The organism is Bradyrhizobium iriomotense (genome assembly GCF_018130765.1).
In the GTDB taxonomy this organism is placed as follows: Bacteria; Pseudomonadota; Alphaproteobacteria; order Rhizobiales; family Xanthobacteraceae; genus Bradyrhizobium; species Bradyrhizobium iriomotense_A.
This window is the reverse complement of sequence record NZ_JAFCJZ010000010.1, coordinates 169,094-225,340: the sequence shown is the minus strand read 5'-3', so window position 1 is coordinate 225,340 and position 56,247 is coordinate 169,094. Positions and strand designations below refer to the sequence as shown.

53 protein-coding genes and 2 pseudogenes (2 of these 55 only partly in view) are annotated in these 56,247 nt (G+C 63.9%); 28 read left to right on the top strand and 27 right to left on the bottom strand.

Annotated features, from left to right (window positions below; translation table 11 throughout):
- The 6 genes from JQ635_RS19240 to JQ635_RS19215 all read left to right on the top strand — a co-directional run.
- Nucleotides 1-1,359: the 3' portion of an ammonium transporter gene (locus JQ635_RS19240; RefSeq protein WP_211411387.1), read on the top strand. Its footprint begins 90 nt before the window's first position; 1,359 of the gene's 1,449 nt are visible here — the last part of the coding sequence; its start codon lies off the left edge, out of view; it ends in the stop codon at nt 1,357-1,359.
- A 216-nt stretch (nt 1,360-1,575) separates the two neighbouring features.
- Nucleotides 1,576-1,980, top strand: coding sequence for a GFA family protein (locus JQ635_RS19235; RefSeq protein WP_211411386.1), 405 nt, complete (start codon nt 1,576-1,578; stop codon nt 1,978-1,980).
- Nucleotides 1,981-2,193: 213 nt separating this feature from the next.
- Complete coding sequence (locus JQ635_RS19230; RefSeq protein ID WP_211411385.1) at nt 2,194-3,408, top strand: aminotransferase class I/II-fold pyridoxal phosphate-dependent enzyme; 1,215 nt, start codon at nt 2,194-2,196, stop codon at nt 3,406-3,408.
- A 9-nt stretch (nt 3,409-3,417) separates the two neighbouring features.
- Nucleotides 3,418-5,898, top strand: coding sequence for a DNA translocase FtsK (locus tag JQ635_RS19225; RefSeq protein ID WP_211411384.1), 2,481 nt, complete (start codon nt 3,418-3,420; stop codon nt 5,896-5,898).
- A gap of 152 nt (nt 5,899-6,050) precedes the next feature.
- Nucleotides 6,051-6,806: an outer membrane lipoprotein carrier protein LolA gene (locus JQ635_RS19220; RefSeq protein ID WP_211411383.1), complete on the top strand. Its 756-nt coding sequence runs from the start codon at nt 6,051-6,053 to the stop codon at nt 6,804-6,806.
- 163 nt (nt 6,807-6,969) lie between these two features.
- A complete protein-coding gene (locus tag JQ635_RS19215) occupies nt 6,970-7,785 on the top strand; it encodes an exodeoxyribonuclease III (protein WP_211411382.1) in 816 nt (271 codons plus the stop codon).
- Between the two features lie 120 nt (nt 7,786-7,905).
- Here JQ635_RS19215 and JQ635_RS19210 read toward each other — a convergent pair whose 3' ends face one another.
- Together JQ635_RS19210 and JQ635_RS19205 are read right to left on the bottom strand one after the other, a co-directional pair.
- The gene (locus JQ635_RS19210) at nt 7,906-8,349 is read right to left on the bottom strand and encodes a cyclic nucleotide-binding domain-containing protein (RefSeq protein WP_035703221.1); all 444 of its coding nucleotides are present in this window, start codon (nt 8,347-8,349) and stop codon (nt 7,906-7,908) included.
- Nucleotides 8,350-8,407: 58 nt separating this feature from the next.
- Nucleotides 8,408-9,094, bottom strand: coding sequence for a response regulator transcription factor (locus tag JQ635_RS19205; protein ID WP_008142830.1), 687 nt, complete (start codon nt 9,092-9,094; stop codon nt 8,408-8,410).
- 202 nt (nt 9,095-9,296) lie between these two features.
- Here JQ635_RS19205 and JQ635_RS19200 point away from each other — a divergent pair, with 202 nt between their 5' ends.
- Nucleotides 9,297-9,866 carry a L,D-transpeptidase family protein gene (locus JQ635_RS19200; RefSeq protein ID WP_211411381.1) on the top strand — a complete coding sequence of 190 codons (570 nt, stop codon included), beginning with the start codon at nt 9,297-9,299 and terminating at the stop codon, nt 9,864-9,866.
- A 6-nt stretch (nt 9,867-9,872) separates the two neighbouring features.
- Nucleotides 9,873-10,658, top strand: a complete 786-nt coding sequence (locus JQ635_RS19195) for a 2-keto-4-pentenoate hydratase (RefSeq protein ID WP_211411380.1) — start codon at nt 9,873-9,875, stop codon at nt 10,656-10,658.
- A gap of 173 nt (nt 10,659-10,831) precedes the next feature.
- On the opposite strand, the gene JQ635_RS19190 is transcribed toward JQ635_RS19195, so the two are convergent.
- Nucleotides 10,832-11,521, bottom strand: a complete 690-nt coding sequence (locus JQ635_RS19190) for a YggS family pyridoxal phosphate-dependent enzyme (RefSeq protein ID WP_211411379.1) — start codon at nt 11,519-11,521, stop codon at nt 10,832-10,834.
- A 109-nt stretch (nt 11,522-11,630) separates the two neighbouring features.
- Between JQ635_RS19190 and JQ635_RS19185 the strand changes: the two genes are divergently transcribed.
- The gene (locus JQ635_RS19185; RefSeq protein WP_211411378.1) at nt 11,631-13,334 is read left to right on the top strand and encodes a diguanylate cyclase domain-containing protein; all 1,704 of its coding nucleotides are present in this window, start codon (nt 11,631-11,633) and stop codon (nt 13,332-13,334) included.
- A gap of 57 nt (nt 13,335-13,391) precedes the next feature.
- Here JQ635_RS19185 and JQ635_RS19180 read toward each other — a convergent pair whose 3' ends face one another.
- The gene (locus JQ635_RS19180) at nt 13,392-14,438 is read right to left on the bottom strand and encodes a GGDEF domain-containing protein (protein ID WP_211411377.1); all 1,047 of its coding nucleotides are present in this window, start codon (nt 14,436-14,438) and stop codon (nt 13,392-13,394) included.
- 195 nt (nt 14,439-14,633) lie between these two features.
- Here JQ635_RS19180 and leuS point away from each other — a divergent pair, with 195 nt between their 5' ends.
- From leuS to holA, 3 genes are all read left to right on the top strand, one after another.
- A complete protein-coding gene (gene leuS, locus JQ635_RS19175; protein WP_211411376.1) occupies nt 14,634-17,258 on the top strand; it encodes a leucine--tRNA ligase in 2,625 nt (874 codons plus the stop codon).
- Entirely contained in the window at nt 17,245-17,796 is a 552-nt protein-coding gene (locus JQ635_RS19170) for an LPS assembly lipoprotein LptE (RefSeq protein WP_211411375.1), read from the top strand. The genes leuS and JQ635_RS19170 overlap by 14 nt, the downstream gene beginning before the upstream one ends.
- Before the next feature lie 115 nt (nt 17,797-17,911).
- Nucleotides 17,912-18,940: a DNA polymerase III subunit delta gene (gene holA, locus JQ635_RS19165; RefSeq protein ID WP_211411374.1), complete on the top strand. Its 1,029-nt coding sequence runs from the start codon at nt 17,912-17,914 to the stop codon at nt 18,938-18,940.
- Nucleotides 18,941-19,235: 295 nt separating this feature from the next.
- Here holA and JQ635_RS19160 read toward each other — a convergent pair whose 3' ends face one another.
- From JQ635_RS19160 to hemJ, 7 genes are all read right to left on the bottom strand, one after another.
- A complete protein-coding gene (locus JQ635_RS19160; protein ID WP_211405139.1) occupies nt 19,236-20,123 on the bottom strand; it encodes a ParB/RepB/Spo0J family partition protein in 888 nt (295 codons plus the stop codon).
- Nucleotides 20,124-20,271: 148 nt separating this feature from the next.
- Nucleotides 20,272-21,138, bottom strand: a complete 867-nt coding sequence (locus JQ635_RS19155; RefSeq protein WP_211411373.1) for a ParA family protein — start codon at nt 21,136-21,138, stop codon at nt 20,272-20,274.
- 27 nt (nt 21,139-21,165) lie between these two features.
- Nucleotides 21,166-21,939: a 16S rRNA (guanine(527)-N(7))-methyltransferase RsmG gene (rsmG, locus tag JQ635_RS19150; protein ID WP_211411372.1), complete on the bottom strand. Its 774-nt coding sequence runs from the start codon at nt 21,937-21,939 to the stop codon at nt 21,166-21,168.
- A gap of 9 nt (nt 21,940-21,948) precedes the next feature.
- Nucleotides 21,949-23,829 (bottom strand): tRNA uridine-5-carboxymethylaminomethyl(34) synthesis enzyme MnmG, encoded by a 1,881-nt coding sequence (gene mnmG, locus JQ635_RS19145; protein ID WP_211411371.1) that lies wholly within the window; start codon nt 23,827-23,829, stop codon nt 21,949-21,951.
- A 609-nt stretch (nt 23,830-24,438) separates the two neighbouring features.
- A complete protein-coding gene (gene mnmE / locus JQ635_RS19140) occupies nt 24,439-25,794 on the bottom strand; it encodes a tRNA uridine-5-carboxymethylaminomethyl(34) synthesis GTPase MnmE (protein ID WP_211411370.1) in 1,356 nt (451 codons plus the stop codon).
- 323 nt (nt 25,795-26,117) lie between these two features.
- Nucleotides 26,118-27,383: a transcription termination factor Rho gene (rho, locus tag JQ635_RS19135; protein ID WP_128930505.1), complete on the bottom strand. Its 1,266-nt coding sequence runs from the start codon at nt 27,381-27,383 to the stop codon at nt 26,118-26,120.
- A 246-nt stretch (nt 27,384-27,629) separates the two neighbouring features.
- Nucleotides 27,630-28,064, bottom strand: coding sequence for a protoporphyrinogen oxidase HemJ (hemJ, locus tag JQ635_RS19130; RefSeq protein ID WP_211411369.1), 435 nt, complete (start codon nt 28,062-28,064; stop codon nt 27,630-27,632).
- Between the two features lie 457 nt (nt 28,065-28,521).
- Between hemJ and JQ635_RS19125 the strand changes: the two genes are divergently transcribed.
- Genes JQ635_RS19125 through dnaQ form a run of 4 tightly spaced genes read left to right on the top strand, consistent with a single transcriptional unit; the run spans nt 28,522 to nt 31,349 of the window.
- Nucleotides 28,522-29,361 (top strand): pyruvate, water dikinase regulatory protein, encoded by an 840-nt coding sequence (locus JQ635_RS19125; RefSeq protein ID WP_100233242.1) that lies wholly within the window; start codon nt 28,522-28,524, stop codon nt 29,359-29,361.
- An 8-nt stretch (nt 29,362-29,369) separates the two neighbouring features.
- The gene (locus JQ635_RS19120) at nt 29,370-29,978 is read left to right on the top strand and encodes a Maf family nucleotide pyrophosphatase (RefSeq protein ID WP_211411368.1); all 609 of its coding nucleotides are present in this window, start codon (nt 29,370-29,372) and stop codon (nt 29,976-29,978) included.
- A 23-nt stretch (nt 29,979-30,001) separates the two neighbouring features.
- A complete protein-coding gene (coaE, locus tag JQ635_RS19115) occupies nt 30,002-30,601 on the top strand; it encodes a dephospho-CoA kinase (protein WP_211411367.1) in 600 nt (199 codons plus the stop codon).
- A 28-nt stretch (nt 30,602-30,629) separates the two neighbouring features.
- Nucleotides 30,630-31,349: a DNA polymerase III subunit epsilon gene (dnaQ, locus tag JQ635_RS19110; RefSeq protein ID WP_211411366.1), complete on the top strand. Its 720-nt coding sequence runs from the start codon at nt 30,630-30,632 to the stop codon at nt 31,347-31,349.
- A gap of 22 nt (nt 31,350-31,371) precedes the next feature.
- Here dnaQ and secB read toward each other — a convergent pair whose 3' ends face one another.
- The gene (secB, locus tag JQ635_RS19105; protein WP_063685373.1) at nt 31,372-31,860 is read right to left on the bottom strand and encodes a protein-export chaperone SecB; all 489 of its coding nucleotides are present in this window, start codon (nt 31,858-31,860) and stop codon (nt 31,372-31,374) included.
- A 407-nt stretch (nt 31,861-32,267) separates the two neighbouring features.
- Between secB and JQ635_RS19100 the strand changes: the two genes are divergently transcribed.
- From JQ635_RS19100 to JQ635_RS19090, 3 genes are read left to right on the top strand one after another with little or no spacing between them, the layout of a single operon-like run.
- Nucleotides 32,268-32,975 carry a Tim44/TimA family putative adaptor protein gene (locus tag JQ635_RS19100; RefSeq protein WP_211411365.1) on the top strand — a complete coding sequence of 236 codons (708 nt, stop codon included), beginning with the start codon at nt 32,268-32,270 and terminating at the stop codon, nt 32,973-32,975.
- Nucleotides 32,953-34,482 (top strand): murein transglycosylase A, encoded by a 1,530-nt coding sequence (mltA, locus tag JQ635_RS19095; RefSeq protein ID WP_211411364.1) that lies wholly within the window; start codon nt 32,953-32,955, stop codon nt 34,480-34,482. The genes JQ635_RS19100 and mltA overlap by 23 nt, the downstream gene beginning before the upstream one ends.
- Nucleotides 34,479-35,069 carry a Smr/MutS family protein gene (locus tag JQ635_RS19090; protein WP_211411363.1) on the top strand — a complete coding sequence of 197 codons (591 nt, stop codon included), beginning with the start codon at nt 34,479-34,481 and terminating at the stop codon, nt 35,067-35,069. The genes mltA and JQ635_RS19090 overlap by 4 nt, the downstream gene beginning before the upstream one ends.
- On the opposite strand, the gene JQ635_RS19085 is transcribed toward JQ635_RS19090, so the two are convergent.
- The 5 genes from JQ635_RS19085 to hslV all read right to left on the bottom strand — a co-directional run bounded on the left by JQ635_RS19085 (nt 35,066) and on the right by hslV (nt 39,449).
- Nucleotides 35,066-36,190, bottom strand: a complete 1,125-nt coding sequence (locus tag JQ635_RS19085; protein ID WP_211411362.1) for a hypothetical protein — start codon at nt 36,188-36,190, stop codon at nt 35,066-35,068. The genes JQ635_RS19090 and JQ635_RS19085 overlap by 4 nt on opposite strands.
- Before the next feature lie 223 nt (nt 36,191-36,413).
- Nucleotides 36,414-37,718 carry an ATP-dependent protease ATPase subunit HslU gene (gene hslU, locus JQ635_RS19080; protein ID WP_211411361.1) on the bottom strand — a complete coding sequence of 435 codons (1,305 nt, stop codon included), beginning with the start codon at nt 37,716-37,718 and terminating at the stop codon, nt 36,414-36,416.
- Between the two features lie 53 nt (nt 37,719-37,771).
- Nucleotides 37,772-38,389, bottom strand: a complete 618-nt coding sequence (locus JQ635_RS19075) for a DUF2585 domain-containing protein (RefSeq protein WP_211411360.1) — start codon at nt 38,387-38,389, stop codon at nt 37,772-37,774.
- On the bottom strand, nt 38,386-38,871 hold the full coding sequence (locus tag JQ635_RS19070; protein ID WP_211411359.1) for a GNAT family N-acetyltransferase: 486 nt from the start codon (nt 38,869-38,871) through the stop codon (nt 38,386-38,388). Before JQ635_RS19070 ends, JQ635_RS19075 begins: the two co-directional genes overlap by 4 nt.
- A gap of 17 nt (nt 38,872-38,888) precedes the next feature.
- Nucleotides 38,889-39,449 carry an ATP-dependent protease subunit HslV gene (hslV, locus tag JQ635_RS19065; RefSeq protein ID WP_211411358.1) on the bottom strand — a complete coding sequence of 187 codons (561 nt, stop codon included), beginning with the start codon at nt 39,447-39,449 and terminating at the stop codon, nt 38,889-38,891.
- Between the two features lie 242 nt (nt 39,450-39,691).
- Between hslV and hisB the strand changes: the two genes are divergently transcribed.
- From hisB to JQ635_RS19025, 8 genes are all read left to right on the top strand, one after another.
- The gene (gene hisB, locus JQ635_RS19060; protein WP_211411357.1) at nt 39,692-40,285 is read left to right on the top strand and encodes an imidazoleglycerol-phosphate dehydratase HisB; all 594 of its coding nucleotides are present in this window, start codon (nt 39,692-39,694) and stop codon (nt 40,283-40,285) included.
- A gap of 65 nt (nt 40,286-40,350) precedes the next feature.
- Nucleotides 40,351-40,881 (top strand): DUF2628 domain-containing protein, encoded by a 531-nt coding sequence (locus JQ635_RS19055; protein ID WP_211411356.1) that lies wholly within the window; start codon nt 40,351-40,353, stop codon nt 40,879-40,881.
- The gene (hisH, locus tag JQ635_RS19050; protein ID WP_211411355.1) at nt 40,878-41,528 is read left to right on the top strand and encodes an imidazole glycerol phosphate synthase subunit HisH; all 651 of its coding nucleotides are present in this window, start codon (nt 40,878-40,880) and stop codon (nt 41,526-41,528) included. Before JQ635_RS19055 ends, hisH begins: the two co-directional genes overlap by 4 nt.
- Nucleotides 41,525-42,259: a 1-(5-phosphoribosyl)-5-[(5-phosphoribosylamino)methylideneamino]imidazole-4-carboxamide isomerase gene (gene hisA / locus JQ635_RS19045; protein WP_211411425.1), complete on the top strand. Its 735-nt coding sequence runs from the start codon at nt 41,525-41,527 to the stop codon at nt 42,257-42,259. Before hisH ends, hisA begins: the two co-directional genes overlap by 4 nt.
- Nucleotides 42,260-42,269: 10 nt before the next feature.
- On the top strand, nt 42,270-43,043 hold the full coding sequence (hisF, locus tag JQ635_RS19040; RefSeq protein ID WP_211405119.1) for an imidazole glycerol phosphate synthase subunit HisF: 774 nt from the start codon (nt 42,270-42,272) through the stop codon (nt 43,041-43,043).
- Nucleotides 43,044-43,121: 78 nt separating this feature from the next.
- Nucleotides 43,122-43,448 carry a phosphoribosyl-ATP diphosphatase gene (locus JQ635_RS19035; protein WP_211411354.1) on the top strand — a complete coding sequence of 109 codons (327 nt, stop codon included), beginning with the start codon at nt 43,122-43,124 and terminating at the stop codon, nt 43,446-43,448.
- 21 nt (nt 43,449-43,469) lie between these two features.
- Nucleotides 43,470-44,426 carry a type I pantothenate kinase gene (gene coaA, locus JQ635_RS19030; protein WP_211411353.1) on the top strand — a complete coding sequence of 319 codons (957 nt, stop codon included), beginning with the start codon at nt 43,470-43,472 and terminating at the stop codon, nt 44,424-44,426.
- Nucleotides 44,427-44,530: 104 nt separating this feature from the next.
- Complete coding sequence (locus JQ635_RS19025; RefSeq protein WP_211411352.1) at nt 44,531-44,770, top strand: hypothetical protein; 240 nt, start codon at nt 44,531-44,533, stop codon at nt 44,768-44,770.
- Nucleotides 44,771-44,786: 16 nt separating this feature from the next.
- On the opposite strand, the gene JQ635_RS19020 is transcribed toward JQ635_RS19025, so the two are convergent.
- The 5 genes and pseudogenes from JQ635_RS19020 to JQ635_RS19000 all read right to left on the bottom strand — a co-directional run.
- Nucleotides 44,787-45,869: an AI-2E family transporter gene (locus JQ635_RS19020; protein ID WP_246583628.1), complete on the bottom strand. Its 1,083-nt coding sequence runs from the start codon at nt 45,867-45,869 to the stop codon at nt 44,787-44,789.
- Between the two features lie 63 nt (nt 45,870-45,932).
- On the bottom strand, nt 45,933-46,562 hold the full coding sequence (locus tag JQ635_RS19015; protein WP_211411351.1) for a histidine phosphatase family protein: 630 nt from the start codon (nt 46,560-46,562) through the stop codon (nt 45,933-45,935).
- Between the two features lie 99 nt (nt 46,563-46,661).
- Nucleotides 46,662-48,887 (bottom strand): PAS domain-containing hybrid sensor histidine kinase/response regulator, encoded by a 2,226-nt coding sequence (locus JQ635_RS19010; RefSeq protein WP_211411350.1) that lies wholly within the window; start codon nt 48,885-48,887, stop codon nt 46,662-46,664.
- Nucleotides 48,888-49,008: 121 nt separating this feature from the next.
- Nucleotides 49,009-49,476: a hypothetical protein gene (locus JQ635_RS19005; RefSeq protein ID WP_211411349.1), complete on the bottom strand. Its 468-nt coding sequence runs from the start codon at nt 49,474-49,476 to the stop codon at nt 49,009-49,011.
- Between the two features lie 110 nt (nt 49,477-49,586).
- Nucleotides 49,587-50,495 (bottom strand): annotated as a pseudogene (locus JQ635_RS19000) (YifB family Mg chelatase-like AAA ATPase); the annotation flags it as partial.
- Nucleotides 50,496-50,805: 310 nt separating this feature from the next.
- Between JQ635_RS19000 and JQ635_RS18995 the strand changes: the two are divergent.
- Complete coding sequence (locus JQ635_RS18995; protein WP_211411347.1) at nt 50,806-51,072, top strand: hypothetical protein; 267 nt, start codon at nt 50,806-50,808, stop codon at nt 51,070-51,072.
- A gap of 6 nt (nt 51,073-51,078) precedes the next feature.
- Here the strand turns inward: JQ635_RS18995 and JQ635_RS18990 are convergent, their stop codons facing one another.
- From JQ635_RS18990 to JQ635_RS18970, 5 genes and pseudogenes are all read right to left on the bottom strand, one after another.
- Complete coding sequence (locus JQ635_RS18990) at nt 51,079-51,453, bottom strand: hypothetical protein (protein ID WP_211411346.1); 375 nt, start codon at nt 51,451-51,453, stop codon at nt 51,079-51,081.
- 487 nt (nt 51,454-51,940) lie between these two features.
- Nucleotides 51,941-52,738, bottom strand: a complete 798-nt coding sequence (locus JQ635_RS18985; protein ID WP_211411345.1) for a DUF6602 domain-containing protein — start codon at nt 52,736-52,738, stop codon at nt 51,941-51,943.
- Nucleotides 52,739-53,014: 276 nt separating this feature from the next.
- The gene (locus tag JQ635_RS18980) at nt 53,015-53,920 is read right to left on the bottom strand and encodes a ParB/RepB/Spo0J family partition protein (protein WP_211411344.1); all 906 of its coding nucleotides are present in this window, start codon (nt 53,918-53,920) and stop codon (nt 53,015-53,017) included.
- The gene (locus tag JQ635_RS18975; protein ID WP_211411343.1) at nt 53,917-55,530 is read right to left on the bottom strand and encodes a recombinase family protein; all 1,614 of its coding nucleotides are present in this window, start codon (nt 55,528-55,530) and stop codon (nt 53,917-53,919) included. The genes JQ635_RS18980 and JQ635_RS18975 overlap by 4 nt, the downstream gene beginning before the upstream one ends.
- A gap of 246 nt (nt 55,531-55,776) precedes the next feature.
- Nucleotides 55,777-56,247: pseudogene (locus tag JQ635_RS18970) on the bottom strand (magnesium chelatase domain-containing protein); its annotated part runs 174 nt beyond the window's last position; the annotation flags it as partial.

The following is a 56,247-nucleotide window of genomic DNA, read 5'->3' as shown; positions in this document are numbered from 1 at the left end:
AACAAGGGAGACAACGCCTGGATGCTGACATCGACAGTGCTCGTGCTGTTGATGACGATCCCCGGCCTCGCGCTGTTCTACGGCGGCCTCGTCCGCTCCAAGAACATGCTCTCCGTCCTGATGCAGGTGTTCTACACCGTCTGCGTCGTCACCGTGATCTGGGCCGTGTACGGCTACAGCCTCGCCTTCACCGGCGGTTCCGACTTCATCGGCGGCTTCTCCAAGGCCTTCATGATGGGCGTCACCACCGACTCGAAGGCCGCGACCTTCTCGGTCGACGCCAACATCTCGGAGCTCGTCTATGTATGCTTCCAGATGACCTTCGCGGCGATCACGCCCGCCCTCATCGTCGGCGCCTTCGCCGAGCGCATGAAGTTCTCGGCGATCGCTCTCTTCATCCCGCTCTGGGTCACGCTGATCTACTTCCCGATCGCGCACATGGTCTGGTACTGGCCGGGCCCGGACGCGATCCAGGACGCTGCCAAGGCTCTGGCTGCGGCGGGTGATGCGGCGGCGAAGACCGCGGCGCAGGCCAAGCTCGACGAGATCAATGCCGACGCCGGCTGGATCTTCAAGGCGGGCGCGATCGACTTCGCAGGCGGCACCGTGGTGCACATCAACGCCGGCATCGCAGGTCTCGTCGGCGCCCTCCTGATCGGCAAGCGCGTCGGTTACGGCAAGGACCTGTTGGCCCCGCACTCGCTGACCATGTCGATGATCGGCGCCTCGCTGCTCTGGGTCGGCTGGTTCGGCTTCAACGCCGGCTCCAACCTCGAAGCCAACGGCGGCGCTGCGCTCGCCATGACCAACTCCTTCGTCGCCACCGCAGCCGCCGCGCTGTCGTGGATGTTCGCGGAGTGGATCGTGAAGGGTCATCCGTCGGTGCTCGGCGTCATCTCCGGCGCTGTCGCGGGTCTCGTGGCCGTCACGCCTGCCGCCGGCTTCGCTGGCGTCATGGGTGCGATCGTCCTCGGCCTCGTGGTCGGTGTGGTCTGCCTGTTCTTCTGCACCGTCGTGAAGAACGCGCTCGGCTACGATGACAGCCTCGACGTGTTCGGCGTGCACTGCATCGGCGGCATCGTCGGCGCCATCGGCACCGGCATCCTCGTCAACCCCGCCCTCGGCGGCGCCGGCATCATCGACTACACCGCGATCCCGCCGAAGGTTGCCGATTACGACTTCGCGGCGCAGATGATCTCCCAGCTCAAGGCCGTCGGCACCACGCTGGTGTGGTCGGGCGTCGGTTCGGCGATCCTCTACAAGGTCGTCGATGTGATCGTTGGCCTCCGCGCCAATGTCGAGAGCGAGCGTGAAGGCCTCGACATCACCGAGCACACCGAGCGCGCCTACAATATGTAACCTCTCCTCCCGGGCGCGATCTCCTCGGAGATCGCACCCACAACTACGGTTTGGGCACATACCCGGCAATGCCCCGACCGTTGAGGGGCTCCAGCGCAAGTTGGAGCCCCTTTCTTTTTGGGTCCTTTTAGGTCCGCGCGACAAAGAAAAGGATTGCCATTCCAGATTGCCGGCGCAGAAATATCGACCACAACGAAAACAAGACGGGAGGTCGTCATGCGTTTGGAAGGTGGATGCTATTGCGGCGAAGTGCGCTATGTCGCCGAGGGCGACCCGATGATGCAGGCGCAGTGTCACTGCCGCGAGTGCCAATACATCACGGGCGGCGCGCCCAACACCTTCATCGCAATGCCGGCTGCCGGCTTCTCCTACATCACCGGCCAGCCCAAGCAGTTCACGCGCAAGGACCTCGAGCGCGCCGTGACGCGCGAATTCTGCGCCGAATGCGGCACGCATCTCGTGACCAAGGTTCCGGGCCTGCCCGCCGCGATCCTGAAGGTCGGCACGCTGGACGAGCCAAAGCAGTTCCATCCGCAGATGGCGATCTACACCTGCGACATGCAGGAGTTCCACGCGATCCCCGCCGGCATGAAGACATTCGAGAAGCTGCCGGGGCGCTGAAGGTCGAGCCACGGTGCACGCCCTCTCCCGCAAGCGGGAGAGGTGAGAACCGCCATGCATCCCGTTGTTATCCGGCCCCATTATTCCCGCTCTGGACGGCGGCGGCGGCCGATGGTTAATCGCGTCTTAACCTCGCCCTATCTATGGTGAACTGAACCGCTTCCCGCCGGCGCCTTGGTGCGACCGGCCGTTCCAAGAGTACTGGCGCCCAGAATGGCTCTGACCGCTTCATCCCGTGCGCCGCAGGGCGGTGGTAGCTCCGATTCCGCACGCTCGCCCTTCGTTCGGCTGAACGAGCTGCTGGCCCCGCATCAGCCGGGCAAGCCCTTGATTTCGCTTGCGGTCGGCGAGCCCCAGCATCCCGTGCCCGACTTCGTCGGCCCAGTCCTGGCCAAGCACATCGCCGAATTCGGCCGCTACCCGATGAACCAGGGCACCGAGCCGTTCCGCAACGCTGCCGGCGCCTGGCTGTCGTCGCGCTTCAACCTGCCGCGAGCGCTCGACCCCAAGAGCGAGATTCTCGTCCTCAATGGCAGCCGCGAGGGGCTGTTCCTCGCCGCGATCGCAGCAGCGCGCTATGTCGGCCCGAAGCCCGGCAAGCCCGCCATCCTGATGCCGAACCCGTTTTATCCGGTCTATGGCGCTGGCGCCGGTGCCGCGGCCTGCGAACAGATCTATCTGCCGACCACCATCGAAAACGGCTTCCTGCCGGATCTCGACGCCATCGACGAGGCGACGCTGGCGCGCACCGTGGCATTCTATCTGGCCTCGCCAGCCAATCCGCAGGGCGCGGTCGCTTCGCGCGATTATTTCACGCGCCTGAAGCAACTCGCAGATCGCTACAATTTCATGATCCTCAGCGACGAGTGCTACTCCGAGATCTATACCCGTGAAGCGCCCGGCAGCGCGCTCGAATGCGCGGGCCCCGAGTTCACCCGAGTGGCTGCCTTCCAGTCGCTGTCGAAGCGCTCCAACCTTCCGGGCCTGCGTGTCGGCTTCACTGCCGGCGACAAGAGATTCATCGGGATGTTCCTCGAGCTGCGCAACATCGCTGCTCCCCAGGTGCCGGTGCCGCTCCAGCATGTCGCGACCGTCGCCTATGGCGACGAGGCACATGTCGAGGAGAATCGCAGGCTCTACCGGATCAAGTTCGATCTCGCCGACCAGATCATCGGCAATCGTTACGGCTATCGCCGGCCCGATGGCGGCTTTTGCGTCTGGCTCAACACCTCCGAGATCGGCGACGATGTGTCGGTGACGCTGAAGCTGTTCAAGGAAGCAGGCGTGCGCGTGGTGCCCGGCAGCTTTTTGGCGCGACAGCAGCCTGACGGATTCAATCCCGGCGCAGGCTACATCCGCCTCGCGCTGGTACAGGATGGCGAAACGACGGCGCAGGCGCTGCACCGTCTGGTCGAGACTCTGGGTTAGGCGGGGCCCGTGAGCATGTCGGCAATCGAACGTGTCATTCCACTGGTCGGCCATCTGCCGCCCTCGATCCGCGAGGGGCTGGCGCGGCGCATGCGCGAGCTCACCGGCCTCGGCCTGATCGCGCTGTCGGGCGTCGCCTCGGCGGCACTGATGACCTGGTCGGTGCAGGATCCCAGTCTCAGCCACGCGACGTCGCGACCGATCCGCAACATCCTCGGCTATGCCGGCGCCATCGGCGCCGACCTCGCGATGCAGATCCTCGGGCTCGGCGCGATCATGCTGGTGCTGACCGTCGCGGTTTGGGGCTGGCGGATGATGACCCATCGCCCGTTCGACCGCGAGGCGCTGCGGCTCGGCTCCTGGGTCCTCTGCACCGTCATCGCGGCGGGCTTCGTCAGCTGCTGGCCGCATGGCGGCGCCTGGCCGCTGCCGACCGGACTCGGCGGCGTTGTCGGCGATGCCCTGGTGCGCGCGCCCGCGGTGATCTTCGGACCACCGGGCACGATCTATCGCATGATCCTCGGCACGATCCTGTTCGCCGCGATGGCAGCGACCTTCCTGATCGCCTGCGGCCTCGGCGCCCGCGAGCACGACGAAGAGCTCGCCGAGATCGAGGACGATGACAAGCCGCTCGACGAGGACGAGGAGAGCGATCGCGGTTCGGTGTCGCTGGGCTGGCTGTTCCATGCGCTGATGAGCACGAAGGCGCGGCTGATCTGGCTGCTTGGCGCGGCCTATCGCTCACTGGTGTCGAGCGGACCGAAGACCAAGGCCGTCGCATTCAGCCGCCAGGAGCCGAATCTCGGCGGCGGCCGCGCCGCGCCGTCGATCTCGCCGCAGGCCGAGGACGAGGACTACGAGGACGAGCACGAAGAAGAAGTGGAAGACGAGGAGGAGGAAGAGGAGGAGCCGGCCGCGCGCGCCCCGAGGAAGAAGGCTGCGCCGAAGGCCGCTTCCAAGAAGTCCTCCGACAAGTTCGACCTTCCGTCCGTCTCCATGCTGGCCGCGCCGAAGGCCGGCGATCGCCAGCCGCTCAGCAAGGCCGAGCTGGAGACCAATTCGCGATCGCTCGAAGGCGTGCTGCAGGATTTCGGCGTGCGCGGCGAGATCGTGAAGGCCAATCCGGGCCCCGTCGTCACGCTGTACGAGCTGGAGCCGGCGCCCGGCATCAAGTCGTCGCGCGTGATCGGCCTTGCCGACGACATCGCGCGCTCGATGAGCGCGCTCTCGGCGCGCGTCGCCGTCGTGCCCGGCCGCAACGCCATCGGCATCGAGCTGCCGAACGCGCATCGCGAAAAGGTTTATCTGCGCGAATTGCTGGTAGCGAAGGAGGCGACCGACACGGTCGCAAAGCTGCCGCTCTGCCTCGGCAAGACCATCGGCGGCGACCCCGTCATCATCGACCTCGCGCGCACCCCGCACATGCTGATCGCCGGCACCACCGGCTCGGGCAAGTCGGTCGCGATCAACACCATGATCCTCAGCCTGGTCTACCGGCTGCGCCCGGATCAGTGCCGGCTGATCATGGTCGATCCGAAGATGCTCGAACTCTCCGTCTATGACGGCATTCCCCATCTGCTCACGCCCGTCGTGACCGACCCGAAGAAGGCGGTGGTCGCGCTGAAATGGGCCGTGCGCGAGATGGAAGAGCGCTACAAGAACATGGCCAAGCTCGGTGTGCGCAACATCGACGGCTACAACACCCGCCTGCTCGAACTGAAAGCCAAGGGCGAGGAGCCGACGCGCACGGTACACACCGGCTTCGACAAGGAGACCGGCAAGGCGATCTACGAGGAAGAAAAACTCTCGCTCGATCCGCTGCCCTACATCGTCATCATCGTCGACGAAATGGCCGACCTGATGATGGTCGCCGGCAAGGACATCGAAGGCGCGGTGCAACGCCTGGCGCAAATGGCGCGCGCCGCCGGCCTGCATGTGATCCTGGCGACGCAGCGTCCGTCGGTGGACGTCATCACCGGCACCATCAAGGCCAACTTCCCGACCCGCATCGCCTTCCAGGTCACGTCCAAGATCGACAGCCGCACCATTCTGGGCGAGATGGGCGCCGAGCAGCTGCTCGGCCAGGGCGACATGCTCTACATGGCGGGAGGCGGCCGCATCAGCCGCGTGCACGGACCTTTCGCGTCCGACGAGGAAGTCGAGAAGGTGGTGCGTCACCTCAAGACGCAGGGCCAGCCGGAATATCTCGAAGCGGTCACGGCCGAAGAGCCGACCGAGGATGAGGACGGCGCGGTGTTCGACGCCACCGGCATGGGTGCCGATGGCGGCGGCGACCTGTTTGCGCAGGCGGTTGCGATCGTCAAACGCGACCGCAAGGCCTCGACCAGCTACATCCAGCGCCGCCTGCAAATCGGCTATAACCGCGCCGCATCGCTGATGGAGCGCATGGAACTGGAGGGCATCGTCGGTCCCGCCAACCACGCCGGCAAGCGCGAGATTCTGGTCGAAGAAGAAGACAGCCATATGTGAGGCGAAGGGCCTCAAATCATCATTTCACGCGAAATCGTTATCTGCTTTTGCCCAAAATCACGCTAAAAAGGCGCCCAGCCACACAGGACGACGCGTTGATCAGACACAAGGACATTCGATTCGCTGCCACCATCGCTGCGAGAAGCGCACGCGTGGCCGGCGTGCTTCTCGTCACTGCCGCGATGGTGACTGCGGCGTCGTTCGCGCAGACCGTTCCGGTGCCGAAGCCTGCGCCGAAGGGGCGCGACGGTGGCACCTCCGCCGGGGGACCGGCTGTCACCGGCGCGACGCAGACGCCGCCGAACCCTGTTATCCCGGACCCGCGCCGCAACGTGCCGAGCAGCATCTTCCAGACCTTCGATGCCAGCCAGAAGGCGCAGGCGGCCAAGGTCAGTGCCTATCTCTCCTCGCTGCAGACGCTGGTCGGAAATTTCGTCCAGGTCGGCCCCGACGGCAGCAAGACGCAGGGCGATTTCTACATCCAGAAGCCGGGCAAGGTGCGCTTCGAATATGACGCGCCGAGCCCGATCGACATCATCGCCGACGGTTCGTCCCTGGTGGTGCGCGACCGCAAGCTCGCGACCCAGGACGTCTATCCGCTGTCGCAGACGCCGCTGCGCTTCCTGTTGTCCGATCGCATCGACCTGATGAAGGACACCAATGTCGTCAGCGTCTCGGCCGACGACGTCTTCGTCAGCGTCACCATCGAGGAGAAGCAGGCGCTGGTCGGCACCAGCCGGCTTCTGCTGATGTTCGGCGCCAAGGACGGCCAGCTCAAGCAGTGGACCGTCACCGACCCGCAGGGCTACGACACCACGATCGCGGTCTACAATCTGGATTCGAGCAAGAAGCTCGATCCCGGCATGTTCAAGATCGATTTCACGAACTACGGCCAGTCGCCGGGTTAAACGCTCCGCTGCCGTAGGGTGGGCAAAGGCGCGTTTGCGCCGTGCCCACCATCTTTCCTCCTCGCGATCAGCACGTGGGCACGCTTCGCTTTGCCCACCCTACGATTCCACGCCTGTGGACAAGCATTTTCCCCCCGCCAATCCATGCTAAGACGCATCCCTCATGCGTCTTTCCCTGACAACCTGGAACATCAACTCGGTGCGGCTGCGCATCGACCTGGTCGCGAAATTCCTCAAGAGCGCGCGGCCGGAGGTGCTGTGCCTGCAGGAAACCAAGTGCATCGACGACGCCTTTCCGCTGAAGCGCTTCAAGCGGCTCGGTTACGAGCACGTCGCGCTGAACGGGCAGAAGGGCTATCACGGCGTCGCCATCGTCTCGAAGATTCCTTTCGAGTCAAAGGACATCCGCACTTTCTGCGACAAGGTGGATTCGCGGCATATCTCGGTGTCGTTCGGCGAGAAGGCGGGCATCGCAAAGCCGCTGGTGCTGCATAATTTCTACGTACCCGCCGGCGGCGACATTCCCGATCCCGCGCTGAACGAGAAGTTCGATCACAAGCTCCGTTTCCTCGACGAGATGACAGCGTGCGAACCGCTGCATCCGCGCGGTGAGGACCGTCACATCCTGGTCGGCGATCTCAACGTCGCTCCGCACGAGAACGACGTGTGGTCGCACAAGCAATTGCTGAAAGTGGTCTCGCACACGCCTGTCGAAACCGAGAAGCTCAACGCGGCGCTCGCAGCCGGCGAGTGGATCGACGTCGCGCGCGAGCGCATTCCGATGTCGGAGAAGGTCTATACGTGGTGGAGCTATCGCTCCGCCGACTGGACTGTCGGCGACCGCGGCCGCAGGCTCGATCACATCTGGGTCTCGCGTGCGCTGAAGGACGCGGTCAGCGATTTCAAGATCCTGCGCGATGCGCGCAGCTGGGAGCGGCCGTCGGACCATGTGCCTGTAACGGTGACGCTGGAGGTGTAAGCCTCCGTCGTCATTCCGGGGCGCGCGCAGCGCGAGCCCGGAATCCATCGGGCGGCAGAGTTGGTGGATGAATGGATTCCGGGCTCGCGACTTCGTCGCGCCCCGGAATGACGGGCGGAGCTACGACGTCAGCTTCGCGCCCGCCATCAGGATATCGCTCGCAATCTGGCTCGAGCGCACCGCGAATTCATCACGAAGACGAACCGCGGCAGCCGGATCGCTCTCAAGCACGCGCTGGAACAGGCTGCGCGCGACGCGGATGACGGAGGAATGCTCCAGCGCGATCGCGCTCGACGGCCGCTTCATCGGCACCACCAGCGCGAGCTCGCCGATCAGCGCGCCGGGACCTGCGATCATCTCGGCGCCAGCACCGTCCTCGACCCGGAAGGCGCCGCGCTGGACCACGTAGCCGGCATCGGCGTCGTCGCCGAGATTGAACAGGACGTCGCCGCGGACGAAGTCACGCTGCTCGGAGCCGATCGCCAGCATGCGCAACGAGGCGTCTCCCAACAGGCGCAATGTCGGGACACGCTCGAGAAGCGCTACGTCGTCGTCGATTGACATTCAGGTCCGAGGCTCAAGGGCACGCCATCTAAAACGATTCGTGCGGCCCTGAAGCGTATCACGGCACCAGCTTGTAGCCACCGGCTTCCGTCACCAGGATCTCGGGGTTGGCGGCGTCCTTCTCGATCTTCTGGCGGAGGCGGTAGATGTGGGTTTCCAGCGTGTGGGTGGTGACCCCGGAATTGTAGCCCCAGACCTCCTGAAGCAGGGTCTCGCGCGACACCGGCATCTGGCCGGCGCGATAGAGGAAACGGAGGATGGCGGTTTCCTTCTCGGTGAGCCGCACCTTGCGCGCATTGGCCGCGGTCAGCATCTTCGAGCCTGGGCGGAAGGAGTAGGGGCCGACCGAGAACACCGCGTCCTCGCTGGCCTCGTGCTGGCGGAGCTGGGCGCGGATGCGCGCCAGCAGCACGGCGAAGCGGAACGGTTTTGCGACATAGTCGTTCGCGCCGGATTCCAGGCCCAGAATCGTATCGGAATCGGTGTCATGCCCGGTCAGCATGATGATCGGCGCCTTGAAGCCGCCCTTGCGCAGCGAGCGGACAACTTCGCGGCCATCGGTGTCGGGCAGGCCGACATCCATCAGAACGAGATCGGGGGAATTGGCCTTCGCGGCACTCGCGCCCTTGGCGCCGGTATCGACGGCGGAGGCTTCGAATTCTTCGTGCAGCGATAATTGCTCCACCAACGTATCGCGCAGATCGGTATCGTCATCCACGATCAGGATCTTGCGGGCATTGGCCATGGGGTATCATCCTTTTGGGGGCCGGCTCGGCGCGCATGCATGCTGCACCCAGTCGGGAGGGAAGTTTAGGGGTCGCCGTTATTATTGTTGTTCGTGTTGAAGTAGTGGGCTGTTACCGATTCTCAAGGCAGAACCACTCTAACCCAGAATAGCAGGGCGCCTTGATGAATGTCCTGTAATGAATTCCACATTGCACGTTCACATGAAAAACAACGTCGCTTCAGTGACTTACACCCGAAATCGGAGCTCCGGACCGCTCTCGGCGATCCGCGTTAAGCCTGCGGCCGGGAATCCGCGGCGAGGCTGGCTGACGGCCGGACAGCTGACGATTCCGGTGGCGCTGGGGCGGGGCGGCATCCTCGCCAACAAGCGCGAGGGCGACGGCGGTACTCCAAGGGGTAGCTTCCGTCCCAAACGCCTGTGGTGGCGCGGCGACCGGCACAGCCGCCCGCAGACTTTCCTGCCGGCGCGGATCATCACCGGCGAGGACGCCTGGTGTGAGGATCCCAGGGATCGTCACTACAACCAGGGAATTCGGCTCGGCGAGGGGCAGGGCGGTGACCGGCTCAAGCGGGCCGACCATCTCTATGACTTCATCATCGAGATCGACCACAACACGCGCCCGCGCATCGCCGGCCGCGGCAGCGCGGTGTTCCTGCATCTGGCCCGCGACAATTTTGGCCCGACCGCGGGCTGCGTCTCGATGACCAAGGCGGCGATGCTGCAATTGCTGCGGCGGCTGGGACCAAGAACAAGAATCATCATCGGGTGAGGGCACATGCTCGAGAAGGATCAGATCGCCACCGCGTCGCGCCTCCTCTTTCAACATTGGCGCGACGGCACCAAGCTCGACGCGCTGGAGGCGCGCTTGCGGCCACAGAGCCGCACTGAGGGCTATGCCATTCAGGCCGGACTCGAAACGCTGTCGCGTGGAAAATTGTTCGGCTGGAAGATCGCGGCCACGAGCGTATCAGGACAGAAGCACATCAATGTCACGGGACCGCTGGTCGGTCGCATCATGAGCGACACCGTGATCGCCGACGGCGGCACCGCGTCGATGAAGGGCAACGCAATGCGCGTCGGCGAGCCCGAATTCGCCTTCCGCATGGGGCGCGACCTGCCGCCGCGCGCGACGCCGTACACGGTCGACGAGGTTCTGGCCGCCGTCGGCAGCTTCCATCCCGCGATCGAGATTCCCGATTCGCGCTTTACCGATTTCGCCAGCGCCGGCGAAGCGCAGCTCATCGCCGACAATGCCTGCGCGCATCGGTTCGTGCTGGGCGCAGCAACGTCTGCGGATTGGCGCGCGATGGATCTCGTCGAGGAACGGCCGCAGATCACGCTGCGCGGCAAGCGCTATGTCGGCCATGGAAAGAACGTGCTCGGCGATCCCCGCGTAGCGCTCACCTGGCTCGCCAATGAGCTGCGCGGGCTCGACATCACCTTGCGGGCGGGGGAGGTGGTGACCACAGGCACGTGCCATCCGCCGCTGCCGATCCAGGCCGGCGATCATATCGCGGCGGATTTTGGTGTGCTGGGGAAGGTGTCGGTGGGGTTTGCATAGGCGCGGCACACACCGCTGTCGTCCCGGACAAGCGAAGCGCAGATCCGGGACCCATAACCCCAGGGAGAAGTTTGGCGAAGACCAGGAGTTTCCTGACTTTCGCCGGTACGAAGACCGCTTACCAATCAAACATCACGCGGTATGGGTCCCTGCGTTCGCAGGGACGACAGGTATCACCGATGCCCGAAGATCGCGCTACCCACGCGCACATGGGTTGCACCCAGCATGATGGCTGTCGCGAAATCGGCGCTCATGCCCATCGAGAGATTCTTCAAGCCGTTGCGAGCCGCGATCTTGGCAGTCAGCGCGAAATGCGCGGCCGGCGGCTCGTCCACCGGCGGGATGCACATCAGTCCTGAGATCGTCAGCCCATAGGTGTCGCGGCAGCTTGCGAGGAAGGCATCGGCCTCGCCGGGCGCGACGCCGGCCTTCTGCGGCTCCTCGCCGGTGTTGATCTGGACGAACAGAAGCGGGTGCTTCTTCTGGGATTCGATTTCCTTGGCTAACGCCTGGCAAATGCTCGGACGGTCAACCGAATGGATGGCGTCGAACAGCGCGACCGCCTCTTTCGCCTTGTTGGACTGCAGCGGCCCGATCAGGTGCAGCGCGATATCGGGGTAAACAGACGTTAACGCCGGCCACTTGCCTTTGGCCTCCTGCACCCGATTCTCGCCGAATACGCGCTGTCCGGCGGCGATAACCGGGGTAATTGCATCCGCGGCGAAAGTCTTGGACACCGCGATCAGCGTGACGGAGGCGCGATCGCGCCGCGCATCCTTGCAGGCGCGTGCAATTTCGGCCTCGACCGAAGCGAGTGCGTTTGGTGAATCGCCGGTTAGCGGCGCGACGTTTTTTTCTGTCATGACGTTGGATTGGCCGTGATCGTACGGGAGGTAAGTCCAATTTTACCGAGTTCAAGAAAGAGTTTTTGAACCCTTCGCTTTACCTTAGCCCGCGGGGTGGGCAGCGAAGATGGCAAACGTCAGTTTCAACCGCAAACGAGCGAAACTCAAGCGGGTTCTCGGAATCCGGGCGCGCCTTGCGTTGCTCGCCGTCATTCTGGTTGCGCCCTTGATGCTCGAGCGCATTCGTTCGCTCGAGGATGCGCGCACGCGGCAGATCGCGCAGGCCGCGGCCGAGTTCACCACCGTCGCACGGCACAGCGCCGATGCACAGCGCGAGGTGATCTCGTCGGTCGAGACCATCCTGAAATCGGAAGCCTTCATCCGCGCCTCCGCCGGCGGCATCAGCAAGAGCTGCGACGTGCTGCGCGCGAGCCTGCCCTCGAACCTTCCCTGGATCCGCACGCTGCTGATCGCGGGCCAGGACGGACGCATCCAGTGCGCCACCAACAACATGTATGTCGGCCTCGATCTCAGTGACCGGCCCTATTTCCAGCAGGCGCAAGAAACCGGCCGTTTCGTGCTGAGCGATTTCATCCTGTCGCGGCCGGTGCCGTCGCCGACCGTCATGGCCGTCTATCCGGTGTCCGCGTTCAGCGGCGTCGCCGATGCCGTCGTGCTCGCCACCGTCAACCTCGACTGGATGTCGAAGGTCATGAACAATCTCGGCGGCCGCGCCGGCATCACGGCCGTGCTGGTCGACAGCGCCGGCACGGTGCTGGCTGCGCCGGCCGACCAGCACACCGCGATCGGCCGTCCGCTCGACAACATGCCGCTGATGTCCGCGATCGCCGACAGGGCGCTTCGTTCGAACCAGGACGAAGGCTCGCTCTCTTTCCTCGCCGCCGACGGCTCCCGCCGCGCGGTCAGCTACATCCGCATCGCCGGCACCAATGCCCGCCTGATCGCCAGCATCGACGAGGACAAGGTGTCCGCGGCGGTGAGCCGCGACATCCGCACCGCCTATCTCCAGCTCGCTTTCGTCGTCGTGTTCGTCCTGCTCGGTGCGCTGATCGCCGCCGAGAAACTGGTGATCAAGCCGATCGAGATGCTTGCCGACATGGCCAAGCGCCTCGGTGAGGGTGATCTCTCCGCGCGCGCCGCGCGCAATCGCCTGCCGGCCGAGTTCGTGCCGCTGGCACGCGCCTTCAACGCGATGGCCGCGCAACTCAGCCAGCGCGAGCGCGAGCTGATCGCGAGCAACGACCGCCTGACCGTGATGGCCTCGATCGACATGCTGTCGGGCCTCGCCAACCGCCGCGGCTTCCAGAGCCGGCTCGACTTCGAATGGATGCGCGCGCAGCAATATGGCAGCGATCTCGCGCTGCTGATGATCGACGTCGACCATTTCAAGCTGTTCAACGACACCTACGGCCATCTCGAAGGCGATTCCTGCCTGACGCGGCTCGGCGAGTCGCTCTCGGGCATTGCCGCCGACACGATGGGCTTTGCCGCGCGCTATGGCGGCGAGGAGTTCTGCCTGCTGCTGCCGAACACCGATGTGATGCGCGCCGTCGAGATCGGCGAGCTGGTGCGCGCGGCGGTGCTGAAGCTGTGCCTGCCGCACATCACCTCCGCCCACATGATCGTCACCGTCTCGATCGGCGTTGCCGCGACGAAGCCCAACGAGGCCTTGCGTCCCGGCGACCTCATCGAAGCCGCCGACGCAGCGCTCTACGCCGCAAAACATCGCGGCCGCAACAACGTCGTCGAGCACGGCGTGCAGGCGATCGAGACCGGCGCGACTGCCATGATGATGGCGGCGAGCGCTTAGATTCTTGTTTTGACGCGTTTTCTTTACGCGAACCGGTGCCCACTTCGCTCGAAAACGCTAACCTGCAGCGCCGACGCGGTCGAGCTCGATCTCGGTCACCACGCGATTGCGGCCGCCGCCCTTGGCGAGGTAGAGCGCGCGGTCGCAGCGCTCGATGAAATCGACGATGGCTTCACTGGAACGATACTGCGCCACGCCGATCGAGACGCTGATCGGGGGCAAGGTCTCGCCGGTCGAGCGGCGAGTGATGGTGCATTCGGCGATCGCGCGCCTGATGTGCTCGGCGATCTCGGCACAGGTCGCAAGATCGGCGCCCGGCAGCACGGCGATCAGCTCCTCGCCGCCATAGCGCGCCGGCAGATCCTGCGCGCGAACTTTTTCGCGCAACACCTTCGCCATCAGGCGCAGCACCTGGTCGCCGACGCCATGGCCGAAGCTATCGTTGATGGTCTTGAAGTGGTCGATGTCGAGCAACAGCACGCTGAGCGGCTCGCCCCAATCCGCCGTGACTTGCGCCTTGCGCAGGAATTCGTCCAGCGCCCGCCGGTTGGCGAGGCCCGTCAGCGTGTCGGTCCGCGCGCGCTCCTCTGACTTGGACAGCGAGTCGCGGATCACGTCGAGCTCGCGGGCCTTTTCGGCAAAGCCCGCCTCCAGACGCGTCGCCCTTGTGGCCGCGCGGGCTAGCTCGTTCATGAGCTGGGCGACCAGCGCCTTCGGGTCGACGCCGGACTTGCCCTGGTCGGCGACCTCGCTGATCGCCTGCATCTGCGAATGGTTATCGGCGATCGCGGTTGCCAGAAACTCCTTAGCCGCACCCATCAGGGTCTGCAGCCGCTCGGAGGTGTCGGCGACGACGGCACTCACCTGTGGCGCGACATAGGTCTCGAACAGGTTCTGATTGGTCCGGGCGTCGAACGGACGATTGTGGTCGATCAGGAGATCGACGGCGTTGCGCAAATCGTCGTGGCTGCCTGCAAAATACTGGTACCAGACGGCGAAATTGACCGGCGTCGGCGCAATCCGCTGCTCGGCCATGCTCCGCATCGCCCGCCCGGCGATGGACGCGGCGTAATCGTAGTCGGGATCGTCGAAGCTGGCGTCCATCGCAAGTATTTTGGGGTCCCTGGCCAGCCGCAACCTCGCATCGACCCCTTAATCACACCCCAACAGCGCCCTCGGTAGTTATGCGGAGCAGGGGTGGAGGTTCCCGGGATGCGGCAACCCATTGACCCCCCGAGGGCTTCTATGGCCTAGTCCGCCGTCTTTAGACGGCCGAACCCAAGAAAAACCAACGATTCCATGACCTCCGAACGCTACAACGCCCGCGATTCCGAACCGCGCTGGCAAGCTGCCTGGGACCAGCAGGCGATCTTCGTCTCCAAGAACGACGATCCGCGGCCGAAATACTATGTGCTCGAGATGTTCCCCTACCCGTCCGGGCGCATCCATATCGGCCATGTCCGGAATTACACGCTCGGCGACGTGCTGGCCCGCTTCATGCGCGCCAAGGGGTTCAATGTTCTGCATCCGATGGGCTGGGACGCGTTCGGCCTGCCGGCCGAGAACGCCGCCATCGAGCGCAAGGTCGCGCCCAAGGCCTGGACCTACGACAACATCGCCGCGATGAAGAAACAGCTCCGCTCGATCGGGCTGTCGCTGGACTGGTCCCGCGAATTCGCGACCTGCGACCCCAGCTACTACAAGCATCAGCAGAAGATGTTTCTGGACATGCTCGCCGCCGGCCTCGCCGAGCGCGAGAAGCGCAAGCTCAACTGGGATCCGGTCGACATGACCGTGCTCGCCAACGAGCAGGTGATCGACGGCCGCGGCTGGCGCTCGGGTGCGATTGTCGAACAGCGCGAGATGAGCCAGTGGGTCTTCAAGATCACGAAGTACTCGCAGGAGCTGCTGTCGGCGCTGGACGGGCTCGACCGCTGGCCCGACAAGGTCAGGCTGATGCAGCGCAACTGGATCGGCCGCTCCGAGGGCCTGTTGATCCGCTTCGCGCTGGATGCGGCGACGACGCCCGCCGGCGAAAGCGAGCTGAAGATTTTCACGACGCGCCCGGACACGCTGTTCGGCGCAAAATTCATGGCGATCTCGGCGGATCATCCGCTGGCGCAGGCCGCTGCCGCCAAGAACCCGAAGCTTGCCCAGTTCATCGCCGACATCAAGAAGATCGGCACCGCCCAGGAGATCATCGACACCGCGGAGAAGCAGGGTTTCGACACCGGCATCCGCGCGGTGCATCCGTTCGACCCGAGCTGGAAGCTGCCGGTCTATGTCGCCAATTTCGTGCTGATGGAATACGGCACCGGCGCGATCTTCGGCTGCCCCGCGCACGACCAGCGCGACCTCGACTTCGTCAACAAGTACGCCCTCGGCAATACGCCGGTCGTCTGTCCCGAGGGCCAGGATCCGAAATCGTTCGTCATCACCGACACCGCCTATGACGGTGACGGCCGCATGATCAATTCGCGCTTCCTCGACGGCATGACCATCGAGCAGGCCAAGGACGAGGTCGCAAAGCGTCTGGAGGCCGAGCTGCGCGGCAACGCGCCGGTCGGCGAGCGGCAGGTCAATTTCCGTCTGCGCGACTGGGGCATTTCGCGCCAGCGTTATTGGGGCTGCCCGATCCCGGTCATTCATTGCCCGAAGTGCGATGTGGTGCCGGTGCCGGATGCCGACCTGCCGGTGGTGCTGCCGGAGGATGTGAGCTTCGACAAGCCGGGCAACGCGCTCGACCATCACCCGACCTGGAAGCACGTCACCTGCCCCAAATGCGGTGGCAAGGCCCAGCGCGAAACCGACACCATGGACACCTTCGTGGATTCGTCCTGGTATTTTGCGCGCTTCACTGACCCCTGGAACGAGACCGCGCCGACGACGCCCGCCGTCGCCAACCGCATGCTGCCGGTCGACCAGTATATCGGCGGCGTCGAGCACGCGATCCTGCATCTGCTCTACAGCCGCTTCTTCACCCGCGCCATGAAGGCCACCGGGCATATCGCGCTGGACGAGCCTTTCGCCGGCATGTTCACGCAGGGCATGGTAGTGCACGAGACCTACCAGAAGGCCGACGGCACCTGGGTGCAACCGGCCGAGGTGAAGATCGAGGTCGGTGGCAACGGGCGGCGCGCGACGCTGCTCAGCACCGGCGAGGACGTCGCGATCGGTCCGATCGAGAAGATGTCGAAGTCGAAGAAGAACACGGTCGACCCCGACGACATCATCGCGACCTACGGCGCCGACGTCGCCCGCTGGTTCATGCTGTCGGACTCCCCGCCCGACCGCGACGTGATCTGGAGCGACGAGCGCGTTCAGGGCGCCTCGCGCTTCGTGCAGCGGCTGTGGCGGCTAGTGAACGACGCTGTGGAACTCGGCAAGGCTGCGCCCGCGGCGCGACCGGCTTCGTTCAGCGAGGATGCGCTCCTCTTGCGCAAGGCCGCCCACGGCGCGCTGGACAAGGTGACCGCCGGCGTCGAGCGGCTGCACTTCAACGTCTGCCTCGCCCATATCCGCGAATTCACGAATGCGTTCTCGGAAGTGCTCCAGCGCCCCGGCCAGCCGGCCCCCGACTTGGCTTGGGCGATCCGGGAGGCCAGCCAGATCCTGGTCCAGCTGTTCTCCCCGATGATGCCGCATTTGGCCGAGGAGTGCTGGCAGGTGCTGGGCCACTCCGGGCTGGTTTCGGAGGCCAATTGGCCCCAAATCGAACGCGATTTGCTGGTTGAAGACAGCGTGACCTTGGTGGTCCAGGTCAACGGCAAGAAGCGGGGTGAGGTCACAGTTGCAACAGCGGCCCAGAATCCGGAAATCGAGGCTGCCGTTTTGGCCCTCGATGCGGTAAAGCTGGCCCTGGACGGCAAGCCCGTCCGCAAGGTGATTATCGTTCCCAAGAGGATCGTGAATGTTGTCGGCTAGGATCCGCATCGCAGCCCGCCTGCTGGCAGTCGCCGCGCTGGCGGCGCTGACGGCTGGCTGCTTCCAGCCGATGTATGCCGACCGCGGCGACGGTACCCCCGGCTTGCGCGAGAAGCTGATGGGGGTCGAGCTGCCGCCCATCAACAAGCCCAACGCCTCCCGCGAGGCCCGTGTCGGCGTCGAGGTCCGCAATGCCCTGGCCTTCAAGCTTTACGGCTCGGCGACGGGTATGCCGCCGACCCACCGCCTGGACATCCGCTTCACCTCAAGCCGCTCATCCCTGATCGTCGATCCCAACACGGGTCTGCCGAACACCGAGAATTACGGCATCGACTGCCAGTACAACCTGATTGAGGTCGTCAGCGGCAAGTCGGTCATGACCGGCACCACGTTCTCGCGCGTGTCCTACGACATGCCCGGCTCCTACCAGCGCTTCTCGCGCAATCGTGCCGTTCGCGATGCCGAGGATCGTGCCGCCAACGAGATCGCCGAGAACATCAATACAAGGCTCGCCGCGTTCTTCACCGCGGGCACCTGATGCAATTCCGTCATTCCGGGGCATGCGAAGCATGAACCCGGAATCTCGATCCCCAACCGCCGGATTCCGTGTTCGCCTCTGACGAGGCGCCCCGGAATGACGGGTATCAGGCAACATGGTCGCGCTGCGCGGAAAAGAGATCGACGCCTTCCTCGCCCGCCCCGATGCGGGCCGTCCGATCATCCTGCTCTACGGTCCCGACGCCGGCCTTGTGCGCGAACGCGCCGATGCACTGATCGCATCTGCCGTCGACGACCCCAATGATCCGTTTGCAATGGTGAGGCTCGACGGTGACGAGCTCTCCGCCGAACCGTCGCGCCTGGTCGATGAAGCCATGACGGTGCCGCTGTTCGGCGGCCGCCGCGCCATCCGCATTCGCGCGGGCTCGCGCAGCTTTGCCAGCGGCGTCGATACGCTGGCCGAGATGAGCGTGAAGGATTGCCGCATCGTGATCGAGGCCGGCGAGTTGCGCCCGGAATCGCCGCTGCGCAAGGCCTGCGAGAAGGCCAAGACGGCGGTGGCGATCGGCTGCTATCCCGACACCGAGCGCGACCTCGCCAAGCTGATGGAGGACGAGCTCCGCATCGCGAACCTGCGCATCGCACAGGATGCCCGCGCCGCGCTGATGTCGTTCCTCGGCGGCGACCGCCAGGCCTCGCGCAACGAGCTGCGCAAGCTCACGCTGTACGCACATGGCAAAGGCGAGATCACGCTGGATGATGTGATGGCCGTGGTCGCCGATGCCTCGGAGCTGAAGCTCGATCCGATCGTCGACGGCGCCTTCGCCGGCCGGCCCGACATTGTCGAGACCGAATTTGCAAAAGCCATGATCGCGGGCACCTATCCCGGCGTGATCATCTCGGCCGCACAGCGCCAGGCCGCATGGCTGCACAAATCCGCGCTTGCGATCGCCGACGGCCAGCCTGCCTCCGCCGTGCTCGACGGCGGCTTTCCGCGCCTGCATTTTTCACGAAAGCCGATGGTCGAAACTGCACTGCGCAATTTCAGCGTGGCGCGGCTCGCCGCCATCATCGAGCAGCTGGCGACCGCCGCGCTCGACACCCGCAAGCAATCGACGCTCGCCGCCGCCATCGCCCAGCGCACACTGATGGCGATTGCCGCGAATGCGAAGCGGCGGGGATAGGTGCGGCTCTCTCCGCGTCATTGTGGGCGTAACTCTCTCCACTCGTCATTGCGAGCGCAGCGAAGCAATCCAGAGTCCCTCCGCAGAAAGATTCTGGATTGCTTCGCTACGCTCGCAATGACGATGTTGATGTAGTTGCGCGCCAATATCTCCCCAATTTCGTCCTGGCGAAAGCCAGGACCCATTACCCCAGGGAGAGGTTTGGCGAAGACTCGCGGTTCGGTACTGCTACCTTCCGCGATTGAGAGATCACGCGGTATGGGTCCTGGCTTTCGCCAGGACGACACCGGGAGAGTTACAGCGCGCCCTTGGCCAGCCGCTTCATCACCTCGTCGAGCTGATCGAGGTTGCGGTAGTTGATCTGCACGGAGCCGCCGGGGTCGCGGTGATTGACGGTGACCTTGAGGCCGAGCGCGTCGCTGACGCGCTTCTCCAGATCGATCGTGTCTGGGTCCTTTTCCTTGCCACCGCTGCTGCGCGCCTTCTGCGGCTTGCGCTCCGGCACGCCCTCTTCATGCGCGAGCGCCTCGGCCTGGCGGACGTTGAGGCCTTCCTCGACGATGCGCTTGGCGGCGGCGAGCGGATCGGGCACACCGATCAGCGCGCGGGCGTGACCCGCCGTCAGCTCGCCGGTGGCGATGAAGGCCTGCACCTCGGCCGGCAGCTTGGTCAGCCGCATCATGTTGGCGACGTGGCTGCGGCTCTTGCCGACGACCCTTGCGATGTCGTCCTGGCTGCGTTTGAACTCGTTGGCGAGCGCGTGATAGCCCTGCGCCTCTTCCATCGGGTTGAGGTCCTCGCGCTGCACGTTCTCGACGATCGCGAACTCCAGCGCGTCGCTGTCGCTGATGTCGACCGGGACGATCGGCACTTCGTGCAGGCCGGCCATCTGCGAGGCGCGCCAGCGGCGTTCGCCGGCGATGATCTCGTAGCGATCCTGCGCGCCCTTCACCGGACGCACCACGATCGGCTGGATCACGCCGTGCTGCTTGATGGAGTCGGAGAGCTCCTTGAGCTCGGTGTCAGAAAACGTACGGCGCGGATTGCGCGGATTGGCCTTGATGAATTCGATCGGCACCTTGCGCTGCGCGCGCGGACGATCGACGTGCTGGGCCTCGCCGCCGACGTCACCGATCAGACTTGCAAGGCCCCGGCCCAGTCGCGAACGCGCTTCGTCGGCCATCGCCAGCTCCCTTGGATTCACGGTGCAGCACTCCAGAACTGAATTATCGAAACTCGTAGGATGGGTAGAGCGAAGCGAAACCCATCGCTGTTCGTGCGCGTGATGATGGGTTTCGCTGCGCTCTACCCATCCTACGGACAACGTCGCGTCAATGCGTCGTGCGCAGCTCGCGCTCGCGCTGGATCACTTCGGTGGCGAGCCGCAGATAAGCTTCGCTGCCGACGCATTTGAGATCGTAGACCAGCACCGGCTTGCCGTAGGACGGCGCTTCCGAGATGCGCACGTTGCGCGGGATCATGGTCTTGTAGACCTTCTCGCCCATGAACTGACGGACGTCGGCGACGACCTGGTTCGACAGGTTGTTGCGCGAGTCGAACATGGTCAGCACGATGCCGTGGATCGACAGGTTCGGATTGAGCGTCGAGCGCACCTGCTCCACCGTCTGCAGCAATTGCGACAGTCCTTCGAGCGCGAAGAACTCGCATTGCAGCGGCACAAGGATCGCATCGGAGGCGGCCATCGCGTTCACCGTGAGCAGGTTGAGCGAGGGCGGGCAGTCGATCAGCACATAGGTGTAGTCGGCATCCGGCGAGACGTTGTTGTTGAGTGCGCCGATCGCGTCGCGCAACTTGAAGGCGCGACCGGGCGTGGTGCCGAGCTCGAGCTCGAGGCCGGAGAGATCCATGGTCGAGGGCGCGATGTGCAGGCGCGGCACCGCGGTCGAGACCACCGCCTCGCGCAAGGCCGCTTCACCGACCAGCACGTCATAGGTCGAGCAGGAGCGGTTGCGGCGATCGATGCCGAGGCCGGTCGAGGCGTTGCCCTGCGGATCGAGATCGACGATCAGGACGCGCTCGCCGATCGCAGCGAGCGCCGTGCCGAGGTTGATCGCTGTGGTTGTTTTTCCCACGCCACCCTTCTGATTCGCCAACGCGAGGATGCGCGGGTGGCCTTGCGGCACTTCAGCTGCTTGTTCCTGGGCGGTTTGATCTTGCGGCTCGTCAGTCACGCTCATCGAAATTCCCCACTCCCCCTGAACGCCTCAGCTGCGCCGTTCGGCGGCACTCAGCTCCACGATCCAACCGTCGCCGGTGCGGCTTTGGTGGAGCTGAGGCTGAATATTCCAATATTTAGCGGCTTCGGTCAATTCAGCCTCTACATCTTGACCCTTAGGAAATAACGCCTTTGCGCCCCGGCGCATCAGCGGCTCCGCAAAGCCGATGAGTTGATGTAGCGGAGCCAGCGCACGCGCGGTGACGCAATCGACGGGGCCGGTGATTCTATCCACATTATCCCCGATCTCAGCGAGATGTACGACTCCCGGAGACGCAGTGACGCGAATCGCTTCGCGCAGGAACGCGGCCTTCTTGGCGATTCGCTCGACGAGATGGACGCTGGCGCCCGGCGTCTCCGCCATGGCGCAGGCGAGCACGACGCCGGGGAAGCCGCCGCCGCTGCCGAGGTCAGCCCAGCGCTTTGCGGTCGGCGCGAGATCTACGAGCTGGAGCGAATCGGCGATGTGCCGGGTCCAGAGGTTTGGCAGGGTCGAGGGCGCGACGAGATTGGTCTTGGCCTGCCACTCCCGGAGCAGCGCGATGTAGCGATCGAGCCGGGCTTCTGTTTCATGTGAAACGGAAGCGAGCTTCAGCGCCGCGCGTTTGTCGGCGGCGATGACGGCGCCGAGCGATTGATCGTTGGCGCTGGCCTTATCGATCCGCGGTTTGGCCGGCGTCGATTCAGATCGACGGCCCGCGCCCTCACCTGCTCCGGGTCGTCGGGATAGCGGCCTGTCCCCGCCCGGTCCGCGCTGTTTCACGTGAAACGCCTATGCGATTGCCTTGGAAGTCTTCCGTGCCTCACGGCGGAGATAGGCCGCGAGAATGCCGAGCGCTGCCGGCGTCATGCCATCGATGCGGCCGGCCTGGCCGACGGTGAAGGGCCGTGCCTTCTCCAGCTTGGCGCGGACCTCGTTCGAGAGACCGGGGACCAGCTGGTAGTCCACCTCCGACAGCACCATCCCCTCGTCCCGCCTGAAGGCTTCAACGTCGGCGCTCTGGCGCTCCAGATAGACATCGTATTTGGCGTCGATCTCGAGATGGGTGGCGATGACGGGATCGATGCTGGATAGCTCCGGCCAGATCGCGCGGACCTGGCTCCAGCCGATCTCCGGATAGGCCATCAGCTCGAAGGCCGAACGCCGCTGCCCGTCCCGGTTCAGGGACAGCCCGTGCTTGATCGCCTCGTTCGGGGTAATCGTCAGCGACTTCGACAGCATCCGGGCGGCGTTCAGGGCGTCCATCTTGGCGCGGTGATGCCGGATCCGGGCACTGCCGACGCATCCGAGCGCGATGCCTTTCTCGGTCAGACGCTGATCGGCATTGTCGGCCCGCAGGGTCAGCCGATACTCGGCCCGGGAGGTGAACATCCGATAGGGCTCGCTGATCCCGCGGGTGACGAGGTCGTCGATCATCACGCCGAGATAGCCGTCTGCACGGTCGAACACCGTCAGCGCGGCGCCGCTGGCGGAGAGCGCGGCGTTCAGGCCGGCCACGATGCCCTGCCCGGCGGCTTCTTCATATCCGGTGGTGCCGTTGATCTGCCCGGCCAGGAACAGGCCGCGCAGACGCTTGGTCTGCAGGGTCGGATCGAGTTCGCGGGGATCGATGTGATCGTATTCGATAGCATAGCCCGGCCGGACCATCTTCACCCGCTCGAGGCCAGGAATGCTGGCGAGGATCGCGAGCTGAACCTCCTCCGGCAGCGAGGTCGAGATGCCGTTGGGATAGACGGTGCTGTCGTCCAGCCCCTCCGGCTCCAGGAAGATCTGGTGGCCATCGCGGTCGCCGAAGCGGACGATCTTGTCCTCGATCGAGGGGCAATAGCGGGGGCCGGAGCTCTTGATCTGACCGGAGTACATCGGAGAGCGGTGGACGTTCGCCCGGATCACTTCATGGGTCGCGGGCGTGGTCCGGGTGATGCCGCACTGGATCTGTGAGGTCGTGATCCGCTCGGTCATGACCGAGAAAGGCTCCGGCGGCTCGTCGCCTGGCTGCATTTCGACCGCTGACCAGTCGATCGTGGTGCCGTCGAGACGCGGCGGCGTCCCGGTCTTGAGCCTTCCGAGGGTGAATCCGGCACGCTCGAAGGAGCTGGAAAGGCCCATCGCAGGCGCCTCGCCGACACGGCCGGCGGGCCAATTCTTCTCTCCGAGATGGATCAGGCCACGCAGGAAGGTCCCGGTGGTGACGACGACGGCCCCTGCCCGAAGCTCCCGGCCATCGGCCAGGCGTAGTCCGGTCACCCGACCCTCGACCACGATCAGCTCGTCGGCTTCGCCCTCGATGACGGACAGACCTTCGGTCTCCCGGATCGCGGCCTGCATGGCCGCCGCATAGAGTTTCCGGTCGGCCTGGGCCCGGGGACCGCGCACAGCAGGCCCCTTCCGGCGATTGAGGACGCGAAACTGGATGCCGCCGGCATCGCCGACCCGACCCATCAGACCGTCGAGCGCATCGACTTCGCGGACCAGATGACCCTTCCCCAAACCGCCAATGGCGGGATTGCAGGACATCGCGCCGACCGTGGAGAAACGGTGCGTCACCAGAGCGGTCGCAGCACCCATCCGGGCAGCGGCAGCCGCAGCTTCACAGCCGGCGTGACCGCCGCCAATCACGATGACGTCGAAACTCTCTCGCTCTGTTCGCATGGGCGGACTTCTAGCTCAGAGCGGAAAAAGCCGGAAGTGGAAACTGGGTGGGGCGGTGTTTCACGTGAAACAGGACTACCAAAGGGATGAAGGCATTTTGGCGAAAACAACCCCATGCACAGTAGGAGGCGCGTTGAGGGCACTGCTGTTTCACGTGAAACAGGAAGCAGGAAAGGATGCTCCTTCCGGAGTGGGAACAAGCTACCTCCCCTCGTTGCGAGCGCAGCGAAGCAATCCAGTCTGCCGCTGCGGAAACAGTCTGGATTGCTTCGTCGCAGGGCTCCTCGCAATGACGAGATTGAGGCGCGGCCGCCGGCCCTCAACCCTCACTGCTCATGGGACATTAGATCCCGCTAACGAACCTCTGATGCTGGGCTGAGCAAGCGCGCTGCTGTTTCACGTGAAACAGGGGGAACCGGTGCCCGTCTATTGCGGAAGGCTGTAGCCCGGATGGAGCGTAGCGCAATCCGGGACTGGTGTTCCGGCCGGGCGAGCTGCCCCGGATTGCGCTGCGCTCCATTCGGGCTACGGAGCTTGAGGCGCCCGCGGACGTTTCACGTGAAACGCAAGGAATGGAACAAGCGCTAGTTCTACAATGAAGAACTAGCGCTACTTTCCGATGCAGAATTTCTGGAAGATGGCCCCAAGGACGTCCTCGACGTCCACCCGGCCCAACAACCGGCCCAGGGCATAAGCGGCGGCACGCAGCTCTTCGGCCGCGAGCTCTTCGCCGTCTTCTACAAGCTCCAGGCTCCGGCGCAAGCTGTCTGACGCCTGGCGCAACAGGTCGCGTTGGCGGGCCCGGGTCACCAATGCGCCCTCGGTGGTCCCGAAGAAATTGGCGGCGAATGTCACGAGGGCATCGACCAGCTCTGGAATCCCGTCGCCCCGGCTGGCCGAGATCCCGAACTCGCCTGCCGGCCAGGCATCCCCGGCCCCGCCAAGGTCGATCTTGTTGCGCACGATCCAGACCGACCCGGACCGATCGCCTCCGTCCCCGGAGGTCCACAACGGCGGTCTTGCGTCCGGATCGACGGTACCCCCACCCTCCACCAGCCACAGCACGAGATCGGCATCCTCGGCACGCGCCCGCGCCCGGCGCACGCCTTCCTGCTCGACCGGGTCATCCGTCTCGCGAATGCCGGCGGTGTCGATGACAGTGACGGGATAACCGTCGAGATCGAGCTGCACCTCGATCACGTCGCGCGTGGTGCCGGCATGCGGCGAGACGATCGCGACCTCGCGGCGCGCGAGCTGATTCATCAGCGTCGACTTGCCGACATTCGGCTCGCCTGCGATCGCAACCACGAGGCCGTCGCGCAGGCGTTCAGAATGTCCCTGTGCCGCAAGCACTTTTGTGATTTCGTCGTGCAGCGCCTTGATCGCTTTCACTGCCGGCGCCCTCAGCTCCGCCGGCACATCGCCTTCATCGGAAAAATCGATGCCGGCTTCGATCAACGCCGAGGCCTCGATGATGCGCTCGCGCCAGTCGCGCGCGCGATCACCGAGCAGGCCCTGCAACTGGCGCAGCGCCTGACGACGCTGGCGGTCAGTGTCGGCGTGGATGAGATCGTCGAGGCCCTCGGCCTCGGTCAGGTCGAGCTTGCCGTTCTCAAAGCTGCGCCGGGTGAACTCGCCGGGCTCCGCCGCGCGCGTATTCGGAATATCTGAAATAGCGGCGAGCAGCGCCGCCAGCACCGCGCGGCCCCCATGGACGTGAAATTCGGCGATGTCCTCGCCGGTCGCGCTGGCCGGCCCTGGAAACCAGAGCACGACCCCATCGTCGATCGGCTGGCCGGCCCCATCCCGGAGCAGCCGGCGGCTCGCCTGTCGCGGCGCCGGCAGCCGGCCCGCGAGCGTCGTCAGCACCAGGCCGGCTTGCGAACCAGAGACGCGCACCACGGCGATCGCACTCGGCGCCCGGCCGGATGACAGCGCAAAGATGGTCTGGTCTCTTGGATGCATGGCCTATTTGTGCGGCTGCCAGTGAAAAGGCAAACATCCGTTTTTAGCCGGCCAGCACCGGATTTTGCCGCACCAGATCTCGCAATCATTTATGATGCAGTGCAATAGTCCCGCGGCATTAGTCCCGCAGCATTTTTGCTGCAAAAATGCGCGCTCGCGCGGCGGATAGGCGGCGGAAATTCAAGTATTATTTTGATATATCAACAGATTAAAATACGTCCCGAACTCGGTGGCCGGCTGCCATTCATGCTGCACTTCGCTGCAGCAAAGCCGCAACAAAAAGGGCGCCCGAAGGCGCCCCTTGATCCTTTGCTGCCCCGCACTCAGGTGTTCATGGAGTCGAAGAACTCCGAATTGCTCTTGGTCGAGCGCAGCTTGTCGAGCAGGAAGTCGATCGCATCCATCGTACCCATCGGATTGAGGATGCGGCGGAGCACGTACATCTTCTTGAGCACCTGCGGATCGGTGATGAGCTCCTCCTTGCGGGTGCCGGAGCGCGAGATGTCGATCGCCGGGAAGGTGCGCTTGTCCGAGACCTTGCGGTCGAGGATCAGTTCCGAGTTACCGGTGCCCTTGAACTCTTCAAAGATGACTTCGTCCATGCGGCTGCCGGTATCGACCAGCGCGGTCGCGATGATGGTCAGCGAGCCGCCCTCCTCGATGTTGCGGGCGGCACCGAAGAAGCGCTTCGGGCGCTGCAGCGCATTGGCGTCGACACCGCCGGTCAGCACCTTGCCGGATGACGGCACGACGGTGTTGTAGGCGCGGCCAAGTCGCGTGATCGAATCGAGCAGGATCACGACATCGCGGCCATGCTCGACCAGACGCTTGGCCTTCTCGATCACCATCTCGGCGACCTGGACGTGACGCACCGCCGGCTCGTCGAAGGTCGAGGACACGACCTCGCCCTTCACCGAGCGCTGCATGTCCGTGACTTCTTCCGGACGCTCGTCGATCAGCAGCACGATCAGATAGCAATCCGGGTGATTTGCGGTGATCGAGTGCGCGATGTTCTGCATCAGCACGGTTTTACCGGTGCGCGGCGGCGCCACGATCAGCGCGCGCTGGCCCTTGCCGATCGGGGCGACGATGTCGATCACGCGTGCAGACAAGTCTTTCCGTGTGGGATCATCGATTTCCATGCGGAAACGCTGGTTCGGAAAAAGCGGTGTGAGATTGTCGAAATTGACCTTGTGCTTGGCCTTTTCCGGATCCTCGAAATTGAGCGTGTTGACTTTCAGCAGCGCAAAGTAGCGCTCGCCCTCTTTCGGGCTGCGGATGTGGCCTTCGATGGTGTCACCGGTGCGGAGGCCAAAACGGCGGATCTGCGAGGGCGAAACGTAGATGTCATCAGGGCCCGGCAGATAATTGGCATCGGGCGAGCGGAGAAAGCCGAAGCCGTCGGAGAGCACCTCGACGACGCCTTCGCCGACGATGTCCGTTTCGGCCAGCGAAAGCTGCTTGAGGATGGCGAACAGCAGCTCCTGCTTGCGCATGGTGCTGGCATTCTCGACCCCATTCTCTTCCGCGAACGAGACGAGCTCGGCCGGGGTTTTCGACTTGAGGTCCTGGAGTTTAATTTCCCGCATTGGGGTGGTCCTGTGGGGTAACCTTGGAAGGGGTGCGAGGAGGCTCTGAAATGCGGACGTGAGAAGATAAGGTCCGCAGGTCTGGCAAGGAGAGTGCCGGTGAGGCTTCAAACCTGATGCGGTGTCCGGCCTCTGGAAAGCTCAGACACGACCACATCCGCCTGCGTTGGGTGGGATATCGATAATATAGAAAATCGCTTCCTTCTCCGCAAGCCGAAGCGCTGAGCGATTCGATCTGAGGCCTGCCTAGAACGGCTTCACGATCACCATGATGACGATAAAAATCATCAGGACGGTCGGCACCTCATTGATAATCCGATAGAATTTCTGACTCCGCGGCCGCCGGTCAGCGGCAAAATCCTTCAGCCAGCGGGAAAAAAAGCCGTGGACCGCCGACAGTGCCAGGACCAGTGCCAGTTTTACGTGCAGCCAGCCAAAAGTGAACCAATGGCCGGACCAGGCGAGGAAGAGCCCGGCGAGCCAGGTCACGATCATGGCGGGGTTGATGATTGCCTTGAGCAATCGGCGTTCCATGACCTTGAACGTCTCCGACTGCTTCGAGCCGACCTCGGCTTCGCAGTGATAGACGAACAGCCGCGGCAGATAGAGCATGCCCGCCATCCAGGAGATGACGGCGATCACATGCAGCGCCTTGATCCAGAGATAGACGTCTTCGAACATTTTTGCGGTCCGGATTGCTGCCGAGCGACGGGAGCTGGGGATAGTAAGAACTCGTTAAGGTCTTACCTGCACACATATCCGTCCGTAGCGCCTTCCTCAAATCTAGAATCTTAGATTCTTAAAGGTTTGAGTCTATGTGACCGTGGATTGGACTCACGCAATTCCATCCGCGAGTTCGCGCACGCTTGTTCACATCCATCAACATATCCTGCGCGGGTCCAGCCTGTTCCGATAAGTCGTCCGGACTCAAAGGCTTGCTTGCGCCTGTCGGCAGCTTATCAAGGGGGTTGTCCGCGCAATCCCGCTTCCCGCATCGAGAGGCGCCGGACTTGTTCTGACGGGCAGTGGTGTGAAGAAAATTGGCACTTGTCCCGTCCCTGGTGTCGCACATCCCTTTCCGAGCGGTTAAGCTCCACAGAAATCCACAAACCACCCCGCCCTCATCCCAAGAGTTTTTGTGCCGACCTCGAACAATTATTTCCATCTTCACCTGGTCTCCGACTCCACCGGAGAGACGCTGATCACCGTCGCGCGCGCCGTCGCCGCGCAATATGCGAACGTGACGCCGGTCGAGCATGTCTATCCGCTGGTGCGGAGCCAGAAGCAGCTCGACCGGGTGCTCGACGAGATCGAGGAAGCGCCGGGGATCGTGCTGTTCACGCTGCTCGAGAAGGACCTGGTCGCCAGGCTCGAGGACAAGTGCAAGCAGATCAATGTTCCGAGCCTCTCGATCATCGGGCCGGTGATGCAGCTGTTCGAAGCCTATCTGGGAGCTGCGACCACGGGTCGCGTCGGCGCCCAGCACGTGCTCAATGCGGAATATTTCAAGCGCATCGATGCCTTGAACTACACAATGATCCATGACGACGGTCAGCATGTCGAAGGTCTCGACGAGGCCGACGTGGTTCTGGTCGGCGTGTCCCGCACCTCGAAGACGCCGACATCGATCTATCTCGCCAATCGCGGCATCCGCACCGCGAACGTGCCGCTGGTGCCCGGCATTCCCGTGCCGTCGCAACTGGAGACGCTGACGCGGCCGCTGGTGGTGAGCTTGCATGCGACGCCGGAACGGCTGATCCAGATCCGTCAGAACCGCCTGCTGTCCATGGGCGCCGAATCCGGCAGCGATACCTATACCGACAAGCAGTCGGTCACCGAGGAGGTCGCGTTCGCCCGCAAGCTCAGTGCCAAGCACGACTGGCCGCTGCTGGACGTCACGCGGCGCTCGATCGAGGAAACTGCGGCGGCGATCATGAAGCTCTACAGCGATCGCCAGCGCAACCGGCCCTCGGAATAGTTGTCGCGATGGGTCTGTGGCGCGGCACATCTCCGCTGATCCTGGCTTCGCAAAGCAGCGCGCGGAAAATGCTGCTGGCCAATGCCGGGCTCGAATTCGAGGCCGTCACGGCTGATATCGACGAGCGCGACATCCAGGCGAGCTCCAAGCTCAGCAATCCCCGTGAGATCGCTCTGCTCCTGGCCCGCGAAAAGGCGAAGGCCGTCTCTTCCGGTCGTCCCGGAAGCTATGTGATCGGCGCCGACCAGACGCTGGCGCTTGGAAGCCGTCTCTTCAACAAGCCCGCCGGCCGCCCACAGGCGCTGGCGCAATTGCGTGACCTCGCCGGCAACAGCCACGAGCTGAATTCCGCCGTGGCCATGGCGCGGGACGGCAAGATTGTTTTCGAGGATGTTTCGGTGGCGCGCATGACCATGCGGCAGATGAGCGAAGCCGAGCTTTCAGCCTATCTCGACGCCGCCGGCGATGCTGTGACCAGGAGCGTCGGCGCCTATCAGCTCGAGGGTCTCGGCATCCATCTGTTCGAGCGCATCGAGGGCGACCATTTCACCATTCTCGGCCTGCCGCTGCTGCCGCTGCTTGCGTTCCTGCGGAGCGAACAGCTAATTGCCGTGTAACTGACAGAGATGGCTGAGCGCTGATGCGGATCCTGGGACTGACCGGCTCGATCGGGATGGGCAAATCCACCACCGCAAAGTTGTTCGCGGAGGCGGGCGTGCCCGTCTACGACGCCGATGCGGCCGTGCATCAGCTCTATGAGGGCGAGGCCGCGCCGGCGATCGAGGCCGCCTTCCCCGGCACCACCGTCAACGGCAAGGTCGATCGTCCCAAACTGTCGGCGCGAGTGGTGCATGATCCCGCCGCGATCAAGCAGCTCGAGCAGATCGTCCATCCGATGCTCGGCGCCTCCCGGAAGAAGTTCTTTGCCGATGCCGAGGCCGCCAAGGTGCCGGTCGTGGTGCTGGACATCCCGCTGCTGTTCGAGACCGGCGGCGAGAAGCGGGTCGACGCGGTGGTCGTGGTGTCGACCTCGCCGGAACTCCAGCGCGAGCGGGTGTTGGCGCGCGGCACGATGGACGAGGCCAAGCTCGATGCCATGATTGCCAAGCAGACGCCCGATGCCGAGAAGCGCAAGCGGGCCGATTTCGTGGTGGATACCTCACACGGACTTGAACCGGTGCGCGCCCAAATCAAGCACATCCTGGCCGAGGTCGTTAAGATGCCGCAGCGGCGAGCCTGATTCGCCGCGCTCACACGGCCTCCCGATCATGCGCGAAATCGTCCTCGACACCGAAACCACCGGCCTCGATCCGCTGCGCGGCGATCGCCTGGTCGAAATCGGCTGTGTCGAGATCTTCAATCGCATGCCGACGGGACAGACGTATCACGTCTATATCAATCCCGAGAGGGACATGCCGGCGGAAGCATTCGCCGTGCACGGGCTGTCGGCCGAATTCCTGTCGACGAAGCCGCTGTTCCACGAGGTCGTCGATGCGTTTCTGGAGTTCATCGGCGATGCGCCGCTGGTGATCCACAACGCCTCGTTCGACATCAGCTTCATCAATGCCGAGCTCGACCGGATCAAGCGTGCCGCGGTCCCGCGCGAGCGGCTGGTCGACACGCTGCTGCTGGCGCGCCGCAAGCATCCCGGCGTGTCGAACCGGCTCGACGATCTCTGCTCGCGCTATTCGATCGACAATTCACACCGCACCAAGCACGGCGCGCTGCTCGACGCCGAACTGCTTGCGGAAGTCTATGTCGATCTGGTGGGGGCGCGGCAGTCGCAGTTGCTGCTGGCTTCGGAGCGGGAAGAGATTCGCGTCAATTCCGCCGGCGATGCGCCGCGGCGGCAGCGGTCGGTGCCGCTCGCGCCGCGGGTTTCGGATGCCGAGCGGGAGGCCCATCGGGCCTTCATCGCAACGATGGGCGAAAAGGCGATCTGGAACGAGTTTTTGCCCGCTCCAGCGACCGCCGATCCGGCTGGTTAAGCTCGCAGGTCAGGCCTGCAGGTTAGGCTTGGCCGGTCTGGCCACCCTGGGCGGCCATCTGCCGTTCCATGTTCTGGCGATAGAGACCGACGAAATCGACCGGGTCCAGCATCAGCGGCGGGAACCCGCCGTCGCGCACCGCGGTTGCGATGATCTCACGGGCGAACGGGAACAAGAGGCGCGGGCATTCGATCATGACCAGCGGGTGCAGGTTCTCCTTCGGCACGTTGACGATCCGGAACACGCCGGCATAGGCGAGCTCGAACGAGAACATCACCTTGCCCGCGGTCTCGGCCTTGCCTTCGACCGACAGCGTCACCTCGAACTCCTGCTCGCTGAGGTTATTGGCGCCGACATTGATCTGGATATTGATCTGGGGCGGCTGGCCCTGCTGCTGGAGCGAGCTCGGCGCGTTCGGATTTTCGAACGACAGGTCCTTGGTATATTGCGCCAGCACGTTGAGCTGGGGAGCCTGGGCCGCCTCGGGAGGGGTGCCGTTACCGTTGGTCATAGAAGTGTCTCCTTACCCGATTGGGGCTGAATTTCGCGGCGGTTGGCTAACATAGGGCCGCCTCGTTCCACAAGGACGAACGGTCCCGGATGGGAATCCAGACCGTGCTCGCAACTGTGACATTCAGGCCGGCCTTTCGGCGAAATCGCGCCTTAAACGATTGAAGATACGCGATTTCCGCCCACGATCGGGTTTCCCCTTAAGCATAAAACGCGCTACACTCGCCTCTGTGCCAAAAGGCGCCATTGGCCGGGCAAGATTTCGTGCCTACATCCCACGGACCAGACGCGCGGACCTAAAATGGTGATGTAGACTTGCCGTTCTCGTATGGAACGGTCTACTGGCCGGATTGATTTTCCCGGCAACGAAGCGACGATCCAAAGCAAAGACCAGAAAGCGAATACGACGTGGATATCTACACCATCATCTTCCTGGCGCTGGCGGTCTTCATCTTTCTGAGGCTGCGCAGCGTGCTGGGGCAGCGCACGGGCAACGAACGGCCGCCGTTCGATCACACTGCCGCCCGCAATGCGCTGGGTGGTGCCCAGGACAAGAACGTCGTGACCATGCCGGGCAAGGTGATCGACCAGGCGCCGCTGGCGCCGACGGCCGAGCCGGCCGTGCCCAGCGACCGCTGGAAGGGTCTGACTGAACCGGGCACCGCACTGGCACAGGGTCTCGATGCTATCGTCGAGAAGGATTCCACCTTCGATCCGCGCCACTTCATCTCGGGCGCCCGCGGCGCCTATGAGATGATCGTGCTGGCCTTTGCCAATGGCGATCGCCGCGCCCTGCGCGACCTCTTGTCGTCGGAGGTTTATGAAAGCTTCGACGCCGCGATCAAGGAGCGCGAGAAGAACGAGCAGAAGACCGAGACGCGCTTCGTCTCGATCGACAAGGCCGAGCTCGTTGGTGCCGAGCTGCGCGACCGCACCGCCCAGCTCACGATCCGCTTCGTCTCGCAGATGATCTCGGCGACCCGCGACAAGGCCGGCAACATCGTCGACGGCAGCGCCGACACGGTTGCCGACATCACCGACATCTGGACTTTCGCCCGCGACACCACCTCTCGCGATCCGAACTGGAAGCTGGTTGGCACCGGAAGCGCGAATTAAGCTCTTTCTCAAGAACAGCGCGACGGCGTTCTGCGCGGGTGTCGTCGTGCTGTCGATGTTTTCGCTCGGCGCCGAAGCGGCGCGGCGCCACTATCGCAGCCACCATCACCACCCCCCGCAACTAGCCGCCGCCCCGCCGCGGGCCTTGCCCTATCCGCAGCTCCCCCTGCCGTTCGAGATCTCAGGCGCGCAATATCTGCCGCTGGCCTGGGCCGATGTGAAGGGCTGGGGCGACGACGATCATCTCGCCGCCTACAAGACATTTCGCGCCAGCTGCAGGTCGATCAATGCGCAGAATGGCGCCCCTGAGCCGAAGGCACTGGGAGCATCGCTGGGCGAACCCTGCCGGGTCGCCAAATCGCTCGAGCTCGGCGACGACGCCAAGGCAAAAACCTTCTTCGAGGAGAACTTCTCACCGCTGCGCATCTCCCGCTTAGGGGAGCCCGACGGTTTCGTCACCGGCTATTACGAGCCGGTGCTCGAGGGATCGCGGACGCAGACCGACGTCTACAATGTTCCGGTCTATCGCCGCCCGTCGAACCTGTTCGTGCGCGGCTACAAGCAGGACTCGGTCAGCCTACCCAACAAGGGACCGGTCTATCGCAAGATCGGACGCCGCAAGCTGGTGCCCTATTACGACCGCGGCGAGATCGAGGACGGCAAGATCGCCGGCCGTGGCCTCGAGGTCGCCTGGCTGAAGGATCCGACCGATCTCTTGTTCGCGCAGATCCAGGGCTCGGCGCGGATCAAGTTCGAGGACGGCACGACGCTCCGGCTCAATTACGACGCCTATAACGGCTATCCCTACACGGCGGTGGGACGCATCCTGATCGAGCGCGGCATCATTCCGAAAGAGGAGATGTCGATGCAGAAGATCCGGGAGTGGATGGCGCAAAACCCTGATGGCGCCAAGGAGCTGCGCCGCCAGAACCGCGCCTACATCTTCTTCCGCGAGGTCAACCTCTCCGACAAGGACGAGGCGGTGGGCGCGCAAGGCATTCCGCTGACGGCGGGACGCTCGATCGCGGTCGACAAATCGCTGCATGTCTACGGCACGCCGTTCTTCATCGAGGGCGAGCTGCCGATCGATTCCGAGCGGTCGAAGACGCCGTTTCACCGTCTGATGATCGCGCAGGACACTGGCTCGGCCATCATCGGCCCCGCGCGTGCGGATCTCTATTTCGGCGCCGGGCAGGAGGCTGGCCGCGTCTCCGGCCGGCTGCGCCATCCCATGCACTTTGTCATGCTGGTGCCGAAGGGCCTCGACCCCGCGGCACGTGCCGCAAAGCTGCCGGTGCCGGACCCGCGGCCGTCGGAAAAGATCGCAAAGTTGTTTCCGCAGACTGATCCGGCCAAGACGGGCGCCCCTGCTGCCGCCGCGGCGCAAGGCAAGAACGAAACGGTTGCCATCGCCGGTCCAGTCCCGCTACCGGTGCCGCGTCCCGCGATCGAGCCTGTCCCTGAGCCGCGGCGACCCGTGAAGAATCGTCCCCATCGGCAGCAATGAAGCGATCGTCCCGTCCGCCCGTGCTGGAGCCCCGCCCCTCGCCGCGCCGCCGCGCGCTCAGCGAGGAAGAGCGCGCGCTGTGGGATACGGTCGCAAAGCAGGTCAAGCCGCTCAGGAAGCATCGCGTCGCCAAGGTGCATGCCGCGCCGCCCGCCGCGCCTTCGCCCGTGGCCCAGGTGACCCGGCTTTCGCCGCCGGCAAGGCCGGTTGCCGCAGCGCCGGCGCCGCGCGTCGCCAAGCCGTCCGTTCCGCCTCTGGCGCCGCTCGGCAAGCGCGAGCGCACAAAACTGTCGCGCGGCCGCAGCGAGATCGAGGCGCGGCTCGATCTGCACGGCATGACCCAGATGCGCGCCCATCGCGCGCTCTCCGGCTTCCTGCACCGCGCCCATCATGACGGCCTGACCTTCGTGCTCGTCATCACCGGCAAGGGCCGCAGCGGCGGCGAAAGCGGCGTGCTCCGCCGCCAGGTGCCGGAATGGCTGAGCCTGCCGGAATTCCGCGCCTTCGTCGTCGGCTTCGAGACCGCGCATATCGGCCATGGCGGCGAGGGCGCGCTCTATGTGCGGATCAGGCGGGCGAAATCTTAAAACGGCCGTACGATTCCGACGCGCGGGATCAGTGTGAGGACCAGGCCGAAGATATTTGTCTTCCGATCCTCGGTCGGAATCATCGGAGCTTCCTGCTTTGCCGGCAGCATCTTCACCGCATGCAGGATCAGGAACATGCAGACCGCCCAGTTCGAGATCCAGCGCGAATAGTCGAACACCATCGCGAACATCACGAGATAGGCGAGGCTGACGCCGATCAGCGCCGCAACGACGAGCCGCTTGTGCAGATCGCTGGCGAGCGCGCCGATCAGGCTCGCGAAGAAGCGCCACAGCGGCGTGTGCAGCCAGATCAGCAGCGCGAATGCGGGTACGCCAAGGATGTTGTGCGGCAGGCGGCCCCAGGTGTCCAAGATCTCCTTCGCCAGCGGCTGGTACCAGATGTAGGCGAACTGCAGCAGGTCAGTGCGGGACGGATCGGCCATCCGCGTCTTCAGATACGCGACGAAGTCCGCTTCCGGGATCGGCATCGTTCCCAAAAACTGCGCGGCGAAGAACAGCGCGGAGACAAGTGCGAGGGCGATCACGCCGAAGGCGACATTGCCGCGATTGCTGCCGTACGCGAGGTAGTGCCTGATCACTGCGATGGTGATGATCGTCGGCACGTACATCAAGAGATGAATGTGGTGGATCAGTACCAGCACGATCGAGAACAGCGCCGCCGTTGCCACGAACAGCAGCGAACCCGCCGGCATCAGCAAGAGGACGATCGCCAGCGCGCAGCCATAGATGTCGAAATGGCCGAGCGTGTGCATGAAGTTCTTCAGAAAGAACGGCGAGCCCGCGGTGAGGACGAACAGCGGCAGCGTCTTCGCGGTGAAGCCGAACGTCCTCTGGAACAGTTTTGCGTACAGCCCGAGCGTCACCAGCCACATCGCGCCGCCAAGCGCGAACACCAGCCAGACCGGCACCTTGTCAGTGAACAGCGCGACGATGGCCCCGATCAGGGCGCGCTTGATGAAGCCGAAATGGTAATCGACGAGGAGATGGATGTAGGGGACGTAAGGCGGCAGCTGGATCTTGTGAATGAGGACGCCGGCGATGATTGCGGCGTTGATCGCGAGCAGGAGGCGCCAGGGGTTTTGCAGGAGGCTAGCGGGCACGTGGCACCCGGCGCGCGTCAATCACCGCTGTTGTCCTGGACAAGCGAGTTCCTGGCAACGCGTAGCGTTGTCCAGAGCGAGCGCAGATCCGGGACCCATAACCACCGCAGGTCGTTTGAGCCGAGATCGGGGCCGCCATCTTGCTTCAACAATATCCGCTGGTGGTAATGGGTCCTGGCTTTCGCCAGGACGACAGCGGGATAGATAGCTGATCTCTACCGAACTACAAAATGAACCGGCTCAGATCGGCATTCTTGGCGAGATCGCCGACGTGCTTCTGCACGTAGTCGGCGTCGACCCTGATGATCTCGCCGCTGCGGTCGGGGGCGGTGAAGGAGATCTCGTCCAGCACCCGCTCCATCACGGTCTGCAGCCGCCGCGCGCCGATGTTCTCGACGGTGGAGTTGACGGCCACCGCGACGTCGGCCAGCGCGTCGATGGCGCTGTCGGTGATGTCGAGCGTCACGCCCTCGGTCTGCAGCAGCGCGACATATTGCTTGATCAGCGAGGCCTCGGGCTCGGTCAGGATGCGCCGCATGTCGTCGCGGGTCAGCGCCTGCAGCTCGACGCGGATCGGCAGGCGGCCCTGCAATTCCGGCAAGAGGTCGGACGGCTTGGCGACGTGGAACGCGCCCGATGCGATGAACAGGATGTGGTCGGTCTTGACCGCGCCGTGCTTGGTCGAGACCGTGGTGCCCTCGATCAGCGGCAAGAGATCGCGCTGCACGCCCTCGCGCGAGACGTCGCCGCCGACGCGACCGTCGCGGGCGCAGATCTTGTCGATCTCGTCCAGGAACACGATGCCGTTGTTCTCGACCGCGCTGATCGCCTCCAGCGTCAGCTGCTCGGTGTCCAGCAGCTTGTCGGATTCCTCGTTGACGAGGATCTCGTGCGAGCCTTCCACCGTCAGCCGCCGCGTCTTGCTGCGGCCGCCGAGCTTGCCAAAAATGTCGCCGATCGAGATCGCGCCCATCTGCGCGCCGGGCATGCCCGGGATCTCGAACATCGGCATGCCGCCGCCGGACGATTGCGTCTCGATCTCGATTTCCTTGTCGTTGAGCTCGCCGGCCCGCAGCTTCTTGCGGAAGGATTCCCGCGTCGCCGAGCTGGAATTGGCGCCGACCAGCGCGTCGAGTACGCGCTCCTCGGCGGCGAGCTGGGCGCGCGCCTGCACGTCCTTGCGCTTCTTCTCGCGGACCTGGGCGATCCCGACCTCGACGAGATCGCGCACGATCTGCTCGACGTCGCGGCCGACATAGCCGACCTCGGTGAATTTTGTCGCTTCCACCTTCAGGAACGGCGCGTTCGCGAGTTTTGCCAATCGCCGCGCGATCTCGGTTTTGCCGACGCCGGTGGGGCCGATCATCAAGATGTTCTTCGGTAGCACCTCTTCGCGCAAGGAGCCCTCGAGCTGCTGCCGCCGCCAGCGGTTGCGCAGCGCGATCGAGACGGCGCGCTTGGCGTCGCCCTGGCCGACGATGAAACGGTCAAGTTCGGAAACGATTTCGCGGGGGGAGAAGTCTGTCATGGCACCTTAGCTAGGGTCAGAAGCGGGCCGGGACAAGCCGCTTTTTTCGGCCGTCAGATGATCGGCGGGCCCGACTGCCATTGTTTCACGGCCTCGATCGGATGGATCAGCATCAGGATATTGAGCGTCAGATTGTCGCGAATGTGGAGCGCCAGCATGACCTCGAAGGCAAGGCCGAGCAGGACGGTCGCAGATACCGGCAGCACGCGCGCGGCGAGGAACCCGAGCATCATGGCGAGATTGTCAGACACCGAGTTGACAATGCTGTCGCCGTAATAGTCCAGCGAGATCGTGCCGGCGCGGTAGCGCTCGATGATGAACGGCGAGTTCTCGACGATCTCCCAGGCGCCCTCGATCAGCATCGCGATGATCAGCCGGGCCGGCCACGACAAGGTGAGGAATGGCAGACGCGCGAACAGCAGCCAGGTCAGCCCGTAGAACAGGAAGCCGTGCAGCACGTGCGAGAAGCTGTACCAGTCGGCGATGTGCTGCGAATTCTCCGAACTGTTCACCACGCCGTGCCACAGCTTGACATAGCCGCAGGTGCAGATCGGCACGCGCCCCATCGCGAACAGGATCGAGGCCTGCAGCGCCAGCAGCAGCAGCGCGACGCCGGCCCAGGCGAGCGGCGGAAATGCGACCTTGCTCTCCTGCGCCTGTGCCAGCGTCATGCTTCGCGCACCATCAACAGCGCCGGCCCGTCCGGCGTCTCGACTATGCGGTCGCGAACGAAGCCGGCTTTCTCATAAGCGCGTATGGCGCGTGCGTTCAGCGGATCGGGATCGGTCACCATGCGCGGCAGACCATGCCGAAAACGTTCATCGACAAATTGGCGAATGAACGCCGAGCCGTGGCCGCGCCCGATCATGTCGCCCTCGCCGATGAACTGGTCGATGCCACGCGTGCCCTCCGGTTGCGGCCCGAAGCCTGTATTCCAGGCGGTCAGGCGATAGCACTGAAGATAGCCGAAGGGCTTGTCGCCGGCCAACACGATGAACTGGTCCATCGCGGGTTCATCGAGGTCACCGCTCACCAGCGCGAACTGCTCGTCCGGATCGCCCCACCATTCCCGCACATGGGCTTCACCCAGCCACCGCCGGATCAGCGGCAGGTCGGCCGTGCCCATCGGGCGGAAGGCATAGGCGGGCGCCATCTCCTGTTCGGTCTGGCCTAGCCGCTCGCCAGGCTCTCGATGGTCACATTCCGGTTGGTGTAGACGCAGATCTCGGCGGCGATGTCGAGGGAGCGGCGGACGATGGTCTCGGCATCCTTGTCGGTGTCGAGCAGGGCCCGGGCCGCGGCGAGGGCATAGTTGCCGCCGGAGCCGATCGCCATGACGCCGGCCTCGGGCTCGAGCACGTCGCCGGTGCCTGTCAGGACCAGGGAGACGTCCTTGTCGGCCACGATCATCATGGCCTCCAGCCGCCGCAGATAGCGGTCGGTGCGCCAGTCCTTGGCGAGCTCCACGGCCGCCCGGGTCAGCTGCCCCGGATATTGCTCCAGCTTGCTCTCCAGCCGCTCAAACAGGGTGAAGGCGTCGGCCGTGGCGCCGGCGAAGCCGCCGATCACGTCGCCCTTGCCGAGCTTGCGGACCTTCTTGGCGTTGGACTTGATCACGGTCTGGCCGATCGAGACCTGGCCGTCGCCGCCGACCACCACCTTGCCGCCCTTGCGGACCGTCAAAATCGTGGTGCCGTGCCAGACCGGCGAGCTGTTCTGGGAATCCTTCATGAAATACCTCACTGTCCGGCCTGATTTAGGGGGTCCGAGCCAAGGGCACAACGGGCCGTTCCGGGCCGAATTTCAGTCACTATAGGCAGAAGTAGAGGCCCGGCCGGCCGTTCCCGCAGTAGCGAAGGTGTCATTTGGCTGTTAATAGACTGGCGTTTTCGGCCCCCGAGCATGATCCGGAAAAGTGGGCACCGGTTTTCCGGGAAAGATCATGCTCAAATAGAAGCGAAAGCCAGCTTTCAATGCGCACCGCGACGATCAAGCGCAAGACCAAGGAAACCGACATCGAGGTCTCCGTGAACCTCGATGGCACCGGCGTGGCCAATATCGCGACCGGCATCGGCTTTTTCGACCATATGCTCGATCTTCTCGCCCGCCATTCCCGCATCGACCTCACGGTCAAGGCGGTGGGCGACCTGCACATTGATTATCACCATACCACCGAAGACACCGGCATCGCGCTCGGCCAGGCGGTCAAGCAGGCGCTCGGCAACATGGCGGGCATCACCCGCTATGCCGGCGTGCACATGCCCATGGACGAGACGCTGTCGCGCGTGGTCATCGACATTTCGGGCCGCCCGTTCCTGGTGTTCAAGGCCGACTTCCCGCGCGACAAGATCGGTGAGTTCGACACCGAGCTGGTGCGCGAGTGGTTCCAGGCCTTTGCCATCAACGCCGGCGTGACTCTCCACGTCGAAACCCTATATGGCGATAACAGCCATCATATCGCCGAGTCCTGCTTCAAGGGTCTGGCGCGGGCGCTGCGCACCGCCGTTGCGATCGATCCGAAGGCTGTGGGCGAAATCCCGTCCACCAAGGGCTCGCTCGGCGGCTGACATCTCCGTCGGTTAACGAAACAACGCCGGCGGCATCACTGAATTCGAGAGAACGGGGCATCACCATGCCTGTCTACACAGTTCATGCTCCCTTCCCTGGTGGAGCCGATCTGCGCGCGACCGACAAATTCGTCTTCGTGCGCGACAGCTTCCATTTCTGGGCGATGATCTTCGGCCCGTTCTGGCTGCTCTGGCACCGGCTCTGGCTGGCGTTGATTGGCTGGATCGTCTTCCTGGGTGCGTTCGATGCCGGGCTGCACAGCGTTGGCGTCGGCCGCAGCTCGATCTTCTTCGCCAACATGATCGTCGCGGTGCTGATGGGCTTTGAGGCCTCCAGCCTGCGTCGCTGGACGCTGTCGCGCGGCAAATGGCGGCAGCTCGATATCGTCGTCGCCGCCGACCAGGACTCCGCCGAGCGTCGCTTCTTCGAGCGCTGGAGCCAGAAGCAGCACGGCATCGTCAACGATCAATGGGCCGTCGATCGCGGCGGCCCGCCGCCGACCCGGGGCGTGCCGGGCCAGCAATTCTCGAACCCGCCGCCGATTCCGGCCGGCGGCATCATTGGATTGTTTCCAGAACCGGGAGGGTCAAGATGAGCGTCGCCATCATCGATTACGGTTCCGGTAACCTGCATTCCGCCGCCAAGGCTTTTGAGCGCGCCGCGCGCAGCCTGGAGGATGGCCAAAAGGTCTTCGTCACCAGCGATCCCGATCAGGCCTACAGCGCCGATCGGCTCGTGCTGCCGGGCGTCGGCGCCTTCGCCGATTGCCGGCGTGGCCTCGATGCCGTCAACGGCATGGTCGAGGCGATTACCGAAGCGGTGCGCGTCAAGGCGCGGCCGATGTTCGGCATCTGCGTCGGCATGCAGCTGTTCGCCACCCGCGGCAAGGAGCACGTCATCACGCAGGGCTTGAACTGGATCGACGGCGACGTCGAGAAGATCACGCCGCGCGATGAAAGCCTGAAGATCCCGCATATGGGCTGGAATACGCTCGAGGTGCTGCAAGAGCATCCGGTGCTGAACAAGCTCTCGCTCGGCCCCAAGGGCCAGCACGCTTACTTCGTGCACTCCTATCACCTCAACGCCGCCAACGAGGCGGACGTGCTCGCGCGCGCCGATTACGGCGGGCCTGTCACCGCGATCGTCGCGAAGGACACCGCAATCGGCACCCAATTCCACCCCGAGAAGAGCCAGCGTTTTGGTTTGGCCCTGATCTCGAACTTCTTGCGATGGAAACCGTGATCCTCTTTCCCGCGATCGACCTCAAGAACGGCCAATGCGTGCGCCTCGAGCAAGGCGACATGGCGCGCGCGACCGTTTTCAATCTCAATCCCGCAGCGCAGGCGCAGAGCTTTGCCGAGCAGGGTTTTGAGTATCTCCACGTCGTCGACCTCGATGGCGCCTTTGCCGGCAAGCCGGTGAATGCTGAGGCCGTCGAGGCGATGCTGAAGACAATCAAGATCCCGGTGCAACTCGGTGGCGGCATTCGCGATCTCAAGACCGTCGAAGCCTGGCTCGACAAGGGCATCACCCGCGTCATCATCGGCACCGCCGCGGTGCGCGATCCTGAATTGGTGAAGTCGGCCGCGAAGAAATTCCCCGGCCGCGTCGCGGTTGGGCTCGATGCCCGTGACGGCAAGGTCGCGGTCGAAGGCTGGGCGGAGACCTCGCAGGTGACGGTGCTCGAGATCGCAAAGCGTTTCGAGGATGCCGGCGTCGCCGCCATCATCTTCACCGACATCGCGCGCGACGGCCTGCTCAAGGGCCTGAACCTCGATGCGACCATTGCGCTTGCCGACGCGATCTCCATTCCGGTGATCGCCTCCGGCGGCCTCGCCTCTATCGAGGATGTGAAGGCCATGCTGATGCCGCGGGCGAAAAAGCTCGCCGGCGCGATCGCCGGCCGCGCCCTCTACGACGGCCGGCTCGATCCCGCCGCCGCCCTCACCCTGATCCGCAACGCGCGCGCCTAGGAGCTGACACATGTTCAAGGTGCGCGTGATCCCCTGCCTCGACGTCAAGGACGGCCGCGTCGTCAAGGGCGTCAACTTCGTCGATCTGCGCGATGCCGGCGATCCCGTCGAAGCGGCGATCGCCTATGACGCCGCCGGCGCCGACGAGCTGACCTTCCTCGACATTACCGCGACCCATGAGAACCGCGGCATTATGTTGGACGTGGTCCGGCGCACGGCCGAGGCCTGCTTCATGCCCGTGACGGTCGGTGGCGGCGTCCGCAAAGTCGATGACATCAAGACGCTGTTGCGCGCCGGCGCGGACAAGGTGTCGATCAACAGCGCCGCGGTGTCGCGGCGCGAGTTCGTCAAAGAAGCTGCCGAAAAATTCGGCGAGCAGTGCGTGGTGGTTGCGATCGACGCCAAGCGGGTCAAGCGTCCGGGCGGCGATCGCTGGGAGATCTTCACCCATGGCGGGCGCAATTCCACCGGCATCGATGCGATCGAATACGCCCAGGAGGTGGTCTCGCTCGGCGCCGGCGAAATCCTGCTCACCTCCATGGACCGCGACGGCACGCGGCAGGGGTTTGACATTCCGCTGACCCGTGCGATCGCCGACAGCGTTCCCGTTCCCGTGATCGCCTCGGGCGGCGTCGGCAATCTCGACCACCTCGTCGACGGTATCCGAGACGGGCACGCCACGGCCGTCCTGGCCGCCTCGATCTTCCACTTCGGGGAATTCACCATCCGCGAAGCCAAGGAGCACATGGCCCGGCGCGGGCTGCCGATGCGCCTTGATGCCTGACGACTCCCGTTCGTAAAAATGCTACACAGGGCGGCGGGGAATGGCCTCCGCTGCCAAGCGTGTTTCTGAGTAAATCCGATGTCGCGTTTCACGATCCACGACCTGGCCGAGACCATCGACGCCCGCGCCGCGGCCGGCGGCGAGGCCTCCTATACCCGTAAGCTCCTGGACAAGGGCGCCGAGCATTGCGCCAAGAAGTTCGGTGAGGAAGCAGTCGAAACCGTAATCGCAGCAGTCGAAAACGATCGCGCGCATCTGATCGCAGAGAGCGCCGATCTGCTCTATCATTTCCTTGTGCTTTTGAAGGCACGCGGCATAAAGCTGGAAGAGGTCGAGGCCGCGCTGGACAAGCGGACGAACATGTCAGGGTTGGAAGAGAAGGCGTCGCGCAAGAGCGGCAACTAGCCGAGGTGGAGAGGTCGCTTCATGGATATCCGCGCACCCGAGCAGCAGTATAATCCGTACCGCGTTTATACGCGCGAGGAGTGGGCGCGACTTCGCGACGACACGCCGATGACGCTGGAGCCGGGCGAGTTCGACCGGCTGCGTTCGCTGCACGATCGCCTCGACCTTCAGGAAGTCGAGGACATTTATCTCCCGCTGTCGCGCCTGCTCTCGATCTATGTCGATGCGATGCAGCGCCTGTATTACGCCGAGCGCCAGTTCCTGAATATCCGCGACCGCAAGATGCCCTATATCATCGGCGTCGCCGGTTCCGTCGCGGTCGGAAAGTCTACCACGGCCCGCGTGCTTCAGGCGCTGCTGGCGCGCTGGTCGCCGCGGCCGAAGGTCGAGCTGATCACGACGGACGGATTTCTCTATCCCAATGCCGTGCTCGACCGGCAGGGCATCATGCAGAAGAAGGGTTTTCCGGAGAGCTACGACCTGCCGCTGTTGCTGAGCTTCCTCTCCGATATCAAGTCCGGACGCCGTAACGTCCGTGCGCCGGTTTATTCGCATCTGACCTACGACATCGTGCCGGGCCAGTGGGCCGAGGTCGACCAGCCGGACATCCTGATCGTCGAGGGTGTCAACGTGCTGCAGACCGGCAAGCTGCCACGTGACGGCAAGGCGGTGCCCGTGGTCTCCGACTTCTTCGACTTCTCGGTCTATATCGACGCCGACGAGGCAGCGCTGCGGCGCTGGTACATCAAGCGCTTCCTGGCGCTACGCGACACCGCGTTCACCAATCCAAAATCCTACTTCAACCGCTACGCGCTGCTCTCGGACGAGGAAGCCACCGCCACCGCGACCGCAATCTGGGAGCGCACCAACCTCGCCAATCTCGAGGACAACATCCTGCCCACCCGCCCCCGCGCGACGCTCATCCTGAAGAAGGGCGCCGACCACGTGGTGGAGAGCGTTGCGCTCAGGCGGCTGTAACCGCGCCGGTGAACATGGATCACTGGCGGGTCCGGACTGAGTCTCTTTTGTTGCTGACCGACAAGCGGTATTCCGCTATGCCTTCATGAACGGCAGGAGGCAGCATGGTTGATCGTCTCAGAAGCGCTGCGGAGCAGCTTGAAGCGCCGACCTGTCCGGACTGCCATATCGAGATGAAGTGGTTTCGCTCCGAACTGCTCGCGGACGAGCCGACCCCGATCATCGCGCACCTCTTCGTGTGCCCGCATTGCAAGCGCGCAGCGCAGACCGAGACCATCTTCAAGGCAGACGTACCGCCGGCTGGCAAGCTCTCGACGCCGCGGTCTACGGCTTCTGCCGCATAACTGATCGTTTCCGGACCTACTGTTGCGCTTTCGCGCCGACGAAGATGTGCCACGTCGTCAGAAACATTGCGGCGACCAGTGGGCCGATGACGAAGCCGTTCGCTCCGAAAGTTGCAAGGCCGCCCAGGGTGGCAAGCAGCACAATATAACTTGGCATCCGGATCGACTGGCCGACCAGCACAGGGCGAAGAAAATTGTCAGCAAGACCGATCACGAAAGTACCGAATGCGAGCAGGATGATTCCCTTCGTGACCGCGCCTGCTACGAGCAGGTAGAGGCCGACCGGGACCCAGACCAGCGCGGAGCCGAGCACAGGCAGAAGCGAGAGCAGCGCCATGAGGGCGCCTGCCAGCAGCGGCGCAGTCAGGCCGAGCAGCCAGAAGATCAGCCCGCCAAGCGCTCCCTGGATCAGTGCAACCAGAATGATCCCTTTGATTGTCCCGCGAACCGAGAGGGTGAACGCATCCAGAATCTGGGCGGTGTGGCTCGCACGCAGCGGCAGCGCGTCGCGGATGCGTACGTTCAGCTCGTCACTGTCGCGCAGGAAAAAGAACAGCAGGTACAGCATCACGAGCAAGCTTGCGACGAACTCCACCGTCAACTGGCCGATGTTGATCGCGTGCCCGGCCAGCTGCTGGCCGGCCGGGACGACCAGGCTCGAGAGGCGCTCTTTTAGGGCCGAAAGATCAATGCCGGCCAGACGATCCGAGACGGAAGCCGCCCAGTCGGGCAGCGCAGATTTCAGTTGCTGCAGGGGATGAGCGAGACCGATTTCCCCGGTCTGAACCCGCTGATACAGTTCCCCGCCCTGTTCGACGAGCGAGGCGATGACGACCCCCACGGGGATCAAAACCATGACGACCACGACGACGACGGTGGAAAGTGCGGCAAGGTTGCGCCATTCCGGGAGCGCTTCCAGGCAACGTCGATAGAGTGGCGCGAAGATGATCGCCAGCAGCGTGGCCCACAACACTGCGCCGGAGAACGGCCACAGCACCCAGCCGAACGCAACGGAGATTGCCGCAAGCAAGACGAGGAATGAGCGGTCTTCCGATGTTCTCACGTGTCGCCGGCCTTTCAGTCGCTCCTCACCGAGCATTGGTATCACAGGACTGTGGCGGGGCGGCAAGATGCCCATCGGCGGTCGGTTGGATGCGGCCTGTCACTTGCCGGCTTTCGCGCTCCAGTCCGCAGCCTTGATGCGCCCGGCAAAGGTGGCAGAGCCGGAGCCGCTGGCCCTGTAGACGAAAGCTTCGCCTTCCTGCACGTCGCCGGCCTCCTTGCCGAAGGCATCGGCGATGTTCGTCTTGTGCGTGACCAGGAAGGTGTTGGTGCCGGCCTTCGGCGGCGTATCGACGAGCTGACGCACGGCCTGGCCCGCCCTCGCATTTGCACCGGTCGGGTTTGCCATCCCCGATGCACTGGCGTTGCTGCTGTCCGTCAACGCATCGACCGGCTTGACCTCGCGGCCGGAGATCAGCTTGCCGGCCTCGATCGCACGGTTCAGCCGGCTTGTGTAGACATCCCCGATCGGAATCGCGCGCTCCTGGATCGCCGCTCCGATCTGACGCGCCATGTCCCTGCCCTTTTCACTCAGCTGGCGCTGGGCACTCATGTCGTCGAACCTGAAGGGATAGACGTCCTTCTGGCCGTCGTCGGTCGCGGTGTGCCGAAAGACGAGAACGTAGCCGCCTTGCTTCAGCGAGGCGATGAGCTCCGACGTGTCGGCCGTGGCGCGTTGGGAAATTCCGACGAGAAGACCAATGACTGCGAGGCGGCAAAGCACGTTCATGTGCTAAATCCTCTATTGCACGCCCCCAAGCATGGTGACGCGCAAGCCGACGGATTTCAATTACCGATTGTTCGCAGGGTCGAGGTTCCCGCGAATAGATTAGATCGCGAGCTGCCGCGACGCTGCCAGACCTGCCAATGCTTCGTCCAGCTTCTCGCGGTCGAGCGGCTTGATCAGGAAGCCGTTCATGCCGGCCTCGAAGCAGGCGTAGCGATCCTCCACCAGCGTGTTGGCGGTGAGGGCGAGGATCGGCGTGTGATGGCCGCCGGTGGTGGCCTCGTGGGCGCGGATGCGTTTGGTTGCCTCGATGCCGTCGAGCTGCGGCATCTGGATGTCCATTAGCACGAGATCGTAGGGCGTGCCCGCCGTGCTAGCTGCCAGCCAGGATTCCAGCGCGGCCTCGCCATGGACGGCGATGACGACGCGGTGACCGAGCTTTGTCAGCAGCGAGCGCATCAGCAGCGCGTTGATCTCATTGTCTTCGGCGACGAGGATCGACAGGGCTTTCGCCGGCGCGGAGCCGGCCGTTTCAGCCGGCGGCTCCGGCGCCAGATCGGGCGAGGCAATCTCGGGCGCCAATGCCAGGCGCGCGGCGAGCGAGGCTGCGCGCAGCGGCTTCACCAGGAAGCCGGTGAAGGCTGGCGAAATCTTTTCGTGGCGCGAGCTCGACGTCAGCAGCACCAGCCGCTGAGCCGCATGCGTGCGAGCGGCTTCGCCCAGGTGATCGGCGACGGTCGCACCAAGCGCTCGGTCGACCAGCACGGCATGCCATGAGCGCTCCGGCAGCAACGCTTCGGCGACCGAGGCATCCGAGATCAGGCAGGTCTGACCGCCCCAACGTTCCAGGCGCCGCGCGATCAGCGAGGCCTCGATGCCCTCGGCCATCAGCAGGATCGACTTGCCGGTGAGGTCAGGGCTCGGGAATGTCGTTTGCCCCGTGGCTCCTTGCGACGGCGCGAGCGGCACTGCGACCCCGAAGGTCGCGCCCTTGCCCGGCTCGCTCGTCAGCGTGATGCGGCCGCCCATGCGCTTGACGATGCGTTCGCTGATGGCGAGACCAAGCCCGGTGCCGCCATAGGTGCGGGCGACGCGCTCGTCGGCCTGCTCGAACTCGCGGAAGATGCGCTGCTGCGCTTCGGGCGCGATGCCGATGCCGGTGTCGCGGACCAGGAAGCTGATCTCGTTCGGCCAGATGCCGGGTTCGACGATCAGCGCGACGCCGCCGCTTGTGGTAAATTTGATGGCGTTGCCGGCGAGATTGAGCAGCACCTGGCGCAGCCGTGCGGCGTCACCGACGACTTCCAGCGGCAGGCGCTCGTCGACATAGGCGGCAATCTCGAGCTGCTTGGCCTGCGCACGCGGCGCCAGCAGCTCGGTGATCTCCTCGATCAGGGTCGAGAGCGCGAACGGACGCTGCTCGAGGTCGAGCTTGCCGGCCTCGATCTTGGAATAGTCGAGCAGCTCCTCGATCAGCGCCATCAGCGCTTCGCCCGAGGTCTTCACCGCCCGGGCATAGGTCGCCTGCTCCGGCGTCAGATGGGTGTCGAGCAGGAGGCCGCCCATGCCGATGATACCGTTCAGGGGGGTACGGATCTCGTGCGAGGCCATCGCCAGGAAGCGTGACTTGGCGCGGTTGGCAGCATCGGCCTGGTCGCGCGCCTCCGACAGCGCACGCTCGGTCTCGGTGCGATCGGTGACGTCGCGCCCCACGCTCTGCAATTCGGCCGCCTGGCCGGCGTCGAGCCGCACGTAACCTTCGCGCCAGGCGATCCAGCGCGCGCCGTGCGGTGTGGTGATCTTCTGGTCGTGGATGCGCGTGCCGTTGCTTTCGCGGGCGCTGTCGCCCTGCTCCAGCACGTCGAAATCGAAGCGCGTGCCGACCAGCGCGCCGCGCGCCTGTCCCGCAAGCGTACAATAGGCGTCGTTGGCGTAGGTGATGCGGCCCTGATGGTCGCGCAGCACGATCAAATCGCCCTGCTGCTCGAACAGGCTGCGGGCACGTTCCTCGGCTTCCTTCAGCTCCCAATTGCGGTCGATCAGCGCCTCGTTGTGGGCGGCGAGGGTGCGCATTCGCTTGTTGACGAAGCGCAAGCGCATGCTCAGCGTGGCAAGGCCAAGGCAGGCGAGGGCGAACAAAAAGCTCGCGCCGATCGCAAAGGCGTTCGGATCGTAGCCGGAATTTTCGGAGCGGCTGCCGGAGACGAAGCCATAGGCGCCGCCAAACGTCGCCGAGAAGATCATGAAGGAGCGGATCGTGAAGGCTATTCTCGGATGCTGCCGCCTGAAGCGGCGCATGCGCACCCTGATCCGGAACGTCCGACCCATCGTAACCCCGACTCTTGCTCGAAACCCCACCGCCGCTGCGTGCGACGATGTCGCGCCGACCTTGCGAACAGCTTGAGGCTTAGGTTCTGCCTCCAAACAGGGTTGACGAGGTGTTAACGCCTCAGAGTGAAGCGGCCTGGAATGGGCGGCGACCGTCGTGAGCGCCGACGATCAGCGCCGCCGCCTCGCGCTGCGAGAACGTCCTGGAGCGCACGTAGATTCGATAATCGGCGGGGCCGTCAGTCGAGAGATAGATGACCGGTCCGCCGTCGACCGGCTGCGCCGCGATGGTGACGAGGCGGTTTGCGGGATTGGCCTGGCAGGAGTCAGTCTCGGAACCGAGGCCGTCGTCGACGACCGCGAAGTCCGCGGCGTCCGCATCGTCGGTGATCTGAACCCTGATCGTGGCCCGCGCCGGATCGTCCGTGAAGGCGACGTGGATTCCGGCGGTCCAGAACAGGGTTGTCAGCTCGACGGAGGTTTCGCCCAGGGCGATGCAGGGATGCGAGACCGATCCGATCTCGCCGCGGGCAAAGACGGCTGCCGCCAAAAGGGGAACAACGGAGGCCAGGATCTTGAAACGCAACATGACACTCTACTCGCCAGGCCCTTGGGAAACTGCCCTTGGAAACTCGTTGGGCCTTATGGTTTGCAGAGAGTAAAGGAAACTCGTTACCGCCGGGTTGACGCGCGGAATGATCACGCCATCTGGCGCACATCCTCCGCGAGTGCGCGGTAGGACAGCGCCTCGGCGAGATGCAGCCGGCCGATCCTGTCGGCGTGATCGAGGTCGGCGAGCGTGCGCGCGACCCGCAGCACACGGTGATAGCCGCGCGCCGACAGCCGCATGGTCTCGGCGGCATCGCGCAGCAGCTTGGCGCCTTGCGCATCGGGCTTTGCGATCTCCTCCAGCACGGAGGCGGGCGCTTCGGCGTTGGTGCGGATGTTGGGCAGGCCCGCTTCAGTGTAACGCGCGAGCTGGATGTCGCGCGCCGCGGCGACGCGTGCTGCGACCTCGGCCGAGCCCTCCGCCGGCGGCGGCAGGATCAGGTCGGCGGCGGTCACGGCCGGCACCTCGATGCGCAGGTCGATGCGGTCCATCAGGGGACCTGAGATGCGGGCCTGGTAGTCGGACGTGCAGCGATCGATGCGGCCGCGCTTGCAGGCGTAACCGGGCTCGAAGGCGTTGCCGCAGCGGCAGGGATTCATTGCTGCGACCAGCATGAAGCGCGCAGGGTAAGTGACGCGGTGATTGGCGCGGGAGACGGAGACCTCGCCATTCTCCAGCGGCTGGCGCAGCGAATCCAGCACGCGCGGATCGAATTCCGGCAGCTCGTCGAGGAACAGCACGCCCTGATGCGCGAGCGAGATCTCGCCGGGTTTTGCGCGCATGCCGCCGCCGGTGAGCGCAGCCATGCTGGCGGAATGATGCGGCGAACGGAACGGCCGCCGCGACGTCAGCGCGCCGCCCTCGATCTCGCCGGCGACGGACGCGATCATCGAGACTTCCAGAAGCTCGCCCGGCGACAGCGGTGGCAGGATCGAGGGGAGGCGCGCCGCCAGCATCGACTTTCCGGCGCCGGGCGCGCCGATCATCAACAAATGATTTCTTCAATGGGAAAAGTTATGCACTTCCGCGCCGCCGTTATGTGTGCCCCGCAACTCTCGGGCCGAACGGGTCCCCTTTGGTCAACCGGGCCCCCGCCGGAACGCACTAGCAGTCTCGACTTCAAAATCCGGGCTTAAAGGGCCGCCGCCGCTGCCCGGCTCACATCAGAAGCGCGTGTTTCTACTCCAGCACCGCTGAGCCTCTCCGAACGTGAAGGCCCCCGTGGTCGCACCCGCCCCTTGGCGGTAAGGTGGGGCACAGCGAAGCCGTCATAAAAGACGTTACCGAGGTGGCTGAAGGAATTACACCATGGGACCCACTACCCGCGAGGTGAAGCTACACATTGAGCAGGGCGTTTCGGTCACGCTGCCGGGCAGCGGCATCCCGTATTTGCTGCCACCGGGCGATTACGTTGGCTATCTTCACGAGACCGATGCGGCGCTAGACAACGCAATGCTTTGTCTTGCCGATACGACGATCATCACGAGGCTCAGGCTTGCCGAGCATGCGCGCCCGATTAACTTCGAGGTTTCGCGACTGATCAAATCAGGCGAGATAGAAGTCATTGAAGATTGATCGTCGCTAGATCGGCTCCCGCTCGCTGGAGAGGGCATAACGAACTCCCCATCCAATCAAGGCATAGAGCACCCCAAGGCCCGCCAGCGAACCTACCAACAGCGCCGAAGCCCCGGTGGCCATCGCATACACGCTCACGCCTGCGGAGAAGACCGCGATGGCGATGCAGAGCCAAAAGACAATCGTCCCGGTGATCGACGCGGCGCGCGGAGCCTTCTCGCGAAACACCCGGGCGAGCGCGATCACGGCGCGGACAATGCCCGCGAAGAATACGCCAGCAATGAGCCCGCCGATGATGCCGGGGATAATGTGCGCGGGAGCTGCTTGGTACGCGCCCCAGAGGCAGCTCGCCAAAATGATCATGACATCGCGGAGCTTCATCCTGCGGCGGGGCGGTGCCGCTCCGCAACTTGGGCACGCCATTGCGGACTTGCTGATCCGATGGCCGCAGTCCGGGCAACTGATGAGATTTGGCGTGCGTAGCGGTGATGGCCCCATGCAGGCGAACCTAAATCGCGTTCTTAAACTGGGCAATCCTTTTGATGGATGGTCGTTTCTCGGCAACGGCTGACAAGCGACGCCTGTTGGTCATCGTTCGGCAGCATGTTGCGCTTAGTGATGCGCCACTGGAATAGGCAAGGAATAGGCTTGGAAGCGTTGTGGCAACGGCGGGTGTCTGATTGTTGGGCCCCCTTTCGAAGTATGGGACCCTTTTGGGATCGGCCGCAATCCGCGTTTCAAGTTCCTCGGGTTAAAGGCCGCCGCAGCCGCCCGGCTCACTGCAGCACTGCTCCGTGTTCACGTTTTCGCCCGGTGAGCCTTCGGTCAACCTGTGTGTTTGCGGGGGTAACGGAAAGTTTCAGACCGCTCACGCCTGAGAGGGTTCCTTCGGCAAGTACGCATCCAAGTCCATTGCGTGAACCGAGAAGTTCTGCTGAGCCTTTAGGATGTGGCTGTAGAGCTGTAGCAAACCATTTCCCTCCCCGCCAAACAACTCCGCTGGCCGTTTGTACGCACGCCTTCCGGCGAACCAACCTTCATCCAGGATACAGACACCGTGGACATGGGAATGATCCTCATCAAGGCATGCCTTTAGTTTCGCACAGAAGCGCTGATAGGTTGGACCTAGGCCCTTCTGCGCGAATGCCACGATATAGTTTCTTGGTGGCGTTTTTTCGGTGTACCGGACCGTTGCTGTTCGGCTTGGTCTCGCAACGTCGCTGATCGTGACGGGGACAACATACTTCTTCTGCGATCCAACCTTCCGCATCTGCATGATGGCATCCATGCTGGTTCGAAGCTCGCGCTTCGTCAGCACCGACTTAACCTCAATCGTGGCGAAGACAATCTCAGCAGGGAATAAGCAGGAGCCGAACTCAGAGAGGAGCGGCGAGTTGAAGAAGTTGTCATAGATCACGATGTCGGTCTGGCGGCTAACGTCGCCATGGGCGGAAATGACTACGCCAGTGCCAATGGAGAAGCGTTTTGGCAGCGTGCGAGAGAGGACGCTCCTGATGATTTCCTCGGCGATGCGCCCGCGCTCTCCGGCGTGGGGCATCATGCGTCCCAACTCGCGCTGCGACTGGTCAGCAATATCTTGGAGCGCCGACATGTATGAGAGGTGTGGGCTCGAACCCACCCCCGAACTCGTCGCACGTTTCGCCATCTGCACTCCTTTTGCGCCCAAAACGCCTCGTGCCACTCGGCGTGCCCTTGAGCAGACTAGTCTGCCGTGCGCGCTTGGCCGGCCTCTCTCCCCTTCCGCTCAATGACTTTACGGCCACACCGGGAAAGGGTGCATAAGGTAAGTCCTTCTTGCACCCCTGTGGCAACGTGGGTCTTGGTATTGGGTCTTCCCGTATCGCTTTGTTACGCTTTTTTTTGCCACAATCGAACTTACTGCCCTATGCAGGGTGCATAGGCTGGGTCCTTCTTGCACCCCCTACTCGTCGACCTCCAAGTTGATGCCCTTGGCTCTCATGACCTGCAACTGCACCTCGTGGGTTTCCTCTAATTGCCCGTCCTTTACGTGGCGGCTGAGGGCAGCGGCGAGTTCACTGCACATGTGCGGATCGTAAATCCACAGCGCCCTAGCGGTCACCTCGGGGTTCTCTGAGAGCGTGTTCGTCATCCGCTTGCTGAGATTGCGTGCGAGCTTCGCCGCTGCCTCCTCAAGGGACCATTGGCCCGGCGTTAGACCCACCCACTCTGCACGAACCCTGCTCCAACTGTACGTGGCAAGTGATGGTCCTAGCTTCTGTCGAAGCTCTTTTCCGCTTGGTGTCTCCTGCGTCCGGTGCTGCTTCACAATACGGCGCATCATCGCAACAATGCCCTCGCTGACGCCCGTTAATTGGACCACCTCGCTCTTGCTCCCCCAGCCGTTCAGCGTTCGCCTCCACGCCTCCTCTTGCTTGTCGCCGTGGCTGATGGGCAGCTTGATCAATTCATTGCGTCGAAGGCTTTCATCCGCAGCTTCCCGCACCGTCCCAGCGAACCACTCGCACTTGATTGCCGTCCTACGCTTTAGGCTGAGATATGCTGCAAGGCGGTGATGTCCGTCCACCACCACCCATCTACCGGCTAGTTTGATGACGAGCACGGGGTCAAGGTCTCCCTTGCGGGTTATGCGGGTTGCCAAGTCCTTCACGTGCTTCGGGTCCACCTCACGGAGGCCTTCTGAGAACCTTCGAGGCTGAAACAACTCAAGGCGCGTCGTGATGTCGATGGGCTTCACGTTCACATACAGCGGTCTTTCGGTGCTCGTCGGTTGCTCTAGTTCCCGTTCGGCCTCCCTCAGGGCGTCCGCTACTACCTTGGCGTTGATCTGGCTGGGTCTCTTCTTCATGCCGTTTCCGCGCCCTCTTCTTGGCTCTCAATCGTGTTGCCCTCCCAATCGAAACGGTTGGTGTAGAACAACGTCTCCTGCGGTGTTTCCGCATGGTGCCACAGGATGTCCATCCGGCCCGCCTGCGGTCTCATCACCATGATCTTGACCGCGCCCCGCAGTGCCTTATTGGCAACCGCGGTGTCCAACGGTTCACTCGCAAACGCCTTCTCTACCGCAGCGAGCCTACTCTTGACGTTCGTGCTTGTGAGGACGTCACGTCGCTCGATGGCCTTCCTGAGAGTGTCCCTGACCGTCTCAAGCTCTTGCTCCGTTCGCTGCAATTCCTGCTTCGCCACCCGGCTCTTGTCGCTGATAGCTATTTCCAACAACTCTCTCACCCGGTCCTCTCCAGCCTCTACCTCGACCTGAAGCTGTTCGATCCTGCCTTCAATCTCAGGGGTCTCTGTGCCCCGTGGTGCTTCCTTCAGGGTCACCTTGAGGTTCCGTGTGAATGCCTCTACCGCCTGCCGATACGGGACGCTCTCATAAGGGTGCGTGACGGCCTTGGCGTGCGCTGCTGAGCACACCAGGTACACATGGTCACCTTTGTTGACCCGGGTGACTGTGTTCCCACAGTGCTGGCACTTCATCACGCCAGCAAAGATAGACCGTACGGGAGCGGTGCTGTTTCTTCCGCGCGCCTCGGTGGTGCTCAGGCGGGCATTCACACGTTCGAAAAGCTCACGGTCCACGGCTGCGGGAAAGCGGTGCTCAATCGCTGCCTCAGGGATACGCTGCTTGGTTCTCTTGCCCTCAACCTTCACTACCCGGTGAGGCACGAAGATTCCTATGGCGGCCTTGTTGGTGAGGAGCTTGCGAACGTAGGAGCGGTGCCAATACTTCGCCTTCCACTTCCCTGCGCCCCACGTGTCCTCTTTGGTCTCGTTGAGGTGCGCAGCGATGCTGTGTACGCCCATTCCCCCGTCAGCCATTTCAAACATCCAGCGCAACAGCGCGGCCCGCTCCTCGATCAAGGCGTAGCGGCTGGCGCTCGCGTCCCATCGGAGCCACCCGGGGAGCCTCAGGGTGTACGGCTTGGTGAGAGGCTCTTGTCCCGCGAACTTCTTTCGCCTTGCCTCGTGCGCCTTGGCTACACGGCCGCCTTTGGTCGCGCTTTCCTCATTGGCGCGGATGAAGCGGACAACCATCATCAAAAACAGCATCGGGTCTTTGTCGAGCGTCTCCGCGTTGTACTCTCGGCCACCGTCCGACAGGTCCACGACGGTGATTCCAGCCTCGACAATGTCTTCGATGGTGCGGACAGCCTTGCGTGCGGCTTGCCTGCTGATCCGGTCCAAGTTCTCGACAAGAAGCCAAGACCCTCGCGGGATGGTGCCTTCGCGGACGAGTTCTAGGAACACGCCCAGTGCGCCGGTCTCCAAGTTGGCTCCCGTGAACCCTGAGACGCCTCGATCCCGAAACGTCAATTCATCATCAAGGGTGACGTGGTTCGCAGCGGCCCAAGCGCGGGCAGCGTCAATCTGCCTTTCGAGCGAGTGTCCTTTGGCTTGCTCAGGCGTGCTGAAGCGGATGTAGCTGTATGCCCTCGGGGGCCGCTGCGTGTCCATGGCGGTTAGTGGCTTCTCAGGATGTCAGCGGTGACCGTGTGGAGCATGTCGTCTGCAAAGCCCCTCCGAACGGCTACGCGGTCTGCCCACGCCTCCAAGCGTTCTCCTTGGGATTGGATGCGTGTCGCTACGTTCAGCACGGTCCAGCTAAGGCGTAGGGCAGCGGTGGCGATGATGCGAGCGGTGGGGGTCGTGATGCGTGTCATTGTCGTCTCCAATAGCCCGTGATGGGCATCGAGACAATCACATGAAGAGGTGATGTCCGCCGGCGGCCGCGATCTCCAGCGCGCGCTTGGCGCTCTCCTGGCCCTTGATGTCGCGCAGGTCGAGCTTTGAGGTGGCGGCCTCGTGTACTCTCGGCGAGGGCCGAGACAGCACCTGCGTGCCTTTGAAGTGGTTGGCGATCTGGATCAGCGATTGTGCGGCGATGATCTGGATATCAGGGCTCGCCCACGCCGCCTCCGAGCCGCAGGCCGCCGGGCAGATCAGGCCTTCCTCGCGCTGATTGGCGCCGATCGCGGCGGGCAAGACACCGGCCACCGGCGCGATCGAACCATCGAGCCCGAGCTCACCGAGAACGGTAAAACCGGTCAGCGCATCCGGCGGGATCGCTCCGATCGCCGCCATCAGCCCGAGCGCGATCGGCAGGTCGTAATGGCTGCCTTCCTTCGGGACGTCGGCGGGCGCCAGATTGACGATGATCCGCCGCGCCGGCAG

Bases quoted from the DNA above. Each gene is read 5' to 3' on its own strand.
- JQ635_RS19235 (WP_211411386.1), top strand. From the start codon at position 1,576: ATGCGTTTGGAAGGTGGATGCTATTGCGGCGAAGTGCGCTATGTCGCC.
- JQ635_RS19230 (WP_211411385.1), top strand. From the start codon at position 2,194: ATGGCTCTGACCGCTTCATCCCGTGCGCCGCAGGGCGGTGGTAGCTCC.
- JQ635_RS19215 (WP_211411382.1), top strand. From the start codon at position 6,970: ATGCGTCTTTCCCTGACAACCTGGAACATCAACTCGGTGCGGCTGCGC.
- JQ635_RS19210 (WP_035703221.1), bottom strand. From the start codon at position 8,349: ATGTCAATCGACGACGACGTAGCGCTTCTCGAGCGTGTCCCGACATTG.
- JQ635_RS19205 (WP_008142830.1), bottom strand. From the start codon at position 9,094: ATGGCCAATGCCCGCAAGATCCTGATCGTGGATGACGATACCGATCTG.
- JQ635_RS19200 (WP_211411381.1), top strand. From the start codon at position 9,297: ATGAAAAACAACGTCGCTTCAGTGACTTACACCCGAAATCGGAGCTCC.
- JQ635_RS19195 (WP_211411380.1), top strand. From the start codon at position 9,873: ATGCTCGAGAAGGATCAGATCGCCACCGCGTCGCGCCTCCTCTTTCAA.
- JQ635_RS19190 (WP_211411379.1), bottom strand. From the start codon at position 11,521: ATGACAGAAAAAAACGTCGCGCCGCTAACCGGCGATTCACCAAACGCA.
- JQ635_RS19185 (WP_211411378.1), top strand. From the start codon at position 11,631: ATGGCAAACGTCAGTTTCAACCGCAAACGAGCGAAACTCAAGCGGGTT.
- JQ635_RS19180 (WP_211411377.1), bottom strand. From the start codon at position 14,438: ATGGACGCCAGCTTCGACGATCCCGACTACGATTACGCCGCGTCCATC.
- leuS (WP_211411376.1), top strand. From the start codon at position 14,634: ATGACCTCCGAACGCTACAACGCCCGCGATTCCGAACCGCGCTGGCAA.
- JQ635_RS19170 (WP_211411375.1), top strand. From the start codon at position 17,245: ATGTTGTCGGCTAGGATCCGCATCGCAGCCCGCCTGCTGGCAGTCGCC.
- holA (WP_211411374.1), top strand. From the start codon at position 17,912: ATGGTCGCGCTGCGCGGAAAAGAGATCGACGCCTTCCTCGCCCGCCCC.
- JQ635_RS19160 (WP_211405139.1), bottom strand. From the start codon at position 20,123: ATGGCCGACGAAGCGCGTTCGCGACTGGGCCGGGGCCTTGCAAGTCTG.
- JQ635_RS19155 (WP_211411373.1), bottom strand. From the start codon at position 21,138: ATGAGCGTGACTGACGAGCCGCAAGATCAAACCGCCCAGGAACAAGCA.
- mnmG (WP_211411371.1), bottom strand. From the start codon at position 23,829: ATGCGAACAGAGCGAGAGAGTTTCGACGTCATCGTGATTGGCGGCGGT.
- mnmE (WP_211411370.1), bottom strand. From the start codon at position 25,794: ATGCATCCAAGAGACCAGACCATCTTTGCGCTGTCATCCGGCCGGGCG.
- rho (WP_128930505.1), bottom strand. From the start codon at position 27,383: ATGCGGGAAATTAAACTCCAGGACCTCAAGTCGAAAACCCCGGCCGAG.
- hemJ (WP_211411369.1), bottom strand. From the start codon at position 28,064: ATGTTCGAAGACGTCTATCTCTGGATCAAGGCGCTGCATGTGATCGCC.
- JQ635_RS19120 (WP_211411368.1), top strand. From the start codon at position 29,370: ATGGGTCTGTGGCGCGGCACATCTCCGCTGATCCTGGCTTCGCAAAGC.
- coaE (WP_211411367.1), top strand. From the start codon at position 30,002: ATGCGGATCCTGGGACTGACCGGCTCGATCGGGATGGGCAAATCCACC.
- dnaQ (WP_211411366.1), top strand. From the start codon at position 30,630: ATGCGCGAAATCGTCCTCGACACCGAAACCACCGGCCTCGATCCGCTG.
- secB (WP_063685373.1), bottom strand. From the start codon at position 31,860: ATGACCAACGGTAACGGCACCCCTCCCGAGGCGGCCCAGGCTCCCCAG.
- JQ635_RS19090 (WP_211411363.1), top strand. From the start codon at position 34,479: ATGAAGCGATCGTCCCGTCCGCCCGTGCTGGAGCCCCGCCCCTCGCCG.
- hslU (WP_211411361.1), bottom strand. From the start codon at position 37,718: ATGACAGACTTCTCCCCCCGCGAAATCGTTTCCGAACTTGACCGTTTC.
- JQ635_RS19075 (WP_211411360.1), bottom strand. From the start codon at position 38,389: ATGACGCTGGCACAGGCGCAGGAGAGCAAGGTCGCATTTCCGCCGCTC.
- JQ635_RS19070 (WP_211411359.1), bottom strand. From the start codon at position 38,871: ATGGCGCCCGCCTATGCCTTCCGCCCGATGGGCACGGCCGACCTGCCG.
- hslV (WP_211411358.1), bottom strand. From the start codon at position 39,449: ATGAAGGATTCCCAGAACAGCTCGCCGGTCTGGCACGGCACCACGATT.
- hisB (WP_211411357.1), top strand. From the start codon at position 39,692: ATGCGCACCGCGACGATCAAGCGCAAGACCAAGGAAACCGACATCGAG.
- JQ635_RS19055 (WP_211411356.1), top strand. From the start codon at position 40,351: ATGCCTGTCTACACAGTTCATGCTCCCTTCCCTGGTGGAGCCGATCTG.
- hisH (WP_211411355.1), top strand. From the start codon at position 40,878: ATGAGCGTCGCCATCATCGATTACGGTTCCGGTAACCTGCATTCCGCC.
- hisF (WP_211405119.1), top strand. From the start codon at position 42,270: ATGTTCAAGGTGCGCGTGATCCCCTGCCTCGACGTCAAGGACGGCCGC.
- JQ635_RS19035 (WP_211411354.1), top strand. From the start codon at position 43,122: ATGTCGCGTTTCACGATCCACGACCTGGCCGAGACCATCGACGCCCGC.
- coaA (WP_211411353.1), top strand. From the start codon at position 43,470: ATGGATATCCGCGCACCCGAGCAGCAGTATAATCCGTACCGCGTTTAT.
- JQ635_RS19025 (WP_211411352.1), top strand. From the start codon at position 44,531: ATGGTTGATCGTCTCAGAAGCGCTGCGGAGCAGCTTGAAGCGCCGACC.
- JQ635_RS19020 (WP_246583628.1), bottom strand. From the start codon at position 45,869: ATGCTCGGTGAGGAGCGACTGAAAGGCCGGCGACACGTGAGAACATCG.
- JQ635_RS19015 (WP_211411351.1), bottom strand. From the start codon at position 46,562: ATGAACGTGCTTTGCCGCCTCGCAGTCATTGGTCTTCTCGTCGGAATT.
- JQ635_RS19010 (WP_211411350.1), bottom strand. From the start codon at position 48,887: ATGGGTCGGACGTTCCGGATCAGGGTGCGCATGCGCCGCTTCAGGCGG.
- JQ635_RS19005 (WP_211411349.1), bottom strand. From the start codon at position 49,476: ATGTTGCGTTTCAAGATCCTGGCCTCCGTTGTTCCCCTTTTGGCGGCA.
- JQ635_RS18995 (WP_211411347.1), top strand. From the start codon at position 50,806: ATGGGACCCACTACCCGCGAGGTGAAGCTACACATTGAGCAGGGCGTT.
- JQ635_RS18990 (WP_211411346.1), bottom strand. From the start codon at position 51,453: ATGAAGCTCCGCGATGTCATGATCATTTTGGCGAGCTGCCTCTGGGGC.
- JQ635_RS18985 (WP_211411345.1), bottom strand. From the start codon at position 52,738: ATGGCGAAACGTGCGACGAGTTCGGGGGTGGGTTCGAGCCCACACCTC.
- JQ635_RS18980 (WP_211411344.1), bottom strand. From the start codon at position 53,920: ATGAAGAAGAGACCCAGCCAGATCAACGCCAAGGTAGTAGCGGACGCC.
- JQ635_RS18975 (WP_211411343.1), bottom strand. From the start codon at position 55,530: ATGGACACGCAGCGGCCCCCGAGGGCATACAGCTACATCCGCTTCAGC.